At 62.5% G+C, this 56,443-nt stretch carries 61 protein-coding genes (1 of these 61 cut by a window edge); 47 read left to right on the top strand and 14 right to left on the bottom strand.

Annotated features, from left to right (window positions below; translation table 11 throughout):
• Both L630_RS0109200 and motA read right to left on the bottom strand, forming a co-directional pair.
• Window positions 1-318: the start of a FliM/FliN family flagellar motor switch protein gene (locus L630_RS0109200; protein ID WP_051473168.1), read on the bottom strand. Its footprint begins 666 nt before the window's first position; only the first 318 of its 984 coding nucleotides appear in the window; its start codon is at window positions 316-318; its stop codon lies beyond the left edge, outside the window.
• The gene (gene motA / locus L630_RS0109195; RefSeq protein ID WP_024847965.1) at window positions 318-1,190 is read right to left on the bottom strand and encodes a flagellar motor stator protein MotA; all 873 of its coding nucleotides are present in this window, start codon (window positions 1,188-1,190) and stop codon (window positions 318-320) included. The genes L630_RS0109200 and motA overlap by 1 nt, the downstream gene beginning before the upstream one ends.
• Window positions 1,191-1,347: 157 nt before the next feature.
• Here motA and L630_RS0109190 point away from each other — a divergent pair, with 157 nt between their 5' ends.
• From L630_RS0109190 to L630_RS0108990, 41 genes are all read left to right on the top strand, one after another.
• Window positions 1,348-2,469, top strand: coding sequence for a DUF1217 domain-containing protein (locus tag L630_RS0109190; RefSeq protein ID WP_024847964.1), 1,122 nt, complete (start codon window positions 1,348-1,350; stop codon window positions 2,467-2,469).
• A 9-nt stretch (window positions 2,470-2,478) separates the two neighbouring features.
• Window positions 2,479-3,201 (top strand): flagellar basal-body rod protein FlgF, encoded by a 723-nt coding sequence (gene flgF, locus L630_RS0109185; protein WP_024847963.1) that lies wholly within the window; start codon window positions 2,479-2,481, stop codon window positions 3,199-3,201.
• Window positions 3,202-3,206: 5 nt separating this feature from the next.
• The gene (gene fliI / locus L630_RS0109180) at window positions 3,207-4,598 is read left to right on the top strand and encodes a flagellar protein export ATPase FliI (RefSeq protein WP_024847962.1); all 1,392 of its coding nucleotides are present in this window, start codon (window positions 3,207-3,209) and stop codon (window positions 4,596-4,598) included.
• On the top strand, window positions 4,591-5,187 hold the full coding sequence (locus L630_RS0109175; RefSeq protein ID WP_024847961.1) for a hypothetical protein: 597 nt from the start codon (window positions 4,591-4,593) through the stop codon (window positions 5,185-5,187). Before fliI ends, L630_RS0109175 begins: the two co-directional genes overlap by 8 nt.
• 74 nt (window positions 5,188-5,261) lie before the next feature.
• The gene (gene flgB, locus L630_RS0109170; RefSeq protein WP_024847960.1) at window positions 5,262-5,642 is read left to right on the top strand and encodes a flagellar basal body rod protein FlgB; all 381 of its coding nucleotides are present in this window, start codon (window positions 5,262-5,264) and stop codon (window positions 5,640-5,642) included.
• Between the two features lie 8 nt (window positions 5,643-5,650).
• Complete coding sequence (gene flgC, locus L630_RS0109165) at window positions 5,651-6,067, top strand: flagellar basal body rod protein FlgC (RefSeq protein WP_024847959.1); 417 nt, start codon at window positions 5,651-5,653, stop codon at window positions 6,065-6,067.
• Window positions 6,067-6,390: a flagellar hook-basal body complex protein FliE gene (locus tag L630_RS0109160; protein ID WP_024847958.1), complete on the top strand. Its 324-nt coding sequence runs from the start codon at window positions 6,067-6,069 to the stop codon at window positions 6,388-6,390. Before flgC ends, L630_RS0109160 begins: the two co-directional genes overlap by 1 nt.
• A 12-nt stretch (window positions 6,391-6,402) precedes the next feature.
• On the top strand, window positions 6,403-7,209 hold the full coding sequence (gene flgG / locus L630_RS0109155) for a flagellar basal-body rod protein FlgG (protein ID WP_024847957.1): 807 nt from the start codon (window positions 6,403-6,405) through the stop codon (window positions 7,207-7,209).
• Between the two features lie 9 nt (window positions 7,210-7,218).
• Window positions 7,219-7,689 carry a flagellar basal body P-ring formation chaperone FlgA gene (gene flgA / locus L630_RS0109150; protein ID WP_024847956.1) on the top strand — a complete coding sequence of 157 codons (471 nt, stop codon included), beginning with the start codon at window positions 7,219-7,221 and terminating at the stop codon, window positions 7,687-7,689.
• Window positions 7,686-8,894: a flagellar basal body P-ring protein FlgI gene (locus L630_RS0109145; protein WP_024847955.1), complete on the top strand. Its 1,209-nt coding sequence runs from the start codon at window positions 7,686-7,688 to the stop codon at window positions 8,892-8,894. Before flgA ends, L630_RS0109145 begins: the two co-directional genes overlap by 4 nt.
• Before the next feature lie 10 nt (window positions 8,895-8,904).
• The gene (locus L630_RS0109140; RefSeq protein ID WP_245263697.1) at window positions 8,905-9,450 is read left to right on the top strand and encodes a MotE family protein; all 546 of its coding nucleotides are present in this window, start codon (window positions 8,905-8,907) and stop codon (window positions 9,448-9,450) included.
• Window positions 9,447-10,169, top strand: coding sequence for a flagellar basal body L-ring protein FlgH (flgH, locus tag L630_RS0109135; RefSeq protein WP_024847953.1), 723 nt, complete (start codon window positions 9,447-9,449; stop codon window positions 10,167-10,169). The genes L630_RS0109140 and flgH overlap by 4 nt, the downstream gene beginning before the upstream one ends.
• 12 nt (window positions 10,170-10,181) lie before the next feature.
• Window positions 10,182-10,670 carry a flagellar basal body-associated FliL family protein gene (locus L630_RS0109130; RefSeq protein ID WP_024847952.1) on the top strand — a complete coding sequence of 163 codons (489 nt, stop codon included), beginning with the start codon at window positions 10,182-10,184 and terminating at the stop codon, window positions 10,668-10,670.
• Window positions 10,667-11,407: a flagellar type III secretion system pore protein FliP gene (gene fliP / locus L630_RS0109125; protein ID WP_024847951.1), complete on the top strand. Its 741-nt coding sequence runs from the start codon at window positions 10,667-10,669 to the stop codon at window positions 11,405-11,407. Before L630_RS0109130 ends, fliP begins: the two co-directional genes overlap by 4 nt.
• A 204-nt stretch (window positions 11,408-11,611) precedes the next feature.
• Entirely contained in the window at window positions 11,612-12,550 is a 939-nt protein-coding gene (locus L630_RS0109120) for a flagellin (protein ID WP_024847950.1), read from the top strand.
• Window positions 12,551-12,832: 282 nt separating this feature from the next.
• Entirely contained in the window at window positions 12,833-13,762 is a 930-nt protein-coding gene (locus L630_RS0109115; RefSeq protein ID WP_024847949.1) for a flagellin, read from the top strand.
• A 243-nt stretch (window positions 13,763-14,005) separates the two neighbouring features.
• A complete protein-coding gene (locus L630_RS0109110) occupies window positions 14,006-14,929 on the top strand; it encodes a flagellin (protein WP_024847948.1) in 924 nt (307 codons plus the stop codon).
• 145 nt (window positions 14,930-15,074) lie between these two features.
• Window positions 15,075-16,073, top strand: coding sequence for a flagellin (locus L630_RS0109105; protein ID WP_024847947.1), 999 nt, complete (start codon window positions 15,075-15,077; stop codon window positions 16,071-16,073).
• Between the two features lie 111 nt (window positions 16,074-16,184).
• Window positions 16,185-17,849: a flagellar basal-body MS-ring/collar protein FliF gene (gene fliF, locus L630_RS0109100; RefSeq protein ID WP_024847946.1), complete on the top strand. Its 1,665-nt coding sequence runs from the start codon at window positions 16,185-16,187 to the stop codon at window positions 17,847-17,849.
• A complete protein-coding gene (locus tag L630_RS0109095; protein ID WP_024847945.1) occupies window positions 17,846-18,529 on the top strand; it encodes a hypothetical protein in 684 nt (227 codons plus the stop codon). Before fliF ends, L630_RS0109095 begins: the two co-directional genes overlap by 4 nt.
• A complete protein-coding gene (locus L630_RS0109090; RefSeq protein ID WP_024847944.1) occupies window positions 18,526-19,743 on the top strand; it encodes a MotB family protein in 1,218 nt (405 codons plus the stop codon). Before L630_RS0109095 ends, L630_RS0109090 begins: the two co-directional genes overlap by 4 nt.
• Entirely contained in the window at window positions 19,740-20,912 is a 1,173-nt protein-coding gene (locus L630_RS0109085; protein WP_051473166.1) for a hypothetical protein, read from the top strand. The genes L630_RS0109090 and L630_RS0109085 overlap by 4 nt, the downstream gene beginning before the upstream one ends.
• Window positions 20,909-22,321 (top strand): flagellar hook-length control protein FliK, encoded by a 1,413-nt coding sequence (locus L630_RS0109080; RefSeq protein WP_024847942.1) that lies wholly within the window; start codon window positions 20,909-20,911, stop codon window positions 22,319-22,321. Before L630_RS0109085 ends, L630_RS0109080 begins: the two co-directional genes overlap by 4 nt.
• Window positions 22,257-22,841, top strand: a complete 585-nt coding sequence (locus tag L630_RS0109075; RefSeq protein WP_051473164.1) for a transglycosylase SLT domain-containing protein — start codon at window positions 22,257-22,259, stop codon at window positions 22,839-22,841. Before L630_RS0109080 ends, L630_RS0109075 begins: the two co-directional genes overlap by 65 nt.
• 134 nt (window positions 22,842-22,975) lie before the next feature.
• Window positions 22,976-23,644, top strand: a complete 669-nt coding sequence (locus L630_RS0109070) for a response regulator transcription factor (RefSeq protein WP_024847940.1) — start codon at window positions 22,976-22,978, stop codon at window positions 23,642-23,644.
• 107 nt (window positions 23,645-23,751) lie between these two features.
• A complete protein-coding gene (locus L630_RS0109065) occupies window positions 23,752-25,104 on the top strand; it encodes a flagellar hook protein FlgE (RefSeq protein WP_024847939.1) in 1,353 nt (450 codons plus the stop codon).
• A gap of 32 nt (window positions 25,105-25,136) precedes the next feature.
• Window positions 25,137-26,579, top strand: coding sequence for a flagellar hook-associated protein FlgK (gene flgK, locus L630_RS0109060; protein ID WP_024847938.1), 1,443 nt, complete (start codon window positions 25,137-25,139; stop codon window positions 26,577-26,579).
• A 4-nt stretch (window positions 26,580-26,583) separates the two neighbouring features.
• Entirely contained in the window at window positions 26,584-27,606 is a 1,023-nt protein-coding gene (locus L630_RS0109055; RefSeq protein ID WP_024847937.1) for a flagellar hook-associated family protein, read from the top strand.
• A gap of 34 nt (window positions 27,607-27,640) precedes the next feature.
• Complete coding sequence (flaF, locus tag L630_RS0109050) at window positions 27,641-27,988, top strand: flagellar biosynthesis regulator FlaF (protein ID WP_024847936.1); 348 nt, start codon at window positions 27,641-27,643, stop codon at window positions 27,986-27,988.
• Window positions 27,985-28,416, top strand: a complete 432-nt coding sequence (gene flbT / locus L630_RS21240) for a flagellar biosynthesis repressor FlbT (protein WP_034329804.1) — start codon at window positions 27,985-27,987, stop codon at window positions 28,414-28,416. Before flaF ends, flbT begins: the two co-directional genes overlap by 4 nt.
• 5 nt (window positions 28,417-28,421) lie before the next feature.
• Window positions 28,422-28,883, top strand: a complete 462-nt coding sequence (flgD, locus tag L630_RS0109040; protein ID WP_024847935.1) for a flagellar hook assembly protein FlgD — start codon at window positions 28,422-28,424, stop codon at window positions 28,881-28,883.
• Complete coding sequence (fliQ, locus tag L630_RS0109035) at window positions 28,880-29,146, top strand: flagellar biosynthesis protein FliQ (protein ID WP_024847934.1); 267 nt, start codon at window positions 28,880-28,882, stop codon at window positions 29,144-29,146. The genes flgD and fliQ overlap by 4 nt, the downstream gene beginning before the upstream one ends.
• A 124-nt stretch (window positions 29,147-29,270) precedes the next feature.
• The gene (gene flhA, locus L630_RS0109030) at window positions 29,271-31,358 is read left to right on the top strand and encodes a flagellar biosynthesis protein FlhA (RefSeq protein WP_024847933.1); all 2,088 of its coding nucleotides are present in this window, start codon (window positions 29,271-29,273) and stop codon (window positions 31,356-31,358) included.
• 9 nt (window positions 31,359-31,367) lie between these two features.
• A complete protein-coding gene (fliR, locus tag L630_RS0109025; RefSeq protein ID WP_034329802.1) occupies window positions 31,368-32,126 on the top strand; it encodes a flagellar biosynthetic protein FliR in 759 nt (252 codons plus the stop codon).
• A gap of 4 nt (window positions 32,127-32,130) precedes the next feature.
• Complete coding sequence (locus tag L630_RS0109020) at window positions 32,131-32,517, top strand: hypothetical protein (RefSeq protein ID WP_024847931.1); 387 nt, start codon at window positions 32,131-32,133, stop codon at window positions 32,515-32,517.
• 58 nt (window positions 32,518-32,575) lie between these two features.
• Window positions 32,576-33,115, top strand: coding sequence for a rod-binding protein (locus L630_RS0109015; protein ID WP_024847930.1), 540 nt, complete (start codon window positions 32,576-32,578; stop codon window positions 33,113-33,115).
• Window positions 33,116-33,213: 98 nt separating this feature from the next.
• On the top strand, window positions 33,214-33,564 hold the full coding sequence (locus tag L630_RS0109010; protein ID WP_245263696.1) for a hypothetical protein: 351 nt from the start codon (window positions 33,214-33,216) through the stop codon (window positions 33,562-33,564).
• Entirely contained in the window at window positions 33,561-34,052 is a 492-nt protein-coding gene (locus L630_RS0109005; RefSeq protein WP_024847928.1) for a hypothetical protein, read from the top strand. Before L630_RS0109010 ends, L630_RS0109005 begins: the two co-directional genes overlap by 4 nt.
• A gap of 131 nt (window positions 34,053-34,183) precedes the next feature.
• Window positions 34,184-34,699 carry a MarR family transcriptional regulator gene (locus L630_RS0109000; protein ID WP_024847927.1) on the top strand — a complete coding sequence of 172 codons (516 nt, stop codon included), beginning with the start codon at window positions 34,184-34,186 and terminating at the stop codon, window positions 34,697-34,699.
• A gap of 74 nt (window positions 34,700-34,773) precedes the next feature.
• On the top strand, window positions 34,774-35,055 hold the full coding sequence (locus L630_RS0108995; RefSeq protein ID WP_024847926.1) for an SCP2 sterol-binding domain-containing protein: 282 nt from the start codon (window positions 34,774-34,776) through the stop codon (window positions 35,053-35,055).
• 117 nt (window positions 35,056-35,172) lie between these two features.
• Window positions 35,173-35,496: a hypothetical protein gene (locus tag L630_RS0108990; protein ID WP_024847925.1), complete on the top strand. Its 324-nt coding sequence runs from the start codon at window positions 35,173-35,175 to the stop codon at window positions 35,494-35,496.
• Window positions 35,497-35,516: 20 nt separating this feature from the next.
• On the opposite strand, the gene L630_RS0108985 is transcribed toward L630_RS0108990, so the two are convergent.
• Both L630_RS0108985 and odc2 read right to left on the bottom strand, forming a co-directional pair.
• Window positions 35,517-36,083, bottom strand: coding sequence for an N-acetyltransferase (locus L630_RS0108985; RefSeq protein ID WP_024847924.1), 567 nt, complete (start codon window positions 36,081-36,083; stop codon window positions 35,517-35,519).
• A gap of 97 nt (window positions 36,084-36,180) precedes the next feature.
• A complete protein-coding gene (odc2, locus tag L630_RS0108980; RefSeq protein WP_024847923.1) occupies window positions 36,181-37,314 on the bottom strand; it encodes an ornithine/lysine decarboxylase in 1,134 nt (377 codons plus the stop codon).
• Window positions 37,315-37,908: 594 nt separating this feature from the next.
• Here odc2 and L630_RS0108975 point away from each other — a divergent pair.
• The 3 genes from L630_RS0108975 to L630_RS0108965 all read left to right on the top strand — a co-directional run bounded on the left by L630_RS0108975 (window position 37,909) and on the right by L630_RS0108965 (window position 40,624).
• Window positions 37,909-38,805 carry a LysR family transcriptional regulator gene (locus tag L630_RS0108975; RefSeq protein ID WP_024847922.1) on the top strand — a complete coding sequence of 299 codons (897 nt, stop codon included), beginning with the start codon at window positions 37,909-37,911 and terminating at the stop codon, window positions 38,803-38,805.
• 69 nt (window positions 38,806-38,874) lie between these two features.
• Window positions 38,875-39,525 (top strand): DUF1007 family protein, encoded by a 651-nt coding sequence (locus L630_RS0108970; RefSeq protein ID WP_024847921.1) that lies wholly within the window; start codon window positions 38,875-38,877, stop codon window positions 39,523-39,525.
• Window positions 39,526-39,541: 16 nt separating this feature from the next.
• A complete protein-coding gene (locus L630_RS0108965) occupies window positions 39,542-40,624 on the top strand; it encodes a nickel/cobalt transporter (RefSeq protein ID WP_024847920.1) in 1,083 nt (360 codons plus the stop codon).
• Window positions 40,625-40,631: 7 nt separating this feature from the next.
• Here the strand turns inward: L630_RS0108965 and L630_RS0108960 are convergent, their stop codons facing one another.
• The gene (locus L630_RS0108960) at window positions 40,632-42,116 is read right to left on the bottom strand and encodes an outer membrane beta-barrel protein (protein ID WP_024847919.1); all 1,485 of its coding nucleotides are present in this window, start codon (window positions 42,114-42,116) and stop codon (window positions 40,632-40,634) included.
• A 172-nt stretch (window positions 42,117-42,288) separates the two neighbouring features.
• Here L630_RS0108960 and L630_RS0108955 point away from each other — a divergent pair, with 172 nt between their 5' ends.
• The gene (locus L630_RS0108955; protein ID WP_024847918.1) at window positions 42,289-43,287 is read left to right on the top strand and encodes a KpsF/GutQ family sugar-phosphate isomerase; all 999 of its coding nucleotides are present in this window, start codon (window positions 42,289-42,291) and stop codon (window positions 43,285-43,287) included.
• Here the strand turns inward: L630_RS0108955 and L630_RS0108950 are convergent.
• From L630_RS0108950 to L630_RS0108910, 9 genes are all read right to left on the bottom strand, one after another.
• Window positions 43,284-43,745 (bottom strand): NfeD family protein, encoded by a 462-nt coding sequence (locus tag L630_RS0108950; protein WP_024847917.1) that lies wholly within the window; start codon window positions 43,743-43,745, stop codon window positions 43,284-43,286. The two genes, L630_RS0108955 and L630_RS0108950, sit on opposite strands and share 4 nt — an antisense overlap.
• Window positions 43,746-43,773: 28 nt before the next feature.
• Window positions 43,774-44,739 carry an SPFH domain-containing protein gene (locus tag L630_RS0108945; protein WP_024847916.1) on the bottom strand — a complete coding sequence of 322 codons (966 nt, stop codon included), beginning with the start codon at window positions 44,737-44,739 and terminating at the stop codon, window positions 43,774-43,776.
• Between the two features lie 108 nt (window positions 44,740-44,847).
• On the bottom strand, window positions 44,848-45,912 hold the full coding sequence (gene hemH / locus L630_RS0108940) for a ferrochelatase (protein WP_024847915.1): 1,065 nt from the start codon (window positions 45,910-45,912) through the stop codon (window positions 44,848-44,850).
• A 180-nt stretch (window positions 45,913-46,092) separates the two neighbouring features.
• The gene (locus L630_RS0108935) at window positions 46,093-47,346 is read right to left on the bottom strand and encodes an AMP-binding protein (RefSeq protein WP_024847914.1); all 1,254 of its coding nucleotides are present in this window, start codon (window positions 47,344-47,346) and stop codon (window positions 46,093-46,095) included.
• Between the two features lie 82 nt (window positions 47,347-47,428).
• Window positions 47,429-47,833, bottom strand: coding sequence for a hypothetical protein (locus tag L630_RS0108930; RefSeq protein WP_051473160.1), 405 nt, complete (start codon window positions 47,831-47,833; stop codon window positions 47,429-47,431).
• A gap of 141 nt (window positions 47,834-47,974) precedes the next feature.
• Window positions 47,975-48,889 carry a DUF3445 domain-containing protein gene (locus L630_RS0108925; RefSeq protein WP_024847912.1) on the bottom strand — a complete coding sequence of 305 codons (915 nt, stop codon included), beginning with the start codon at window positions 48,887-48,889 and terminating at the stop codon, window positions 47,975-47,977.
• A gap of 7 nt (window positions 48,890-48,896) precedes the next feature.
• The gene (locus tag L630_RS21235) at window positions 48,897-49,559 is read right to left on the bottom strand and encodes an aminotransferase class IV family protein (protein WP_051473173.1); all 663 of its coding nucleotides are present in this window, start codon (window positions 49,557-49,559) and stop codon (window positions 48,897-48,899) included.
• A complete protein-coding gene (locus tag L630_RS0108915; protein WP_024847911.1) occupies window positions 49,508-50,665 on the bottom strand; it encodes an aminodeoxychorismate synthase component I in 1,158 nt (385 codons plus the stop codon). The genes L630_RS21235 and L630_RS0108915 overlap by 52 nt, the downstream gene beginning before the upstream one ends.
• A 15-nt stretch (window positions 50,666-50,680) precedes the next feature.
• Window positions 50,681-52,546 carry a M3 family oligoendopeptidase gene (locus L630_RS0108910; RefSeq protein ID WP_024847910.1) on the bottom strand — a complete coding sequence of 622 codons (1,866 nt, stop codon included), beginning with the start codon at window positions 52,544-52,546 and terminating at the stop codon, window positions 50,681-50,683.
• Between the two features lie 139 nt (window positions 52,547-52,685).
• Here L630_RS0108910 and L630_RS0108905 point away from each other — a divergent pair, with 139 nt between their 5' ends.
• Window positions 52,686-54,227 carry a sigma-54 dependent transcriptional regulator gene (locus tag L630_RS0108905; RefSeq protein ID WP_024847909.1) on the top strand — a complete coding sequence of 514 codons (1,542 nt, stop codon included), beginning with the start codon at window positions 52,686-52,688 and terminating at the stop codon, window positions 54,225-54,227.
• A 289-nt stretch (window positions 54,228-54,516) separates the two neighbouring features.
• Window positions 54,517-56,235, top strand: coding sequence for a DUF882 domain-containing protein (locus tag L630_RS0108900; RefSeq protein WP_024847908.1), 1,719 nt, complete (start codon window positions 54,517-54,519; stop codon window positions 56,233-56,235).
• Window positions 56,236-56,443 lie beyond the last annotated feature (208 nt).

Raw genomic sequence — 56,443 nt, 5'->3', positions numbered from 1 at the left:
GTCGGCAATGAGGATCAGCGCGTCCGGCGAGGTCGCGGACGAAGCGACCACCAGCGCATCATTCTCGATGCCCGGACGCTTTGCCTCCGCCATGCGCGAGATGGACACTTCGTCCATCTCGATCTCGATCGGGTAGGAAACCTGCTCGTTGAGGCTCTCGCGGATCGCCGGCAAGGCGCGCAGCCCGAGCGAGCGGGCAGCCTTGAGCAGATGATCCGGTTCACCGGTTGCGCCGATCAGGCGCTCGACAATCGGATTGCGGGGTGCCGCTGTTTCGTTGCCGGTAATCATGGTCTCGTCTTCCGCTTCGCTGTCCATCAGGCAGCGCTACGATGTTCGAGGGCTAGGAGGGTGCTCTGTTCCACCGCATCGATCGACGGACGGTCGTGGGCCGAGATTGTCTTGCGGCCGAATTCCAGGGCCACCTGCGGCAGCGAACCGTTCATGTAGGCCAGCAGCGTCTGCTTGACGATGATGTAGAGCCGGTTCTGCTTGTCGCGCACCATCTTCACCTTCTGCGCGATCGGCGCGACGATGCCGTAGCTGAGGAAGATGCCGAGGAAGGTACCGACCAGCGCCGCGCCCACCAGTCCGCCGAGGATTTCGGGCGACTGGTCGATTGCGCCCATCGCCTTGATCACGCCAAGCACTGCGGCGCAGATGCCGAGCGCCGGGAAACCGTCGGCCATGGTGACGAGCGCATTGTAGGACTTCAGCTTGTCGTGCTTGATGGTGTGGATTTCCTCGTCCATCAGCGCTTCGACCTCGAAGGGGCGCGCATTGCCGATGATGATGATGCGGCAGTAATCGCAGATGAAGTTGGTGAGGTCCTTGTTGGCAAGCACCAGCGGATAGGCTTGGAAGATCGAGGATTCCTCGGCGTTGTCGATGTGGGCTTCGACTTCGTTCTTCGACTTGGTGCGCAGTTCGCGCATCAGGCTGTGCAGGACGCCAAGGGTTTCCAGATAGTGCTGCTGGGAGGGTACAGCCTGCGCGAAGGCTTCCTTTATGGCCTTGCCCGTGTCCTTCACCACCCCCATCGGGTTGGCGACCAGGTACGCGCCGACACCGGCGCCGCCGATGATGACGAGCTCCCAGGGCTGCATGAGCACCTCGAGGTGGCCGCCCATCGCCATGAAGCCCCCGAGGACGCAGCCGATCATGACTACAAATCCAATAAGTATGCCCACTGTCGCACCCTCTGCTGCTCCGTGACCTTGTTCACTACCGGCCATGGCTTGCGCGAGGCTTGTTCCCGGGCGGTTCTAATGCAGCTGGCTGCGTTCAGCTTCACGCAAGCATTTGCATGTAGCGTTGCACCGTCCATTCCTATGCTTGGGGGCACGCGTGGTCAGTACCTATGCGAGTTACAAACTCATTACCCGCGACATCGACACGGCCATTTCGCGCGTCGAGAAGCAGCCGACCGTCAAGCGTGAGACGGAATACTTCCTCGCAAACATCGGCAACGTGAAATCGGTTGACGAGTTCGTCAGCAACACTCGCCTGTTCAAATACGCCATGAAGGCGTTCAACCTCGAGGACATGGCCTACGCCAAGGCATTCATGAAGAAGGCTCTGAACGAGGGCCTTTCCGATCCCGACAGCTTTGCGAACAAGCTGACCGACAAGCGCTACGCTGAATTTGTCAAAGCCTTCAACTTCGCCGCATACGGTGAAGACGCCACCACCTACGTTGCCGCGCGCGATGCGACCGTCAAGAACTACATGTCGCGCGCGACCGGCGACGGGCTGTTCCCGCCAACGGAATCCGCGAAGCAGGAGACCGCCTATTTCGAGACGAACATCGGCAAGGTTCAGTCCATCGACGACCTTCTTGATGACGCTCGCCTGCTTGACTATGCGCTGCGCGCCTTCAACCTCGAAAAGGAAACGTTCTCACGCGCCCAGCTGTTCGACATCCTTTCCGGCGGCACGACCGACCCGGACAGCCCTGCCAACAAGCACAGCAACGAGAACGTCAAAAAATTCGCGGCGGCATTCGATTTCGCGACGCTTGGCGAGAAGACTACTACCTACGTTGCGGCCAGGGATCTGACGGCTTCCAAATATGCGCGCCAGACCCTAGAAGAAAACGCAGGAAACGAAAATGAAGGCGTGCGCCTTGCGCTCTACTTCCAGCGCAAGGCGGCAGACATAAAGAACTACTACGCTATTCTCGGCGATAGCGCGTTGTCGAAAGTCGTGCGCACCGCGCTCGGCCTGCCAGATGCCATCGCGAATGCCGACGTCGATCAACAGGTTAAACTGCTCCAGAAGAAATTCGATATCGAGGACTTCCAGGATCCCAAGAAGGTAGAGAAGTTCCTCGCCCGCTTCACAACGATGTGGGAAATCGAAAATCCAACGACATCTGTTCAGTCACTGACCCTGAGCCTGTTCAACAACTCAAACTCGTTCGGCATCTCGCCAGACACGATGCTCGCCATCGCGACGCTCAAACGATAGGAATTCGCCTTGGAGAACGGTCTCTACGTCGCCCTGTCATCGCAGGTGGCGCTGGAAAAGCGCCTCAACACGATTGCAGACAACGTCGCCAACGTCAGCACGGTCGGCTTTCGCGCGACCGGCGTGAAGTTCGAGGACATCGTTAGCGGCCTCGGCGACAAGTCGGTCTCATTTGCCTCGACCGGCGACACTTACCTGTCAACACAGGCCGGCGCGCTCCGCAAGACCGGCAATCCGCTTGACTTCGCGATCCAGGGCGATGCCTGGTTCGCTTTCCAGGGTCCCGATGGTCCGATCATGACCCGCGACGGCCGCTTCACGATGCTGCCGACCGGCGAGCTGGTGACGATCGAAGGCTATCCCGTCCTCGACGCGGGCGGCGCCCCCATCCAGCTCAACGCGCAGGGCGGTGCGCCGGAAGCCAGCGCAGACGGCACGCTCTACCAGAACGGGGAGCCGGTCGCGACGCTCGGCCTGTTCGACTTCCAGCCAGGTCTCAACTTCACCCGGTTCGGCAATTCCGGTGTCGTGCCTTACGGCGCGCCTGAACCGATCGTCGACCGGGTCGACATCGGCGTCGCACAGGGCTTTGTCGAGGATTCCAACGTGAACCCCGTGATGGAAATCACGCGCCTCATCCAGGTCCAGCGTGCGTTCGAGCAGGTGTCTGCGCTGATGCGCGACAGCGAATCCGCGCTTGAGCAGGCCATCTCCACCCTCGGCCCAAGGTAACCTGAATGGCAGCCGCCGACGCTCATTTGCTGGAGCCCACGGAGCGCGACACGCCGTTGCACGCGCTCGAGCGCACGCTTTCGCGCTTCAGCAATGACCGCAAGCTCCTGCGCAACGGCGGCCGCATCGACGAGATCTCGCCGAGCCATTACCGCGTGCGTGGCATTTCGGCTGCGGCGCGGCTCGGCGACGTGGTCGAGCATCGCTCCAGCGCCGGCCCGCGGTCGGGCGAGATCGTCCGCATCGGCCCGGATGACGTGCTGGTGGCGCCTTACGAGACCAATCCGGATGCTGGCATCGGCGATCCGGTCTTCATTCGCACGTCGAGCGGCGCTGCCCCGCACCTGTCCTGGCGTGGGCGCGTCATCAACGCGCTTGGCAAACCGGTTGACGGCAAGGGTCCGCTGGTCACCGGCGAGGAAGTCAGCCCTGGCACTCCGCCCCCTGCCCTCGCCCGCCAGCGTGTGGAGACTGGCTTCCGCACCGGCGTGCGCGTGATCGACATCTTCACGCCGATCTGCTTCGGTCAGCGTCTCGGCATCTTCGCAGGTTCTGGCGTCGGCAAGTCGACGCTGCTGGCGATGCTCGCCGCCGCCGAAGCCTTCGACACTGTCGTCGTCGGCCTTGTCGGCGAGCGCGGCCGCGAAGTGCGCGAATTTCTTGAAGACACGATCGGCCCCAAGAGCCTTGCCAAAACCGTCGCCGTGGTCGCCACCAGCGACGAGAGCGCGATGATGCGCAAGCGCGCGCCGGAAATGTCCATGCGCGTCGCGGAATATTTTCGCGATCAGGGCCACCGCGTGCTTCTTGTCATCGACTCGATCACGCGTTTCGCGCATGCGCTGCGCGAGGTGGCCATCGGCATTGGTGAGCCGCCGGTCGCGCGCGGCTATCCGGCGTCCGTATTCACGGACCTGCCGAAGCTGCTTGAGCGCGCAGGTCCCGGCACGGATGGCCGCGGCTCCATCACGGCAATCCTTTCGGTGCTCGTTGACGGTGACGACCATAACGACCCGGTCGCGGACTCCATCCGCGGCATTCTCGACGGTCACATCGTGCTGAGTCGCAAGATCGGCGAGCAGGGCCGCTTTCCGGCGGTCGATCCGCTGGCGTCGATCTCGCGCCTTGCACCGAAAGCATGGACGAAGGAACAGCGCGCGCTGGTGATCAAGCTCCGCAGCCTCATAGCGCGTTTCGAGGATACGCGCGACATTCGGCTTCTTGGCGCCTACCAGCCTGGTGCAGATCCGGATCTCGACCTCGCGGTGAAGCAAGTGCCCCTTATCTACGAGGCCCTGACGCAGTCGCCGCAGGATGGCCCTTCGGCCGATCCGTTCGCCGATCTGGCGCGCTATCTGAAGAGCAGGGAGAGAGCCGGTGAAGAGCCTGATGAATAAGCTGAAGTTGCCGCGGCTCTCTCGGAAGGGTCGCGCCGCAGGCGCAGCGGGCTCCGCAACGGCCGCCACGGTCGGTCTCGCCCTGCTGTCCAAGTCGAAATACGACCGAGTTGATATCATGATCGGCGCGTTCGGCATCGGCCTTGGCATCACCTGCGCGACCTTCCCCTGGTACATCTTCTTCAACCAGGAAAAGTTCGGCGTCCGCGAATTTTCCTTCAGCAACAAGGGGACCGGCTCGAGCTTTGCTGCGCCGGAAACTGCGTTCGCGCCGATCGGTGCACCATTCACGGCGGCAGAACTGCCGAAGATGAATCTCGACTTCTTCCCCACAGCGACAGTGCGGCCCGAGCGGAAGAAGCCGGCACCGGTGCCCCTCGCGGACCAGCCCTACCCTGCCGAGAAGCCCAGCTACGAACTCGTTTTCGTCGCCAATGGTCGTGCGCTGATCCAGGACGAGGACGGCCTGTGGGTGGTTCAGCGTGGATCGCGCCTTCCTGACTCCAGCAAGGTCGTGAAGATTGAGAAGCGCGGCGGCAAGTGGGTCCTGGTCAACTCCAACGACGCCACCATCGAAATGACCCACTGACGGACCTGGCGTCTTGCGCAAGGTACGCGCAAGACTGCCCTTCTAATGTGGCGCTACTCGTCGAAGGAGTAGCGATGCAGCCCGTTAATCTGTTCGAACTGGCGTCCCAGAAGGCCAAGTGGCTCGCGGTTCGCCAGACCGCCGTCTCAAGCAATATCGCCAACGCAAATACGCCCGGCTACGCCGCGGTGGACGTGCAGCCGTTTGAGGCAGTGCTGGATCAGAAGACCGTCTCCCTGCGCGCAACGCATGAGCGCCATCTCGCGTCCGCTGATTCGAGCACCGGCTTCCCGGTTCGCCAGTCCAATGACTCGGTCCCGATCATGCCCTCCGGCAATACGGTCACGCTGGAAAACGAGCTCATGAAGCAGGGCGAGGTCCAGCGCGACATGGAACTCAACACCGCCATCGTGAAGGCATTTCACCGAATGCTGCTGATGACGACGAAAGGTTGATCGCAATGGTGGATCCGCTCATCTCCTCCCTCAAGGTCGCCGCGTCTGGCCTCAGCGCCCAGTCTGAACGCCTGCGCGTCGTCACGGAAAACATGGCGAACGCCCAGTCGACCGGCAACACGCCCGGCGCCGACCCGTACCGGCGCAAGACCATCACCTTCACCGCCGAGCTCGATCGCGTCACCGGCGCACGCGCCGTGGAAGTTTCCTCGATCTCGACCGACAAGTCGCCATTTCGCATCGAGTACATGCCCGGCCACGAGGCGGCTGACGAAAACGGCTACGTGAAGATGCCGAACGTCAACATGCTCATCGAAATGGCCGACATGCGCGAAGCCAATCGCAGCTACGAGGCCAACCTGCAGTCGATCAAGCAGGCCCGCGAGCTGATCTCCATGACCATCGACCTGATGAGGAACCAGTAATGATCCCGGCACTTGGTGCAGTCGAAAAGACTGGTGCAGCTTCCTCCCTCGACGGGCTGGCGAACATTGCTGGTCCCGCCGTCAGGACGCCGAACGTCGCGCCTGAAAACACCTTCGCAGCGGCACTCGTCAATGTAACCGAAAACGCGGTGTCCACCCTGCGCGGTGCAGAGACCCTGTCGCTGAAGGCGCTTCAGGGCGAGGCGGATACCCGCGAGGTTGTCGATGCCGTGATGAGCGCGGAGCAGACGCTCCAGGCTGCCATCGCGATCCGTGACAAGATCGTCAGCTCGTATCTCGACATCAGCCGCATGGCGATCTGAGGAACCTGATCCATGAAAGCACTCGCCATTGCCGCGACCGGCATGAATGCGCAGCAGACCAATCTTGAGGTCATTGCGAACAACATCGCCAACATCAACACGACCGGCTACAAGCGCACCCGGGTCGAGTTCTCTGACCTGCTCTACCAGGTTGAGCGCTCGCAGGGCGTGCCGAGCCGCGCGAACCAGAACATGGTGCCGGAAGGCGCCCATATCGGCCTCGGCGTCAAGCTGACCGCCGTGCGCAGCGTTCACACCCAGGGCACGCTGAACCAGACTGGCAGCGCCTACGACGTTGCCCTCACGGGCAGCGGCTGGTTCCGCATCCAGGGTGCTGATGGTGAAGAGCTCTACACCCGCTCCGGCGCATTCAACACCAACGCCGAGGGCGTGCTTGTCACGCCGAGTGGCTACACCGTCCTAAGCGACGCCGGCGAGATCGTCATCGACGAAAACGCGATCAAGGTCACCATCAACCAGTCCGGCCAAGTCTACCAGACGCTTGCCGGCGACGATGGCGCAGAACAGGAAATCCTGATCGGCCAGCTTGCGCTCGCGACCTTCGTCAACGACGCGGGCCTGGAGCCGCTCGGCGACAACCTGTTCCGTGCGACCACCGCATCAGGCGAAGCCAACCAGGGTTTTGCCGGTGATGCAGGCTTCGGCCTGATCGAGCAGGGCTATCTTGAGTCGTCCAACGTCGACCCGGTGAAGGAAATCACCGAGATGATCACCGCGCAGCGCGCCTATGAGATGAACTCCAAGGTCATCAAGGCCGCCGATGAGATGGCATCGGTGATCACGCAGAGCATTCGATAGGCATTGAAGATGCGCCGCGCCAAGTGGAAGCAAGTTGTCGCCACCGCACTGCTGGTCGTCGCAGCCGCTGGTTCCCTGGCGCATGCGCAGCAGCAGATGGTGGTGGTGCCGAGCCGGATCATCTATCCGGGCGACGTCATCACGCCGGAGTCTCTCGACGAGGTGCCGCTGCGCCGCAAGCTGCGCGATCCAAACGCCATTGTCTATCGGCCCAAGGAGCTTGCCGGCAAGATCGCACGGCGCACGCTGCTGCCTGGACGCCTGATCCCTGTCGGGTCCGTGCGCGAGGCCTGGCTGGTCGAGCGCGGCGCCACCGTGCAGGTTGAGTTCCGCCACGGCCCGCTCGAGATCACCGTTTCGGGGGTCACGCTCGAGTCCGGCTCCGCGGGTGACCTGATCCGCCTGCGTAACGTCGATACCGGAGTGGTCTTCACCGGCATCGTCATGGAAGACGGTTCCGTGAGGGTTTCCGCATCATGAAGCGTGCATTCGCAGCAATCGTTGCCCTTGCTCTGGCCCTCGCGGCTCCGGTCAGTGCCGACGAACAGGCGGTCAACGGCCAGGCGCCTGAAGGCGAGCTTTATGGCGGTGCCGCCTATGGCGGTGTGCGCAGCTTCGACAGCCTGTCCGGCCAAAACTTCGTCAAGACGCGCCTCAAGGACATCGCCTCCCTGCAGAGCTCGCGCGACAACCAGCTCGTCGGCTACGGCCTCGTGATCGGCCTGCAGGGCACGGGCGACGGCCTGCGCAATTCGCCGTTCACCGAGCAGTCAATGCGCGCGATGCTGGAAAACCTCGGCATTTCGACCGAGGGCGGCCAGTCGCGCTCCAAAAACGTCGCGGCGGTGATCGTCACCGCCAGCATGCCGCCTTTCGTTCGCCCCGGCGCCCGCATCGACGTGACCGTCTCCTCGATGGGCGATGCGACTTCGCTCAAGGGCGGCACGCTTGTCATGACCCCACTGCGCGCACCGGACGGCGAGATCTACGCCGTTGCGCAAGGCCCGCTGATCGTCACAGGCTTCAACGCCCAGGGCCAGGCCGAGTCCGTCACGCAGGGCGTCCCGACTTCCGGCCGCGTCCCGAACGGCGCGATCATCGAGCGCGAGGTCCCGGCGACCTTCAATAACGACACGACGCTGACGCTCCAGCTCTTCAACCCGGACTATTCGACCGCCGTGCGCGTCACCGACGCGATCAACAACTATTCTAGGAGCCGCTTCGGGAAGCGCGTGGCGCAGGAGCAGGATTCACGCACCGTGTTGATCCAGCGTCCGAAGGGCATCACCACGGCGCGCTTCTACGCCGAACTCGAGAACATCGTGGTCGAGGCCGACGCGCCGGCCCGCGTGGTCGTGGACGAGCGGACCGGCACCATCGTTATCGGTTCGCAGGTTCGCATCTCGCGCGTAGCGATCAGCCACGGCACGATGACGGTCCGCGTCACCGAGATGCCGCGCGTCGTGCAGCCCGATCCGTTCTCGAAGGGTGAGACGGCTGTAGAGCCCTTCACCGAAATCGACGTTGATCAGCCTGATGCTCGCGTTGCCATGCTCAACGGCCCGGACCTCGACACGCTGGTATCCGGTCTCAACAAGCTGGGCGTGAAGCCGGAAGGCATCATCGCGATCCTGCAGGGCATCAAGACCGCAGGCGCGCTGCAGGCCGAACTGGTCGTTCAGTAAGGAGATGGCGATGAAGATGCCCCTCATCCCCACGGGCCGCAACTCGATCAGGGGCGCGCTGGCCACGGCCGCCCTCGCCGGCGTTGTCACCTTCGCCACTATCCCTGCCGGCGCCGAAACCTCCGATCCACTGGTCGGCAACCCGGTCACCACAGAAATGGATGACGACGTTCGCCGGTTCTGCTCGAACATCGCCGATGCTGCGCGCGACCGCCGCTACGCGCTCCAGCGCGCAGAACTCGAGACGCTTCAGAAGGAAGTCGACGAGCGCATCAAGGTGCTTGAGGAGCGTCGCGCCGAATATGAAGAGTGGCTCAAGCGCCGCAACGACTTCCTCGAGAAAGCCGAGAACAACCTCGTCGAGATCTACTCGCGCATGCGCCCCGACGCCGCAGCCGAACGGCTCGCCGAGGTGCAGGTCGAACTCGCTGCCGCCATCCTGATGAAACTCGAGACGCGCAAGGCAGGCGTCATCCTCAATGAAATGGACAGCAAGGCGGCTGCGTCGCTGACCTCCATTATGGCCAGCGCCACCCGCAGGCAGGACCCGTCATGACAACCGGAACCCGTTCGCTTTTCAACCTCCTGGCCTTGTCGACGGTCCTGGCCATCGCCGGCTGCAACACGACGCCGCCGCAGGAGATCAACCGCGCGCCTCAGCTGTCGCCGGTCGGCTACGGCGTCGGCGACCCGAAGTCGGTCTACACCTATCCGGAACCTGCCAAGGCCCACAGCCGCCGCTATTCGCTGTGGGACGACCGCCAGTCGAAGTTCTTCACCGATGCACGCGCCCTGCGCGCCGGCGACATCCTGACCGTCGACATCAGCATCAACGACCGCGCCCGCGTCAGCAATGAATCGCAGCGCAAGCGCACGGCTGCACGCGGCCTCGGCTTTGGCGCCGATTTCACCTGGCTTGGTCTCGGCACCGCGGGCAGTGCGTCGGCGGACGTCGACTCGTCGACCGATTCGAAGGGCTCGGGCGCCATTGCCCGGTCGGAGAACATCCGCCTGCAGATTGCGGCGGTCGTCACCGACGTCCTGCCGAACGGCAACCTCGTCATCAGCGGCACGCAGGAAGTTCTTGTGAATGAGGAGATGCGTGTCCTTACGATCACCGGCATCGTGCGCCCGTCGGATATTGGCGCGGCGAACACAGTGTCCTATGAGCGGATCGCCGAAGCCCGAATCTCCTATGGCGGCCGCGGCCGTATCTCCGAGGTCCAGCAGCCGCCTTACGGCCAGCAATTCCTCGACAACGTCCTGCCCTTCTGACGGAAACGCGAAATGGCGATCGTCGACGATACCCAGCCAGAAAAGAAGGAGCCTTCGCGCATTGTGCAGATCGGCGTCCTCGCCGGCCTGACCGTTGTTGCTTTGGCGATCGGCTGGGGATCGGGGCTCTACCTGTCCAGCAAGGCGCCACAGGCGCCCGCCGCGATCGAGCCCGCGCCTGCGCCCGAGGGAATCAAGCTCGCGGAAGAAGCCGGCGCGCTCGGTCTCGTCCATCTCGAGCCCATCATGACGAACCTCTCCGGACCGTCCGGCATGTGGGTGCGCATGGAAGCGGCACTCGTCTTCGAGGGCAAGCCGGACGCGAAGATCGCGCAGATCGTGCAGCAGGACATCCTCGCCTACCTGCGCACCCTCAAGGCCCACCAGGTCGAGGGAGCGAGCGGCTTCCAGCACCTGAAAACTGACCTCGAAGAGCGTGCCTCCATCCGCAGCGGCGGCAGGGTGAAGCAGCTTCTCATCCGGACACTGCTTTTCGAATGATCCGTCACGCCCTCACGACGCTCGCGCTTCTCATTGCGGCTGCAACGCCGGCTGCTGCCCAGCAGCTCAATCTCGGCGGCATCACCGAGCAGCTCGAGGGGCAGACCATCGGCACGATCATTCAGATGTTCGGCCTGCTGACGGTGCTGTCGCTGGCGCCGGGCATCCTGATCATGGTGACGAGCTTCACGCGCTTCATCATCGTCTTTTCGATCCTGCGCTCGGGCATGGGTCTGCCTTCCACCCCAGCAAACCTTATCCTGATCAGCCTGTCGCTGTTCATGACGTTCTACGTCATGGCGCCGACCTTCGACCGCGCCTGGAACGAGGGCGTCCAGCCGCTGGTCAACAACCAGATCGGCGAGGCCGAAGCGCTCCAGCGCATCTCCGACCCGTTCCGCGACTTCATGGTCGCCAATGTCCGCGACAAGGATTTCGACCTGTTCGTCGACCTCGCCCGCGAGCGCGGCCAGACCGACATTTCGGTCGAGAACGCCGACCTGCGCGTTCTCATCCCGGCCTTCATGATCTCCGAAATCCGCCGCGGATTCGAGATCGGCTTCCTCATCGTCCTGCCCTTCCTTGTCATCGACCTGATCGTCGCGACGATCACCATGTCGATGGGCATGATGATGCTGTCACCGGTCGTGGTGTCCCTGCCCTTCAAGATCTTGTTCTTCGTGCTGATCGACGGCTGGAACCTGCTGGTGGGCAGCCTGGTCCGATCGTTTGCGTGACGCGAATCACCATCTATTAACCATATAATTTCGTTAAAGATTTACCATATCCCTTACCCTTTTAGCAGGGTTTGGCGCCTAGAACTCGTGGCTAAGGGGCAGATCGGAACTCACGGATATTCCTGACTGATCTGGCATGATGCCACGCCACTTCGCCGGCTGGGTCCGGCATGTTGTTCGAGTATCGAGTTTCAAGGCGTACACATGTCCAGCTTGAACACCAATGCGTCCGCAATGACGGCGCTGCAGACCCTCTCGCTCACTAATAAGAACCTCGCGACCACCCAGAGCCGCATTTCGACCGGCTTCCGTGTTGCCGAAGCAAAGGACAATGCCGCTTACTGGTCGATCGCGACCACGATGCGTTCCGACAACAAGGCGAACTCGGTCCTCCAGGACGGTCTGGGCCTTGGATCTGGTAAGGTCGATGTTGCCTATACGGCTGTAAATAAGGCTATCGAAGTCGTCGATCAGATCAAGGAAAAGGTCCTTCTGGCAAAGACTGCAGGGGCCGAAGATCGCGCAAAAATCCAGAGCGAAATCGACACCTACATTGCGCAGTTGAAGGACAACATCGCGGGCGCAAACTACGCTGGTTCGAATCTTATTCAGACCGACTCCGATAGTACGACTGATACGAAGCTCACGGTGTTGTCATCGTACGCTCGTACCGGCACAAATGGTGCGGTGAAGACCGGCACCATCGAAGTCGACTACTCTACTATCCGGCTTATCGACGTGCAGACCGGTGCGGACGCGGAGGGTATCCTCGACAAGCAGGGCGCAGAAGGTATCAGCATTCTTGATATTGACGTCACGGACCTCAGCGGCCTGACTAACTACGATGCAGACGATGAAGCGGCATCGTTCGACGCCATTTTGACTGACATCGAGACGGCTCTGTCGAAATTGGCGACCGGCGCCGCTGAACTCGGTGCCGCGAAAGCGCGCATCGACCTCCAGAAGGACTTCGTCTCGGCCCTCACCGACGCGATCGACCGCGGCGTTGGCCAGCTCGTCGATGCTGACATGGAGAAGGAGTCGGCTCGTCTCTCGGCTCTGCAGGTTCAGCAGCAGCTGGGCATTCAGGCTCTGTCGATCGCAAACTCCAACACGCAGAATATCTTGTCGCTCTTCCGTTAATGGAAGCGACATAACAAAGCACCAGCACGTGCGGCGTCGCGCTTTTCACGAGCGCGACGCCGTTTTTCGTCATGGTTTGTTTTTATATTACCAGTCCAGGCGAGTAATTAATCAGACGTTTACCATGCTTGTTAGCGGCGGTGTAAATATTTCTATTGCAGAGTGCGAATAAGGGGCAGATCGGAACAGACATAATTTCCTGACTGATCTGGCATGATGCCACGCCACTTCGCCGGGGTTGACCGGCATGCTGTTCGAGTATCGAGTTAAAGGCGTACACACATGTCCAGCTTGAATACCAATGCGTCCGCAATGACGGCACTGCAGACCCTCTCGCTTACCAACAAGAACCTGTCGACGACGCAGAGCCGCATTTCCACCGGCTTCCGGGTCTCCGAAGCCAAGGACAACGCTGCGTACTGGTCGATCGCAACTACCATGCGCTCAGACAACAAGGCGAACTCTGTCCTCCAGGACGGCCTCGGTCTCGGTGCTGGTAAGGTCGACGTTGCCTACACCGCGGTGAACAAGGCGATCGAAGTCGTCGACCAGATCAAGGAAAAGGTCCTGCTTGCCAAGACCGCAGGCGCGGAAGATCGAAAGAAAATCCAAAGCGAGATCAATACTTACATTAAGCAGCTGGAAGACAACATCGCCGGCGCAAACTACGCGGGCTCCAACCTTATCCAGACCAGCTCGACCGATACGGCAAACACGAAGCTGTCGGTACTAACGTCGTACGGACGCACCGGCACCAATGGGGCAGTACAGACGGGGACCATCGAGGTCTCATTTGCGGATGTTCGCCTAATCGATAGCGGTGCTGACACAGGCATCTTGGACGCTAACGGCACCGCTTCTGGGCGCTCGATCCTTAATATCGCAGTTGACGGCGCCGGTTTTACCGCTGCTACCGGTGCAACGGACGCCGTCAAGTTTGATAACCTTCTTACTGACATCGAAACTGCTCTCTCCAAACTCGCAACTGGCGCCGCAGAGCTTGGCGCTGCAAAGGCTCGGATCGACCTGCAGAAGGACTTCGTCTCGGCCCTAACCGACGCGATTGACCGCGGCGTTGGCCAGCTCGTAGATGCAGACATGGAGAAGGAGTCGGCTCGTCTCTCAGCTCTGCAGGTTCAGCAGCAGCTGGGCATCCAGGCGCTGTCGATTGCCAACTCCAACACGCAGAACATCCTGTCGCTGTTCCGCTAAGCGGTCGTTCTCACGACCGTAAAGCCTAAGAACAAAGAGCCGCACTCCCCGGGGTGCGGCTTTTCTCGTTTTGGAGCCCGTTATTCAATCGTTAACCATACTTCTTTGCCAGCCGCTAACCATTCCTGTTCATACTCTTCCTCACAGAACGATCGCAATTTCGTTCCGGAGGCATGACGCCTGTCCGATCTGCCGGCTAGCCGGCATGTAGTTTATGAGTACGAAGTACAGGGCGTACAATCCATGTCGAGCTTGAACACGAATGCCGCCGCAATGACGGCGCTGCAGACCCTTTCTGCTACCAACAAAAACCTCGCTACCGTTCAGAACCGTATTTCCACCGGGTTCCGCGTCTCGGAAGCAAAGGACAATGCCGCTTACTGGTCCATTGCGACGACTATGCGTTCCGACAACAAAGCCAACTCTGTCCTGCAGGACAATCTTGGCCTCGGCGCCGGTAAAGTCGACGTTGCTTACACGGCGATGAACAAGGCCATCGAGATCGTGGACCAGATCAAGGAAAAGGTCCTGATGGCAAAGACGGCCAGCGCCGAGGACCGGGCCAAGATCCAGAGCGAGATTTCGACTTACATCGCTCAGCTCGAGGATAATATCAGCGGCGCGAACTATGCCGGTTCGAATATCCTTAAGACGAATTCCGGCACCGCGAATGCAAAGTTGACAATCCTCTCATCCTACACTCGCGATGCCGGCGGCGCAGTTACGACGGGAAAAATCGAGATTGCGTTGAGCAATGTGCGCCTCCTCGACACGAACGCCACTCCCGCTGGCATACTGGACGGTACAAACACCACCTCCAATATCGCCTTGACCGCTCTGAACGTAACGAACCTTGCGGGCGTCAGCGGCGGCGACGAGGCAACCCAGTTCGACAACCTGTTGACCCATGTGGAAAAGGTTCTGGCAGACCTCTCCACGGGTGCATCGGAACTCGGTGCCGCAAAGAAGCGCATCGATATGCAGATGGAGTTTGTTTCTGCGCTCCAGGACGCCATCGACCGCGGCGTGGGCCAACTCGTCGACGCCGATATGGAGAAGGAATCCGCCAAGTTGTCCGCCCTTCAGGTGCAGCAGCAGCTCGGCATTCAGGCGCTGTCGATCGCCAACTCCAACAGCCAGAACATCCTCGCGCTGTTCAAGAACTAAACTCACCCGCAACAGCGATTTGAATGGCCGCGCCCTCGGGCGCGGCTTTTGGCGTTGGGGCACCGACCACTGATTAACGCCTGCTTAACCATGCCTGCATAGAAATGGTTAACCATACCGGTTTGCATTTCTGGAAGGGCACAACGTGTCGAGCATTATTACGAACCCGTCCGCAATGACGGCTCTTCAGTCACTCACCGCCGTCAACAAGCAGCTTGCGACGGTCCAGAATCGCATTTCCACCGGCTTTCGCGTCGCTGAGGCCAAGGACAATGCCGCCTACTGGTCCATTGCGACGACCATGCGGTCGGACAATAAGGTGCTATCCACGGTCCAGGACTCGCTGGGGCTGGGCGCTAGCCGTGTCGACACGGCCTACACAGCGATCAACAAGATCATCGATACGGTTGACGAGATTAAGCAAAAGGTTCTGTCCGCTGTTGGGGCAAGCGAAGGCGACAAGGCAAAGATCCAGTCGGAGATTGAGAGTTTTAAGTCTCTCCTGAAATCGATGGCCGAGAACGCAAGCTTTTCCGGCCAAAATTGGCTCGCGGTCAATTCTGCCGTAGCCGACGGGCATCCGGCAGCCGGCGTTCACCGCGACACCGAGATCGTGTCTTCCTACTCACGCGACAACAGTGGCGCGATCCTCCTCGGCAAGATCACCATCAAGGTCGACACCATCAAGCTATACGACGCTGCGGCCACGACCAACGAGACGAAGGGGATACTCGAAGGCCTGCGTCTCGGAACAACCGGCATTAGAGCCAACGCCGCGTCTATGCCGGCCGGCGGCGCTACGCTGGGTGCCAACGACGGATATGCGGTCTCGAGCTTGACGGTCGTCGGCTACACCGATGCGCAATTGCAGCAGATGCTGACGGTCATCGATGAAACGCTGGTCGACCTCACCAACGCCGCAACCCATGTCGGCGCCGCGAAGAAGCGCATCGACATGCAAAAGGAGTTCGCCTCAAGTCTGATGGACTCGATCGACCGTGGCGTCGGTCAGCTCGTTGATGCCGACATGGAGGAAGAGTCCACCCGCCTTCAGGCCCTGCAGGTTCAGCAGCAGCTGGGCATCCAGGCGCTGCAGATCGCCAATTCGCACGCCCAGAGCATCCTGTCGCTGTTCAAGGGCTGACCTGGGCTTTCAGCCGCCCCTTCCCCGGGCCGTCCTCGTGGCGGCCCGAAATCATTTTCGCACAAGCTTCATTGCTTAGGTTGCCGCTGGGTGTTTCCGGAGCATGAAGCTTTGCCTGAGCAGATCAAGTCCATCATCGACAACCTTCGCGGCCTCGGTCCCAAGCGCCTCGCCATGATGGGCGGGGCCGCCGCGATCATCATGGCCGTCGTGCTGACGGCTGCGATCTATCTCAACCGTCCCGCCTACGAGACGCTCTATGTCGGCCTCGACCGCAACGATGTCGGTCAGATCGGCGCCGTCCTGAGCGAGGCGGGGATCCGTTATGACGTGTCGAGCGACGGCACGTCCGTGATGGTAGCGGCCGGCAAGACCGGCCAGGCGCGCATGCTGCTGGCCGAGCGCGGCCTGCCGACCAGCTCGAACGCAGGCTACGAGCTCTTCGACAATGTCGGCTCGTTCGGCCTCACCTCCTTCATGCAGGAGGTGACCCGCGTGCGTGCGCTCGAGGGCGAGATCGCCCGCACCATCCAGTCGATCACGGGCATCAAATCCGCCCGCGTCCATATCGTAATGCCGGAGCGCGCCTCGTTTCGCCGCGAGGAGCAGGCGCCGACCGCTTCGGTCGTCATCCGCGCCGACCGCGCCGAAGGCATGAAGGCAGCGCTTGCCATCCGTCACCTCGTGGCGGCTGCAGTTCCGCGCCTGCAGGCCGACAAGGTCACCGTCCTCGACGCGACGGGCGAGTTGCTTGCCGCCGGCGACGATCCGAACAACTCCAGCGTCGCGCGCTCCCTTACGGTCGAGCGCACCGTCGAGACCCAGATCGAGGAAAATATCCGTCGCGCGCTGGCGCCGTACCTTGGCCCGGAAAACTTCCGCGCCAGCGTCAAGGCCGACGTCAACACCGACATGCGCCAGATCGAGGAAACGATCTTCGATCCTGAATCGCGCGTCGAGCGTTCGGTCCAGATCGTCCGCGCCAACGACCAGTCGAACCAGCGCCAGTCCGCACCGCCGACCACCGTGCAGCAGAACCTGCCGGAAGAGGATCTGGCGGCGACCGAGGGTCCGGCTTCGTCAGAACAGCGCGAGCGCCGCGAAGAGACCACCAACTACGAGCTCAACTCCAAGCGCGTCGCCACCGTCAGCAATGGCTACACCGTCGAGCGCCTGTCGATCGCCGTCGTGGTCAACCGCGAACGCCTGCTTGCAGTCCTCGGCGAGAATGCAACGCCCGAACAGGTCGCCGACCGCATTGCCGAGATCGAGAAGGTCGTGGCGTCCGCCACCGGCTTCGATGCGAACCGCGGCGACGTGATCAACGTCTCTTCCGTCGAGTTCATGGAAGGCCTTGCCGGCGTCGAGGCGACCGAGCCGGGCATCATGGAGACGCTCAGCCGCCACCTCGGCACCATCATCAACGCGACCGCCTTCATCGTCGTCGTGTTCCTCCTCTCCTGGTTCGGCCTGCGTCCGCTGGTCGCCGCCGTGACCAAGAAGGAAGGTGCAGATGCCATGAACTTCGACGATCTCCAGCTGTCGCTGCCGAACCCGCTGGACAACCTGCAGCTGCCGGATCCGCTCGCAGACGCGGATGGCCTGGGTATGGGCATCGGCTATGGCGGCAGCCCGTTCCCGGATAACATGGCGGATGACATCCGCTTCAAGCTGAAGCCGGCGCCGCAGGATCGCCTGGCGCAGATGGTCGACCTCAACGAGGAACGCTCTGCAATGATCCTGCGCAAGTGGGCTAGCGAGGAGCTTGCAGCGTGACGGCCTCGCCAGCTCTCGCAGCAGCCCTGAAGGACTTCGGCGCGCCGCGACGAGCGGCGGCCGAGCCGTTCTCGATGCCGGCTGCGTTTCCCGAGCCCATCGACTTCGCCGCGCCCGCATTCGAGGCACCCGAAGTTCCGGACTTCCCCGAGTTGCCGCCGGTCCCGGAGGTCGACACCGAGGCCCTGATCGCCGAGGCCGTCGCCAAGGCGGAGGCGGAGCTTACCGAACGCCTGATCAGGGAACATCAGGACGCGCTCCAGCTCGAGCGCGACCGGCATGCCGAGGAACTCGAGGTGCTGGAGCGCCGGCTCGCCGAGGAGACGGCAGCTCAAATCCAGACCGCCATCGCGGACATGGAAAAGCGGGTCGTCGACCTGACGGCGGCCGTTACGGCGCGCATCCTCGGCACAGTGCTTACCGAGGACGTGCGCGAGCGCTCGCTGGAGCGGCTGGCCTCCCTCATCACCGAAGCGCTGCATGACGAGGAGTCCGTCCGCATCAAGGTGTCGGGCAGTGCACCCCTATTCGAGGCGCTCAAGGAAAAGCTGCCCAATTACGCGTCGCAGTTCGACTTTACCGAAAGCATCGGCATGGATCTCTCCGTCACCATTGACGACAGCATGTTCGAGACGCGGCTCGCCGAGTGGTCCGCCGCCCTCGCGGAGGCGATCGAATGAGCGGGGCGGACCAGGACCAGCGGCACGGCGAGATCGTCATCGTTCGTCGTGGCGGACACGATGATCATGGTCATCACGGCGGCGCGTGGAAGATCGCGTTCGCTGACTTCATGACGGCACTGATGTGCCTGTTCCTCGTCATGTGGCTGATCAACGCCACCAATGAGGAAACCAAGGCGTCGATTGCCAGCTATTTCAACCCAATGGCGCTGACCGACACCGCGCCGAGCAGCAAGGGCCTGGAAGAGCCGGACGAAACCACACCTGCGCGCGAAGAGGTCAGCACCGATCTGGAGAAGGCCGCGACGGATCCGCTCGATACCTTCGACCAGAAGGCCGGCCCGGCCAAATTCGCGAATTCGAAGGACATGGCGGAAACGCGCCAGACGTCCGACGAACACCTGTTCTCCGATCCCTACGCCGTCCTTGCCGAGATCGCGACACAGACGGCAATGCTGCAGAACGTGTCGGCCAAGGGCGACGGCGGCGCGCAGACTTCCGGCCCGGCAACCGGCGCGCAGGGCGGCGAGTCCTACCGCGACCCGTTTGCACCTGATTTCTGGTCCAAGGAGATCGGCGAACCCCTCGACGAAGAAGAGATCGAGGCCTTCCGTGAGCGCGACGAGGATAAACAGCCTCAGGAAGAAACTGCTACAGCCGAGTCATCCGACGAGCTACCGGTGAACGAGCCGGTCGGCGAAGCTGCTGCCGCGCAGGCCGAACAGGCCGCCGAAGCCATGCCGAGCCAGGAAGTGGTGAAGCAGGCGGAGCAGATCAGCCGCGAGCTGCGTGAGGCTTTCGGCAAGGATTCCGAACTGAACAAGGCTCTGAACGTGGTCGCGACCGACAAGGGCGTCGCGATCTCCGTCACCGACGAGCTCAACTACGGCATGTTCGAGATCGGCTCGGCCGTGCCGAAGGGCGAACTCGTGCGCGCGATGGAGCGCATCGCCAAGACGCTCAACGAGCATCCCGGCAAGATCCGCATCAATGGCCACACCGACGCGCGCCCGTTCCGCAGCCAGTCCTATGACAACTGGCGCCTGTCGACCGCGCGTGCGCATACGGCCTACTACATGCTGGTGCGCGGCGGCCTCGACGAGGCTCGTGTGAAGGAAGTCGCGGGCTTTGCCGACCGCCAGCTCAAGGATCCGGAAAACCCGTTCTCCGACCGCAATCGCCGCATCGAGATCCTGCTGGAGACCGATGGATGATGAGGCGCTCCTGCCAGATCCTGCGGGCTCTTGCCCTCGGCATCTGCTGGGTGGGGCATGGGACGGCGGACACCCAAAATACGGGACTCCAGCCATACCAGATGGTGCGCTCGCTCCAGCTGGTGCAGGACCGCATCGCCAGCGGCGATCACGCCTCGCTGCCGATGCAGAAGAAGCTGCTGGAGCTGATCGACCTGCGTCTGCGCACGGCAGGCGAGGAAGATTTCAAGGATAGCCGCAACGTTCAGGCGCTGATGATCTACGCGATGAGCGGCGGCAACCCGTCGACCGTTGCGACCAGCCTCGCCCGGCCGGAGCTGCCTGATGCCGATCGCGACGCCGGCGCTGGGATCCTCGCCTATCTGGTCGGCGACGTAAACCAGGCGCGCGCTGCGCTGGATTCGATCGATCCGGTCAAATATCCGGACGAGATCTCCGCCTTCCTGTCGCTGATTAAGGGCTCTGTCCTTGCGTCGGAGGAGTATGACGCGGCGATTTCGCATCTCGACCGTGCTCGGCTACTCGGCCCCGGCACGCTGATCGAGGAGGCCGCTCTGCGCCGCACGGTGTCCCTGGCCGTCGCAAAGCGCGATGCAACGCGATTTCTCGCCGTGTCGGAGCAGTACGCCCGGCGGTTCCTGCGCTCGCCCTATGCGGCGCAGTTTGCCGAGGCTTTCATCGCCGGCGTCGTCGAACTCCGCAGCGAACTCGACCTCAACGGCCTCGACCAGACGATCGCCTGGATGACCGGCGAGCAGGCACGCACGATCTATCTGCGACTCGCGCGCCGGGCCGCAATCGACGGCGACAAGCAGCTTCTGGCCTATGCTTCGAAACGCGCGAGCGAGTACCCGCCTTCGGAGGCAGAAAGCGACCCGCGTGCCGAACTGTACTCCAGCATCTCCACGGTGACGTCCGACGCCGTCACAGAGACGCTCAACCGTCTTGAAGGCCTTGATGGCAGCGGCCTGACCCAGAAGGATCGCGCGCTGCTCAAGGCTGCCAAGACGGTCGCAAATGAAGTCGTGGCGCCCGTGAAGCCAACAGCATTGCCCGCCTTCGAACAGCCGGAGGCGGAAGATGCACCTGAGGATACGAGCGGCATCGTCGAGACGACGCGTGCCCGGCTTCAGGCGATCGACAAGCTCCTTGAGGAGACAGCACAATGAACATGACCGTTGCCCTCCCCGGTCTAGCCGTTGCCACCGCCGGTCAGCCAGCTGCCCGCGGCTCGCAGGGAGATGAGGACGCGAAGAGCTTCGATAATCTCCTCGCGCCGGCAGCCGCAGAAGACCGCCCGTCGCAGGGCAACCGCAGGAAAGCCGAGGCCGCCGAGGCAAAGCCGACCTGGTCGAACTCGTCGACGGCTGCCGCGCAGGAGTCTGAGGGGGATGCCCCCGTACTGGACGGTGCCCCTGCGCTCGACGAGGAAACAGAATCAGATGCCGAAGCTGCACTCGCGTTGCTGCTGACCGACGCACCAGATCCCGCCAACAAGCCTCAGCCGTCGCTCGACGGGGATGTGCCGCCCGTTCAGGCCGACGCTGGCGATGACGGGCTGTCCGGCAAGCCGGACCCCGCGCGCAAGCTGCTTGATGCGCTGGCGAGGGTGAGCGAACGCGCCGAGCAGGCCGCGAAGGAGAGTGTCGCTGCCCCGGACGTCGAGCAACAAGCCGTTGATGCGGGAGAACCTGTTTCCGAGCCGAGGGCGAGCACTGGCGAAAAGCCTGCCATGACGCAGACCGCATCCTCGGTCGTGCAAATTGCGAACAACGCGTCGCAGGACCAGCAGCGAAGCGGGGAGCGCGGCGCTGGCAATCGCGGTCAGCAGAAGACGGTCGCGACCGCCGAACGGCCCGGGCAAGCACAACCGGCGGCCGCAGACGAGCCGGTCAAGCAGGGCAACGCATCTCCGACGCAGGTCGCCAACAATTCATCGGACGACGCATCGTCAACGCGTCCCAAGACGACGCTGCCTCTGCAGGGGCAGTCGGCACAACTCGCCGGAAAGGTTGATGTCGTCGGCTTCAGCGCGGCCATGGCTCCGTCTCCGGGCCAGACCCTCAGCGTAACCTCCGCAGGTGTCGTGGCGGCCATCGATGCCGAGCCGACATGGCGTCAGGCACTCGTTGGTACAGCTTCCCTTGGAGCCACTCCGGGCACCGCCGCCCAGTCCGGAACGAGCACCCTCAAGATCCAGCTGAACCCCCTGGAACTTGGGATGGTGACGGCCCGCTTGACGGCCACCGGAGAACAACTTGCGATTGAAATCCAGGTCCAGTCGAGCGAGGCCCACAGACGCCTCTCAAGCGATCATGACGCCATCGTGAAGGCGCTGCGCGCTGTTGGCTACGACGTCGACCGGGTGACCATCCAGCAGTCTCCGTCGAGCGCGAATGCGAGCAACCAGCAGGCCAATACCGACAGCCGCGGCAGCGATGCTTTCGACCAGGCGGCAAAGCAGGGTGACCATGCAGGCAACGGCCAGGAAAGAGGCAGGACGGCAGGTGGAAATGCGGAAGGCATTGCCCAGAGCGACCAGGTGGCTGATCGTTCTTCTGGCGGCATTTACATCTAGCGTTTTCACCACAGCCGCAGTTGCAAGCACGGCGCGCTGCGAGGCGGAAATCCTGCGTGCCGCCGTGCGGCACAAGGTGCCGGTCGGCGTTCTCTACGCCGTGGGGCTGACGGAGACCGGCCGAAAGGGCAGCCTCTACGCCTGGGCGCTCAACATCGAGGGACGCGCCGTCTATCCGCGCTCACCGCAGGACGCCGTCCGCACGTTTGAAAGCGCGCGGAGAGAAGGCAAGAAGCTGATCGATCTCGGCTGCATGCAGATCAACTATCACTATCATTCCCAACAGTTTTCCGGCGTCAGGCAAATGCTGGATCCTGCGCGGAACGTCGACTACGCGGCCCGCTTCCTGGCCGACCTGAAGAAGCGTCACGACTCATGGGCGATGGCTGTTGCCCGCTATCATGCGGGCCCCAACAACGACCCTGCACAGCAGCGCTACATCTGTCGGGTGATCACGAATCTGGTCACCACGGGCTTCGGAAATTGGACGCCCGAAGCACGAAAGTTCTGCAACTCATAGTTGCTTTTCGCTGTCGTTCCGAGACCCCTCAGACTCCCAAAAACCACCCCACAAAATCTGACCATTGTGGGGGATTCACCCGTGCGAGTAACCCTTTGTGAACAATTTTGGGCAACTGATTCGGAGGCGGGCCGATGATAGTGATTGTCGACGAGCGCGAGCTCGTTAAGGACGGTTATCAATCACTTTTTGATCGCGAGGGTGTCGCGAGCGCGGGGTTTGGCCCCGACGAGTTTGGAGAGTGGGTCTCCAGCGTTTCGGATGACGACCTCAAGGCAGTGCACGCATTCCTGATCGGGGAGGCGTCGAGCAGCATCGTCTCGCCGCGCCAGATCCGCGACCGCACCACGGCTCCGGTGATCGCGCTTCTCGAGCAGCAGTCGCTCGAGCAGACGCTGAAGCTGTTCGAGGCCGGCGTCGACGACGTGGTCCGTAAGCCGGTTCACATTCGCGAAATCCTGGCGCGCATCACGGCAATCCGCCGCCGCGTTCAGGAGGAGAAGCCTTACTCAGAGTTCGGACCGCTGCGCATCTTCATGGACGGCCGCGATCCGGAAATCGAGGGCCAGCCGCTGCCGCTGCCGCGCCGCGAACGCTGCATCCTCGAGTATCTGGCGATGAACGCGGGCCGTCGCGTAACCAAGAGCCAGGTCTTCGGCGCGATCTACGGCATCTTCGACGAGGACGTCGAAGAGAACGTCGTCGAAAGCCACATCAGCAAGCTGCGCAAGAAGCTGCGTGAGCGCCTCGGATACGACCCGATCGATTCGAAGCGTTTCCTCGGCTACCGGCTCGTAGCGTGATCATCCCTGGCGCCTGCGATCACGAGGACGCAGGCGCTGGCCAGCTTCACGCAAGACAGAACAGCTAGTCTCACTCCAAGCTGTCTGAATCTTCAGGAGAAGAACCCATGAGCTTGTATGGCATGATGCGCACCGGCGTGTCTGGCATGAACGCACAGGCCACCCGCCTTGCAACCGTTGCGGATAACATCGCCAACTCCGGCACCCACGGCTACAAGAAGGCAAGCGTGGCGTTCTCCTCGCTGGTCGTGCCGAATACCGGCACGAGCTACGTCTCGGGCGGCATCTCCACGCAGGTCCGCTACGACATGAGCGCTGGTAACCTGCAGTATACGACCTCCGTCACCGACCTTGCCATCGATGGAAACGGCTTCTTCGTCGTCCAGGACGCAGCAGGAAAGCCCTTCCTCTCGCGTGCCGCCTCTTTCATCCCTGACGGCAACGGCAACCTGGTGAATGCCGCCGGCTACTACCTCATGGGCCGCAGCTATGCGCTCGGCGAGCCCGGAACGACCACCACATACGGCGACTATGAACGGGTTACCATTCCAACGACGGGTTTGGAACGAGTAGCTTCCACAATGGGCAAATTGGCATCAAATCTTCCGTTTGATGCGCCGGTGTACGCGCCCATGCTACCTGCGCCCGGCGACGTTACCAAGTTGCCCTCGGCCAACCCTGCCAATGATGCCGACATTCGCGCGGGCATGGAGGCCGGCTCGATCTTCAAGTCTGGCTTGACTGCAATCGGATACGCCGGCGAAGCAATTCGACTGGACATTTACTTCACGAAGATTGCAGACAATCAGTGGGAAGTCGCTGTCTTTTACCAACCCGACGCATCCACGGCCACGGCGTTTCCATACATTGACCCTGTCACAGGCGCCCCTGCGACGGCCCCTCTCGAAAAGATGGACCTGACTTTTGATCCGACTACCGGAAATCTAGTCGCAGGATCCAGCACCGAACTCGTCCTTGATCTGCGGCCGGCTCCTGCTGGTAAGGATCTCAACGGCGAAAGAATTTCGGTCGACCTGAGCGACATGCGCCAGCTGGCGACAGACTATACGCCGCTGGCAGCCGAAATGAACGGGTCTCGTCCGTCGGCGATCGATCGCATCGTTATCGACGAAGACGGCATCTTGTCGGTTCAGTACGCAAACGGCGCGATGGAGAAACTCTATCGCCTCGACCTTGCCTATGTGCAGAGCCCGGATCAGCTGTCAGTGCTGCCCGGCAACGTGTTCCAGGAAGGTCTCCAGTCGGGACAGGTGAAGTTCGGCAAGCCGAATGAGATTTCTCTTGGCGCCGTCAAGTCCGGTGCCGTCGAGAACTCCAACGTCGATATCGCTGAGGAACTCACCAACATGATCGAGTCCCAACGCAACTACACCGCAAACTCGAAGGTCTTCCAGACCGGCGGCGATCTCATGGATGTTCTGGTCAACCTGAAGCGATAGGTGATCAGCTGGGGTAAGGGAACTGGGGAATAATGTCACTTTCAACTGCACTGAATATCGCGCAGAACTCGCTCCTTAACTCCCAGCGACAGACCACGGTCGTCTCCAAGAACATCGCGAACGCGTATAACGAGAACTACTCGAGGCGAACCTCTATCGTCTCGAGTCTCGCGCCTGGGAACCGGATTGCCGAAGTGCGGCGGGCGACCGACGAAGCACTCTTCAGGCAGAACCTGAACGCGCTTTCGGGATGGACGGCTCAGAGCACGATCGTCAACGGTCTCGACAGGCTGAATCTTGCAGTTAACGGCGTCGACAATGCCACGTCGCCGGCGACGCTTCTTGGCAAGATGCAGGAAGCGATCCAGCTTTATTCGTCAACGCCCTCCAACCGTACGCTTGGTGAGAATGCGATCGAGGCAGCGCGCAGCCTCGTGCGCTCCCTCAATGACGGCACGAGCCAGATCCAGAAATTCCGTGCCGAAATGGATAGCCAGATCGCGCTCGGAGTAGCTGAACTCAACACGCTGCTTGCCCAGTTTCAGAAGGTTAATGACGAGATCAAGCTCGCGACCACTTCTGGACGTGAGGCCCTCGACGCATACGACCAGCGCGACGAGCTGCTCAGCCGCATTGCCGAGCTTGTGCCGATCTCGACGATTACCAGGGCCAACAACGACATGATGATCGTGACGGCCGACGGCATGACGTTGTTCGAGTCAACTCCGCGGTCAATTCAGTTCACCGCGACGCCGATCTTTGCCAGCGACACGGTCGGCAGTCAGATCCTGGTGGATGGTGTACCTCTGTCGCCTGGTAACGGTGCAAATACGAATGCCGGCGGCACGCTGGCTGCGATGCTTCAGCTGCGCGATGACTACGCTGGCGGTCTCCAGGCTCAACTTGATGAGGTTGCGCGTGGTCTCATCCTGGCCTTCTCCGAAGAAGACCCGAACACCCCCGGCAGCTTCAGCGCAGGTCTGTTCGTCTCGGTCGACCCCTCGGTCGACCTCACAACGGCCGACAGGAAGACGGGGCTCGCCGGGAAGATCGCGATCAACCCGGATGTCGATCCAATCAAGCTGCGCGACGGCATCAACTACGACATCAATCCGGGCCTTCCGGCGGAGCGTCACGCCAACTTCACTGGCCTTCTGAACAAGTTCAGCACCGCCATGGACGCGCACCAGACGTTCGTCGGCGCCGACGGTTCATCCTACGAGATGAGCCTGATGAACTACTCGACCGGCGCGATCAGTTGGCTCGAAGATGCGCGCAAGAACGCCGACTACGGCGCCGAAACCAAGAGCGCCCTACTGGTGCGCACCGCGGAGGCGCTGTCGAATGTAACTAACGTCAACGTCGACGAAGAAATGGCGTTGATGCTTGAGCTGGAACAGTCCTACGCAGCCTCCGCAAAGCTGTTGCAGATGATCGACGAAATGCTCGAGACCCTACTTAGTGTGGTGAGATAGGCCCATGAAGGTATCCTTCGTCTCCTCGCAGGCCATTTCCAAGGCCCTACAGTACCAGACGCAGAAAATGACGTCTGATCTGACCAAGGCACAGAAGGAAGTGCAGACCCTTCGCGTCGCGGACGTAGGACTCGCGCTCGGCGCGCGTGCCGGCATCTCCGCATCGCTGCACCGGGAAGTCAGCCGACTCAGCGGCCTCATCGACACCAATCAGCTCGCCGGGTCGCGCTTGGATTCGACGCAGGTAGCTCTGAAGGACCTGACCGAACTCTCCAACGAACTAATGGCGGCACTGACCACCGCGGCGTCCGATGTCGGCGACAGCCGGATCATCCAGAACCAGGCAGAGTCCGTCCTGTCCGCCATGACGGCTATCCTGAACACAAACCTCAACGGTGAGTACATCTTCGCCGGCATCAACACGGATGTGAAGCCGTTCAACGACTTCCTCGACCCAAACTCGCCCAATCGGCAGGCGTTCGAAACCGCCTTGGCCAACTTCTCCGCCTCGAACCCGATGACCGGAGCCGAAATGGAGACCTTCCTCGACTCCATCGAGCCGATGTTCACGGGCACCAATTGGGACGCGTGGTCCAAAGCGACCGATGAGGAAATCACCTCGCGGATCACCCTGACCGAAACCGCGAAGACTTCCGTTTCCGCAAACATCACCGCGATCAAGGAACTGGCGAAGGCAGCGGCTACGGTCGCCGCGCTCTCGCAGGCGTCGCTCACTGGCGAAGCTCGCCAGGTGCTTCTTGAGCGGGCCCTTGCCTCGACCGGCGTCGCTGTCAGCGAGTTCGCGAAGCAGCAGGGCTATGTCGGCGTCACCCAGAAGCGTATCGAGGAGGCAAACGAGCGCATGAACATGCAAATCGACCTCTTCGAACTGAGCATCAATGACCTCGAGGGCATCGATCCATACGAAGCCTCCACAAAGGTCACGGGTCTGATGACCCAACTTGAGATTTCATACTCGCTAACGGCCAGGATGCAGCAAATGAGCCTGCTGAAGTACCTGTCCTGATCAATTTGAACGTTGCCACAAGCACGGATACCGCATGTACCAGTTTGCTTATGCTGAAATTCAGTCCGACTCCGTGGCGGACGCCAAGGACCGCGAGAAGCAAATTCTCTCGCGCTCCATCGACATGCTGATCGCTGCCAAGGACAAGGGCCCGCTCTCGATCGAGGCGGTGCATGCCATCCACTTCCTGAACCGTGTCTGGACCACGTTCATTGAGGACCTTGGAAGCGAGGACAACGGCCTGCCGCAGGAGCTGCGTGCCAACCTCATTTCCATCGGCCTGTGGCTGCTTCGCGAAGCCGAGGCGATCCGGCAGGGCAAATCCGACAATTTCGATGGGCTGATCGAGGTCTCTCAGATCATCCGTGATGGCATCCAATGAAGAACACCCTCAAGATCACCCTGAAGGCGAACGAGAAGATCTACGTCAACGGCGCGGTGATCCGCACCGACCGTAAGGTTTCGCTCGAATTCCTCAACGACGTCCATTTCCTGCTTGAGGGACATGTTCTGCAGCCGGACCAGGCAACAACGCCGCTACGCCAACTCTACTTCATCGTCCAGATGATCCTGATGAATCCGGACGGCGCTCCGGAGGCACGCGAAATGCTGCGCAAGTCGATGCCGCTGCTTCTCGCCTGCTTCTCCGACGAGCACATCCTGTCGACGCTCAAGCATATTGATCGCCTCGTCAACGAGGGTCACGTCTACGAAGCCCTGAAGGCAATTCGTGGTCTGTATGTGCTCGAAGCGGAGATCCTCAACCAGGCCGGCGCAAAGCAGCCAACCCTCCTCACAGCCGCGGAGTAGCGACGATGACAGTGTCTGCAGTCAGTTCCACGACGAGCGCAACCGCAACGTCGTCGGCCAGCGCCCTTAGCGCCCAGACGGTCGACTACCAGTCGTTCCTCAAGCTGCTCGTCGCCCAGATGAAGAACCAGGATCCGACGGCTCCGATGGAATCGACGGACTATGTCGCCCAGCTTGCGACGTTTTCGCAGGTCGAGCAGTCGATCCAGATGAACAACAAGCTGCAGTCGATGCTGCTGGGCAATACCCTGACGCAAGCCTCTGATCTGATCGGCCGCCACGTCGAAACCATGGACGGCAAGGCGAGCGGCATTGTAAAGCAGGTCGAAGTCTACTCCGACGGAACCGTTCTTGTCCTCGACAACGGCACCAAGGTTCCGATGGGCGCAAGCTTCACCGTCCGCGAGGCGACGGCTGCCGCTCCTGACGCTCCTGCAGATTCCGATACGGACCAGTCCGAAGCATGAATGAGGCCGACGCTCTCGACATCGCGCAATTCGCCATCTGGACGGTTTTGACCGGATCCGGGCCGGCGGTTGCTGTGGCCATGTTCGTTGGCGTCGGTATCGCTTTCGTCCAGGCGCTGACGCAGATCCAGGAAATCACGCTCACCTTCGTCCCGAAGATCGTCGCGATCCTCCTGGCCGTCGCCTTCTCCGCACCCTTCATCGGCGCGCAGATTGCCTCCTTCACCAACGTGATGTTCCAGCGCATCGAAACCGGTTTCTGACCGGTTATCTGGCTGCTTCCCAGCACCGGCTTCCGGCATCACATCCTTCGCGCAAGCTTGACCTTCTAGTGTCCTGCAACGTGTGCGCTCCGTGCGCGCGAAAGATGGATGACGGCGGAAGTTCATGGCGCTTATCGATTCGGCTCCCCTGCCCCTGGCTCGCACTCACGGTCGTGACATTGCGCTCGCCATGGGCGTCATCACGATCCTTTCGATCCTCTTTCTTCCTATCCCGGCCTTCCTGATCGACTTCGGCCTTGCCCTGTCGCTGGCGGTATCGGTGCTGATCCTGATGGTCGCGCTGTGGATGCAGAAGCCGCTCGACTTCACCTCGTTCCCGACCGTCCTGCTGATCGTCACCATGCTGCGCCTGGCGCTGTCGATCGCGACCACCCGCGCGATCCTGTCCCACGGCAATGACGGTGTGAACGCCGCGGGTTACGTCATCGGCGGTTTCTCCAATCTCGTGATGGCCGGCGACTTCGTCATCGGCCTGATCGTGTTCATGATCCTGATCGTGGTGAACTTCATCGTGATCACCAAGGGCGCCACCCGTATCGCGGAAGTCGGCGCCCGTTTCACCCTCGACGCGATCCCCGGCAAGCAGATGTCCATCGATGCCGACCTTTCGGCCGGCATCATCGACGACAAGGAAGCGCAGAAGCGCCGTCGCGAACTGGAAGAGGAATCCTCCTTCTTCGGCGCGATGGACGGCGCGTCGAAGTTCGTGCGCGGCGATGCGATCGCCGGCCTCATCATTACCGCCATCAACATCATCGGCGGCATCGCGATCGGCTACACGCGCCACGGCATGGCGATGTCCGAATCCGCCGATGTCTTCGTCAAGCTGTCGGTCGGTGACGGTCTGGCGACTCAGATCCCGGCGCTGATCGTCTCGCTCTCCGCCGGCCTCGTCGTTTCCAAGGGCGGTACACGTGGTGCGACCGACGAGGCCGTGTTCGGTCAGCTCGGTGCCTACCCCCGCGCACTCTCGGTCGCCGCTGTGCTGATCGGCGCGCTTGGCCTGATGCCGGGCCTGCCGGCGATCCCGTTCTTCGCCCTGGCGCTGGCCATGGGCGCGGTTGCCTACTTCATTCCGCTTCAGCGGAAGAAGCAGGCTGAAGCTGCCGCTGCCGCCGAACGTCAGACGGCACAGGCAAAGGTCGAAGAGGAGAAGCAGTCGATCAAGGCGTCGCTGAAGACCCCGGAGATTGAGCTCCTCGTCGGCAAGCAGCTGTCCACGCGCCTTCTGACCTCCCAGCAGGAACTGGCGTTCCGCATGGGCAAGATGCGCAAGAAGTTCGCGACGCAGTACGGCTTCGTCGTGCCGGAGGTAAAGCTCACCGACGACTTCACGATCCCGCCGAAGGCCTACCAGATCAAGATCCACGGCACCGTGGTTGCCGAATACCACATGCGCGTCGGCGAGGTCATGGTCCTGCTCGGCAACGGTCCGCTGCCGCAGATCCCCGGCGAGGAAGTCCGGGAGCCGGCCTTCGGCATGCGCGCCTACTCGGTGTCGGAAGCCTTCGCTGAAGATCTGAAGCGCGAGCGCTACACCTTCGCCGACAACTTGTCGGTGCTGCTCACGCATCTGTCGGAAGTAATCCGCAACAACCTGCCGCAGCTCCTGTCCTACAAGGACATGAAGGCGCTGATCGAGCGGCAGGACCAGGAATACCGCAAGCTGATCGACGAGATCTGCACCTCGCACATTTCCTATCCGGGCCTGCAGGCCGTATTGAAGCTGCTGCTTGCCGAGCGCATCTCGATCCGCAACCTGCACCTCATCATCGAGGCGATCGCCGAGATTGCGCCGCATGTTCGCCGCACCGAGCAGATCGTCGAACATGTGCGCATCCGCATGGCGCAGCAGATTTGCGGCGACCTCACCGAAGGCGGCGTGCTAAAGGTCCTGCGTCTCGGCAATCGCTGGGACCTGGCATTCCATCAAGCCCTGAAGCGCGACCAGAAGGGCGAGATTCGCGAGTTCGACATCGACCCGCGCCTTCTCGAGGAGTTCGGCAACGAAATGACCAAGGCGGTGCGCCAGCATCTCGACGCCGGCGAGCGCTTTGTCCTCGTCACGGCACCGGATGCGCGGCCTTACGTCCGCATGATCGTCGAGCGCCTGTTCCCGACTCTGCCCGTCCTGTCTCACGTCGAGATCGCACGCGGCGTGGAGGTTCGCGTGCTCGGCTCGATCTCGTAAGGCGGGAGAATGCTGCCAAGCCTGCCGCTCGACGCTATCGCGTTCTCGGCCTTCCTCGCATTCTGCCGGATCGGGGCCTGCTTCATGCTGATGCCGGGCCTCTCCAGCGCGAGAGTTGCACCACACATACGGCTGTTCGCGGCTCTCGCGATTACTTGGGCCATGCTGGCGCATCTGTGGGACGCGATCCTGCCGCATACCGGCGGTCAGGCCTCGTCCAAGGTTCTGCTGGTGGGCTCCGAGCTGCTGATCGGCGCCACAATGGGCCTCGTAACCCGCTTCTATGTTCTCGCCCTGCAGTTTGCCGGGTCGGTCATCGCGAACGCGATAGGCCTCGGCGGCATTCCGGGCACGATTGTGGAAGAAGCCGAGCCGCAGCCGGCACTCGCGGCCATTATCACGCTCTGCGCCCTGATCGTGCTCTTCGCCTTCGACTTTCACCACGAGGTCGTGAAGGCGCTGATCATCTCCTACCAGGTCGCACCGGTTGGAAATCTGTTCGACGCCCAGGGCGCGCTGATCGATCTCACCGATACGCTTGCGCAATCCTTCTACCTGACGCTGCGCCTTGCGAGCCCCTTCATCGCCTACGCGATCCTTGCGAACCTGACGATCGGCCTCATCAACAAGCTGGCGCCGCACATCCCCGTATACTTCGTGTCCCTGCCCTTCACCGTCGCGGGCGGCCTCATCATGCTTTACTTCGGTATCGGCATCATGCTGTCGCTGTTTGCCGACGGCTTCCTGCCAACAACCTTGGGAGGTTGATGCCATGGAATCGCGTGCCGGCCGCTTGAAACGGCTCATCCGGCTGCAAAAGCAGATCAAGGGTCTCCACGAGACCCGCCACGCCCAGCATCTGACGGAAGCGCAGAAGGCAAGGCAGGACGCAGCGGAACTTCTGGATTCGCTGAACCGAGCGTCGCCGATGCCCGGCCTTTTCCCGGACATCTACAACCGCCGCATTGGTGCGGCGGTTGCCCGCGAAGAGCATGAAAAAGTGCTGGCACAGGAGGAAGCGAAGCTCGTTGCCGCTGCGACCGCCCGCACCAAGCGCGTCGAGGAAGCGTGGCGGGAGGCCGCCCAGTTGGAGGAACGTGAAGAAGAAGAGAAGGCGCGTCTCGAAATTATTGAGCGCAGCTTGGGTACCCCAAAGTAAGCCTGCCACAAGCTTGTCGCGCCATATTAGCGACATCAGATCAAGCGGGAGATAACCCTTGGCCGTTCCCTTGCAGAGCGATCTAGTGCTCGATGTCGTGCGTGCTGCCGATCCGGCTGCAGCCGACGCGGCGCGCGAGAAGCTCGCTGCACATGCGGCAGCACGGAATGCCGGAGCAGAGTTCAGCATCGCCGGGGCCGGCGACATCCAGTCCTCTGCGCCCGCCAGGAATCCCCGTTCTGATGCCTTCATGAAGTTCGAGGCCCTGGTGCTGCAGACATTCCTGCAGTCCATGCTGCCGAAGGATACGGAGTCGGTCTACGGCGAGGGACTGGCGGGCGAGATGTGGCACTCCATGATGGCCGAACAGCTCGCTAATCAACTCGCCGAGACCGGCGGCATCGGCATCGCCGAGCGCATCCTGAACAACTACTACAACAAGGATGACCAGCAGGGCGCATCCGCCGCTGAGACCACCAGCGAGACCGACACCGACATTCAGGCGCTGAAGTCGGCAGCCCTCCTCGATGAGATTCAGCGGACGATTGCGCAAGCGGTCAGCCAGGACCGTTCTGCAACTGCAACCGCCGAAATTTGAGCCCCCAACAATTTGAGTCAGATGAGAAAAGCTATATGCAGGACGCACCAGATTTCATGCGAACAGGAGCTCCCAGCGCTGAGGCTGGAGCTGCGCTCATGAACCTGTCTGCAATTTTGAGTCGCATCGAGGAAACGGTCGAAGCCGAAACCGCTGCCATCCGCACCGACATCCGCTTCGACATCAAGGGCTCGAATGCTCGCAAGAGCCGCTATCTCTACGAACTGAACAAGGCAATCTCGTCTCTTGGTGCCGCCACGTTGCAGGCGCAGCACTACGACGATATCAAGCGGCTGCGCGAAAAGCTCGCCCTCAACGAGCGCGCCATCCTCGCCCACCTCAATGCGGTGAACGAGGTTGCCGAACTGATGCAGGATGCCATTCAGCGCGCCGAGGCTGACGGCACCTACTCCGCAAGCGAATTCGGCCACATGGCATCGACTCAATGATCAAACTGATGGCGGCCGCACTGTGGATCAGCATCGCCACGACGGGCGCGCTGATCTTCTCCTTCCAGTCGGCTACGAAGGATGACACGGAAGAAGAGGCCCAGGCGACCGCGTTCGCCGGCCTGGACTACGTGCGGACCGGCATCATCTCGGTACCCATCTTCGAGAACGGCAAGGTTCACGGTTACTTCCTTGCCCGCCTCGTCTACACCGCCGAGGGGAAGAGGCTGGCACAGCTGAAGCTGCCGGCCGAGGCGCTGCTTAGCGACCTCGTCTACACGCACCTCTACGGCCATCCGGAAATCGACTTCACCTCGCGCAAGAACTTCGACGTCGACAGCTTCCGCGAGACGCTGCGCGCAGGTCTCAATGAGAGGATCGGCGAAGATCTGATCCGAGAGATTCTGGTCGAACAGATCGACTATCTGCCCAAGGACCAGGTCGGCACCAGTCAAACCAAGACGGCGGCGTCAGAAGCACCTCGTTAGTGCGGCACACTTGACGATTACTGTTGATCGGCCACCAGTTGTGATAGCGGTGAAACACAGCATGTGGGAGCCGCGATTCGGGCGGGCGTAGCTTCCGATCTGCAGACGCATAGTCGAGGTGCCGGAGACACATGACGAGCGCAGAAAGCAGTCCACCTTCCGACAGCCAATCCGACGAGGCGGAGGCATTACGCAAGCTGTCGGTTCCCGATATTGAGGACATCATCGGCTACAAGCTGCGCCTCGCGCAGCTGCTCGTATTCCAGGACTTCCTGGAGACATTTTCCGAGCTGCGGCTCCGCCCCGCTGAATTTTCCGTTCTCGTGCTGATCGCCCGCTCACCGGGCCTCAAGCAGACTGAAGTCGCCGAGCGGCTCGGCATCAAGCGCGCCAATTTCGTTGCGCTGATGGACGGACTGGAACGCCGCGGCCTCGCGGAGCGGCGCAAGTCGGCCAACGACAAGCGCTCTCATTCGCTGCATCTGACGCCGGAAGGCCATCGGTTCGCGGAGAGGATGCTCGCCATCTGGAAGACACACGAGCAGCGTTTCGTTGACCGCCTCGGCGGCAGGGAAGCCCGCGACAAGCTCATAGAGCTTCTTGATCGTCTGCTCGATACCGAACACAAGTCCACATCTTCACGTTGACGTAAACGTCAATTACTTGTTATGTGTTCCCATCGTTCAATTGGGAGGCCGGAAGGCCCGGATGGGAGTACACGATGAGCCTTGATGCTATTGCAGAGAAGATCCGCGAAAAGGTTTCCGGCTCCGGCTTCAGCAAGTCGGTGAAGTTCGATCTCGGCAGCGACGGCGTGATCGTCATCGACGGTCAGAACGTCACCACCACTGATGCTGATGCCGACTGCACGATCACCATCTCGAAGGACAATTTTGAGGACCTGATCGCGGGCGAACTGAACCCGACGATGGCTTTCATGACCGGTAAGATCAAGGTCGCTGGCGACATGTCGATCGCCATGCAGCTGAGCCAGGTGATCTGATCCAGGAATTTTTCGGGAAAGGCGGCCAACCGGCCGCTTTTTTACTTGAGCTCCCCTTTCACGGCACACGCGAAGGTCGTAAGTGACCCAGCGTAAATTTCTTTTGGGGAGCATCTAATGCGTTTTCTGAGGTACCTGCCGGCTCTTGCGGCGCTGGCAATTCTGCCGACTTCGGCGATGGCTGAGGACATGGTGTTCAAGCTGATCAACAAGAGCAGCTTTGTCATCACCGAGCTCTATGCGTCGCCGTCGAACGTCAAGAGCTGGGAGGAGGACATCCTCGGCACGGACGTCCTCGGATCGGGCGAGACCGTCAACGTGACCATCGCCGACGGCCGCCGCGCCTGCGAGTACGACCTGCGCATCGTGTTCGACGATGGCGACGCTATCGAGGACACCACCGACCTTTGCGAGACGGCATCCTACACCGTCACCGACTGATCGTCGGACAGTTTTGGAAGTCAGGCAGCCCGCGCCTCGTGCGCGGGCTTTGCTTTTCTGCCAGAGGCGCGCAGCACGCCGCGCGCACCGTCAAGCGCACCAGCACGCAGCTCGAGCGCGAGGAAACGGTGACGCTCATAAGGTCCAGGCATCGACAGTTTGCCGGTGCGATCCGCGCTGAAGCCGAAGCGCGCGTAATAAGGCGCATCGCCGACCAGCAGGATCGCGCCGTGGCCAAGCCGCGCAGCCTCCGCAATCGCGTGCTGCATCAGAGCCGAGCCGATGCCCGCGCCCTTCAGCGACGGATCGACCGCAAGCGGTCCGAGCAGCAGCGCCGCCGGTCCGCCCTCGCCTGCCTGAACGTTCCAGAGGCGCACGGTGCCGACCAGCATGCCATTCTCGTCCTTCGCAGAGAAGGCGAGGCCCTCAGCCGGCAGCCGGCCGCGGCGCAACTTTTCCGACGACTTGCGCTTGCGCATGCGCCCCATCGCGCGGTCGAGCAGCGCCTCGCGCGCGGCAACATCCTGCGCGCTTTCGGCAGCGATCGCGATAGAGGGAACGGAGATGACGGCAGCCTGCGTGGACATCTTTCAGCGTCCTTGAAGAATAGGCCTGATTTCAGGGTGAGCTTCGCCAGGCGGATGGCCCGCCTGGCGCTTGTTCGGATCGCCTGAAAGCCCTGCGTCAGATGACGTAGGCGCGCAGCGGCTCGAACCCGTTGAACGCGACCGCCGAGTAGGTCGTCGTGTAGGCGCCGGTGCCGGCGATCAGCACCTCGTCACCGATGCTCAGCGACAGCGGCAGCGGATACGGGGTCTTCTCGTACAGAACGTCCGCCGAGTCGCAGGTCGGGCCGGCGAGGATGCAGGGCGCGGTCGCATCGCCGTCGTGCGGCGTTGCAATCGGGTAGCGGATCGCCTCGTCCATCGTCTCGGCGAGACCGCCGAACTTGCCGATGTCGAGGTAGACCCAGCGCACGTTGTCGTTGTCAGCCTTTTTGGAGATCAGCACGACTTCCGACTTGATGACGCCGGCATTGCCCACCATGCCGCGGCCCGGCTCGATGATCGTCTCCGGCAGACGATTGCCGAAGTGACGCGACAGCGCCTCGAAGATCGCCTCGCCGTAGGCCGAAGCCGCCGGCACATCGCGCAGGTAGCGGGTCGGGAAGCCGCCGCCCATGTTGACCATGCGCAGGACGATGCCCTCGTTCGCGAGCGTGTCGAACACCATCTTGGCGTCGCCGAGCGCGCGGTCCCAGGCGTCCAGGTTGGTCTGCTGCGAGCCAACGTGGAACGACACGCCGTAGGCGTCGAGGCCGAGGGAGCGCGCATGACGCAGCACGTCGACGGCCATCGCCGGGACGCAGCCGAACTTGCGCGACAGCGGCCACTCGGCACCTTCGCCATCGGTGAGGACGCGGCAGAAGACGCGGCTGCCCGGAGCAGCGCGCGCGATCTTCTCGACCTCCTCGACGGAGTCGACGGCGAACAGGCGAATGCCGAGTTCGTAGGCGCGCGCGACGTCGCGCTCCTTCTTGATGGTGTTGCCGTAGCTGATGCGGTCAGCGGTCGCGCCGGCGTCGAGCGCCATCTCGATCTCGTTGACCGATGCGGTGTCGAAGCAGGAGCCGAGCGAAGCCAGCAGGCGCAGGATCTCCGGCGCCGGGTTGGCCTTCACGGCGTAGTAGATCTTAGAATAGGGCAGCGCGCGCTCGAAGGCGCGGTAGTTCTCCTGGACCACGTCGAGGTCGACAACAAGGCACGGACCAGCCGGTCGTCGGGTGGCAAGGAAGTCGAGGATACGCTGGGTTGCCATCGTGGTTCTCCGCATCGAGCAAGCTGCAGGATGTTCCGGCCCTCAGACCATGGTCCTGCACGGACAAAGGAACGCGTTGGGTGAATCGAGGTTCGGCCGGTGGAGGACACCGAACCTGAGACGCTTCACGCGCGGCTATGAACCTGCGCCTTGCGGCGAAGATTCGTTCTTTTGTCTGCCTTGGCTTGGAGAACCCTCCGCACTGCCGGCAATGAAGGTGTGCCTCTTCAGTAACCCCGGTCTATGGACAACCGGCAAGCACCAGAAAGGCCCGCACCGTCGTTGCTTCAAGGTGTCCTCGGATCAGCGGTTGGCCGTCTGACCGACTGGAGTGGTTGGCTCCAGGTACCTTACCGATTTCCCTCACCAAACGAGGTTACGGCGGACACCCACAGGCACGTGCGACTTTGGGCAAGCGGGCATATAGGGAAATCGCTTTTCACAATCAATGGCTAATTCACGTCTCTCACAGCTTCGCGCAAGGGTGAGTCCCGCCTGCAACAGTTACCATTTCCTAAGGCCGCCCTTGATCTGCCGCGCCAAATGAACAAAGCTTCGCGCCTCGTTCCAGTTTGGACGATTTGCGGGAGTTATATGGACACGCTGACACGCATGCGTGCCTTCGTCGATGTGGTGGAGGCAGAGGGATTTTCGGCGGCCGCGCGCAAGATCGGGCGTTCGAAGGCATTGCTGTCAAAGTATGTCCGTGAGCTGGAGGACGAGCTTGGCGCCCTGCTGCTCAACCGCACCACACGCCAGTTCTCGCTCACCGAAGCCGGCCACATCTACTACAAGCGCGCGTCCGAGCTGATCCAGGAGATCGACAGCCTGGCCGAGAGCGTGCGCAACTCGGCGGGCGACGTGCGCGGCCGCATCAAGCTGACTGCACCTCGGACCTTCTCCGACGCACCTATCGGCCAGTCGCTGATCGACTTTGCGAAGGAACATCCGGACATTGTCCTCGACATCCAGCTCGACGACCGCTTCGTCGACCTCGTTGAGGAAGGTTTCGACGTCGCCATCCGCATCACGCGGCTCGAAGATTCGTCGATGATCGCGCGCCGGCTGGCGCCGTTTTCGCTGAAGATTTGCGGTTCGCCCGATCTCATCAAACGCGTTGGCAGGCCCGAAAAGCCGCAGGACCTCGTCAAGCTGCCCTGCCTTGTCGACACCAACGGCCGCTGGCTGGCGAATTGGCCATTCATGCGCGAGAATGGTGAGCTCTTCTCGGTTCCGGTATCAGGTCCTATCGAGGTCAACAGCCCATTGACCACACGAGCTGCCGCAATCTCCGGGCTGGGCTTTGCGCCCCTGCCCGACTTCATCGCCAAACCGGCGCTTGCGAGCGGTGAACTTGTCTCGGTGCTCGATGAATGGACACCGCGTGGCGGCGGCATCTTTGCCGTCTATCCGCATCGGCGCTACCTGCCGGCCAAGATCCGGGTGTTCGTCGATTACCTCGCGCAATGGTTCAAGCAGCATGAGGGTTGAGCTCGCAGGTCCCAATTTCGCCGGGTTTCTGACGATGCTGGCGCAAGATCCAAAAGGAACGGAACGGACGTGAAGACGACACGGTCAATCATTTCGGCCGCGGCCGCCCTGCTCCTGGCGACCACGCCTAATGCCCTGTCCCATCCTCACGTATTTGCCGAAGCGAATCTCGAAGTGGCGCTCACTGGCGATGGCGCGGTCGAGGCACTGCGCCATGTCTGGCGCTTCGATGACCTGTTCTCCTCGACCGTCCTGTTGGAATTCGACAAGAATTCCGATCTGACCCTCGACGACGACGAACTCGAAGAGGTCGGCAAGGTCATCCACGAATCGCTTGCCGAGTTCGACTATTTCCAGTTCGTCGAAAACGCGGGAAAAGCGGTGAAGATGACACCGCCGGAGGCGATCCTCGCCAACTACCAGGACAACCAGCTGATCGTCTTCTTTGAATCGAAGCCCGTCGAGAAGCTGGCCCTGCAAGGCACGCTCTCCTTCGGTGTCTATGACCCGACCTTCTACACGGCGATCGATTTTTCAGAAGACGACAACATGTCCGTTGCCCCTCTGCCGGCGAGCTGCAAGAAGACGGTGGTCCGCCCTGATCCCGACGAGGCGATCGCGATGAACCAGGACAAGCTCACGGAAGCGTTCTTCGAGGACCCGTCCAGCAACGACATGTCGAAGCTGTTCGCCACCCGCCTTGAACTGACCTGCTCATAAGGGAATTGCGAGCCTCATGCAGAAGCCCGCGACGCGCGCCGCCTTCCTCCTGATCGCCGCCACCGGCCTGCTTGCCACGCTCGTCTCGGCCGGCCATTCGCAAAGCTCGCTCGGCATCGGCTCGAACGAGGCGACGCTACCCGCGACCGGCATGTTCGCGGGGCTGCTCAACTGGATCAACGTCCACCAACAGAACTTTTATCGCTCGCTGACCGGCGCGCTGCGCTCGATGCGTGATGGCGGCGGCGGGGCATGGCTGCTTGTCGGCCTCTCCTTTGCCTACGGCGTCTTCCATGCCGCGGGGCCCGGCCACGGCAAGGCGGTGATCTCCTCCTACATGCTGGCGAACGAGGTGGCGTTGCGGCGCGGCATCCTGCTGTCGTTCCTGTCGGCGCTGCTGCAGTCACTGACGGCGATCATCATCATGGCGGCCGTGTTCCTGATCCTGCGCGGCACGTCGGTATCGATGACCGACGCGACGCGCTTCCTGGAAGTTGCTTCCTACGTGCTGGTGACGGCGTTCGGCGCCTGGTTGCTGTGGCAGAAGGCATGGCCGCGCCTGCGCGCCCTGTTCGTGGGCCAGCCTGCGCACAGCCTCTCGGCGGCAAGCCACCACGAGCATCACCACCATCACGATCATCACGCCTGCAGCCATGGTCATCATCACCATGACCATGCGCACGATCATCACCAACATCATGGCCATCACCATCATGACGATGTCTGCCCAAGCTGCGGCCACTCGCACGCGCCGGATCCGAAACTCATCGGCGGCGAACGCTTCGACTGGAAGACGGCATGGACGGCGATCATTGCGGTGGGCCTGCGCCCCTGCACCGGCGCACTGATCGTCCTGTCCTTTGCCTTCCTCAACGGGCTTTATGTGGCGGGCGTGCTGTCAGTGCTCGCGATGGGCCTTGGCACGGCGATCACCGTGTCGGTCCTCGCGATCCTTGCGGTGACCGCCAAGAACTGGGCGGTCGCAGTTGCAGGCGATGGCCGCACCGGCAATCGCGTCCATGCGGCGATCGAGATCGCCGGCGCTGCCTTCGTCTTCCTGCTGGGTGTAATGCTGCTGTCCGCAAGTCTGACGGCCTGACCGCCGCTCAGCGCTGGAAAGTCGTGCCGAGATAGACGCTTGTCTCGTCGTAGTCTCGGCCAGGCAAATTGCTGCGCTGGACCTCATGCCGCGCGCGGCCGGTGATTCCGGCATAGCGGTTCAGCCACCAGGTCAGACCCGCCTCGCCCCACAGTACCGTGTCACGCGCATCCGAAGCCGCGTAGTCGCGGTATTCGAGCCCGACGGCCGCGCGGCCGGTCAGGTTCGAACGCAGCTGATGATTCACCTCTACGCTGCCCGTATAGAGCAGCGAACCGGTCTCGCCCGCACTGGTCGTGCCTTCGACTTCGGTTGCGGCGTTAAGGTCGACCCTCGTGCCGCGGACCGGCGACCACGACAGCCGGCCAGCAGTGACAAAGCCTGAAATGGAGGCGAGCCGGTCGTCATCTGGCCGCTCTGTCAGCCAGCCACCTGAAATCTCGCCGGTCAGCTTTTCACGCAGGTCCAGTTCGACACCTGTACGCAGAGCGTAACGGTCGGCCGAGCGCTCGTAGCCCGCGCTGTCGCGCGTCTCGTCATAGAAGCGCCGGCCGGCCTCGGCCTCAATGAACGGCCGGATCGCCGGAAAAATCTCATAGCCCAGCCGCAGCTTGGCCGTCGCCAGTGTCGAATCACGCTCCGCCTGTGAGACGACCGACCCGTCGTCGAGCTTCGCGTCGCCATAGAAATTGCGGGAAACGTCGCCCGTCAGCCCGAAGCGGAAGCGCGCGATGTCGCGCGTCACGCCCACGATCCCCGTCAGCGTGTGGCGCAGCGGCCGGTCAGCAACGCCGGCGACCAGCGACGGCGACGACGCAGAGTCCTCGCGCACGCGATAGCCGGCACCGGCTACCGCGTTGATGTCGCCGCCGAGATCCAGCCGCAGCTCACCATTGATGCCGCCTTCCGGCTCATCGATCTTCTTGCCCGAGATGGACTTGCGCCAGTTGAGGCCGGCATCGACGGTCGCGCTGTGCCGCGACCAGTCGGAGATGGCATTGAGGCGCAGCGCCGTCTCGGAGTAGGTCGAGCTCTTGCCGTCCTCTGACGAATTGGCGTTCGACGTCCAGCCGATACCCTGATCGAGCCGCGGCCGCACGGTAAAGGTTCCCAGGCGAAGGCCAACCGGGTCGAACGGGTTCTCTTCCGGCCCAGCGCCTCTGCCCTCGATCGCGCCAGTGCGGATCGCATCGGCTGCCGCGCGCTGGTTGCGTTCCGGATCCTCGGAGGTAGCGGTGGGCGTACGCGTGGCGGCGGATACCTCCTCCGCCTCGGCAGCCTGCGCTGCGGCGGCCCGCCGCTGCTGGCGACTTTGTCGCGGCCGGGCCTCTTCCTCGTCACCGAATGGCGATTGAGAGGCTGCACCGCCCAATAGCTCATTGTTGATGTCTTCCTCGGCGACGGCTCCGCGCAGTGTCGGCAGGTCCTGCGCGGCAGCGGGCACGCAGGCGAACGCGACACCGGCCGCTATCGTCAGTGCAGCCGCCCGCAAGCCTGTCCTGTCACAAGGAGTTGGTGCCATCGTCGCCCGGTCATGTGGCGCACCCCGCGCCGAAGCTTTACCGGACCGTAAACAGCGATGGTTAATGGAGAATTGATGCGTGCGGCGACGCACGCTCAACGCAGCGTTGGACATCCTTTTGCGGAGGCGTTAAGCGCATTTCATGCGCAGAAACACTCTTTCGACCCCGATCGATCGCAAGGCCGCCGCCCAGTCCGCCATCCGCACCGTGAACACGGAAGCAGAAGGCTTGGCTGCGCTGGCAAGTGCCCTTAACAACGGCCTTGCCGAGCCCTTCGCGGAAGCGGTCGAACTCATCAGCAAGATCACCGGCCGCCTGATCGTCACCGGCGTTGGAAAGAGCGGACACATCGGCTCGAAGATCGCGGCGACCATGGCCTCGACCGGCACGCCAGCCTTCTTCGTCCACCCGGCCGAAGCCAACCACGGCGACCTCGGTATGATCGACCTCGATGATGCGATCCTCGCCATCTCCTGGTCGGGCGAGACGGCGGAGCTGAAGGGCATTGTCACCTATGCGCGCCGCTTCAACATTCCGATCATCGCCATCACTTCGGGCGTCGACTCCACACTCGGCCGCGAGTCGACCGTTCTGCTGGCACTGCCGAAGACGGCGGAAGCCTGCCCGCACGGCCTGGCACCGACGACCTCGACCGCGATGCAACTGGTGCTGGGCGATGCGCTGGCGATCGCGCTGCTCGAAGCGCGCGGCTTCACTCCTGACCAGTTCCGCACCTTCCATCCCGGCGGCAAGCTCGGCGCGAGCCTCGTCAAGGTCAGCGAGATCATGCATGTCGGCGACAGCCTGCCGCTGGTAAAGTCCGGCACGCTGATGATTGAAGCTGTCTCGGAAATTTCGGGCAAGGGCTTCGGCTGCGTCGGCATCGTCTCTGAAGACGGCCGCCTGACCGGCATCATCACCGACGGTGACCTTCGCCGTCACCTCGGCCCGAACCTGCTAACGCAGACGGTCGACGAGGTGATGACCCGCAATCCTAAGCGCGTCGACCGGGACACGCTGGCCGGCAAGGCGCTGCAGCTGGTGAATTCGTCGTCGATCACGACCGTTTTCGTCGTCGAAGACGACAAGCCGATCGGCCTTGTCCATCTGCACGACCTGTTGCGAATTGGCGCGGCCTAGGCCGCCTCGACCCTGAGCTCTCCGTTTTCCGCGGCAACGACGCGCACGCGCGTTCCCTCTGCCATGTCCTCACCAGTGACACGCCAGAGCGTATCGCCGATGCGCACCCGGCCGTGGCCGTTGACGATCGGCTCCGTCAGCGTCGCAAGCCGGCCGACGAGCTGGCGGTCGCGCTGGTTGAGAAGCGGCTGGTCGGTATCATCGGCGCCGGTGGCCGGAAACAGCCGACGCCCGATCAGCACTGAAGCGAGCGACAGGATCAGGAAGGCCAGCACCTGCATCTGCCAGCCCCAGAAAGCAAAGTCCCAGAGCTGGAACGAGAGCAGCCCGGTGAGGATCGCGGCGACGCCGAACCAGAGCAGGTAGACGCCGGGCGACATCACCTCAAGCGCGAGCAGCGCGACGCCAATCACCATCCAGCTCCACGGCCCTATGTCGCTGAACCACTGCGCGATCATGTGAACCTCCCCCGCGCGGCTTGCCGCCTTATTGACCCTGCTCGGGATTGACCACTGGCGGCCGGGCAGCCGGTCGCGTCACCTGCGGTCGCTGCGCGGCCGGCGCGTCATTGCTGAACAGTTCCTTGGCGATCTGGCCGATGCCGCCGAGAGAGCCGATCAGCGACGAGGCCTCCAGCGGCATCAGCACGATCTTGCTGTTTGGTGCCGTGCCGATCTGCGCCATCGCCTCGGTGTATTTCTGCGCGATGAAGTAGTTCAGCGCCTGCATGTCGCCCTTGGCGATCGCTTCCGAAACCATCTGAGTTGCGCGGGCTTCCGCCTCGGCGGCGCGCTCACGCGCCTCGGCGTCGCGGAACGCAGCTTCGCGCCGGCCTTCGGCCTCGAGAATCTGCGCCTGCTTGCGGCCCTCGGCAACGAGGATTTCGGCGCGACGGTCGCGTTCGGCCATCATCTGGCGGGCCATAGAGTCGACCAGGTTCTTCGGCGGGTTGATGTCCTTGATCTCGACGCGAGTGATCTTGATGCCCCAGGCCTGCGCCGCATCATCGACGATGTGCAGCAGCCGGTCGTTGATCGCATCGCGGTTGGAAAGCAGCTCGTCGAGGTCCATCGAGCCCATGACCGAGCGAATGTTGGTCATGGTGAGGTTCAGGATCGCGTTCTGCAGCCCCGCCACCTGATACGCAGCCTGCGCCGCGTTCAGCACCTGATAGAAGGCCACGCCATCCACCGACACCGTCGCATTGTCCTTCGTGATGACTTCCTGGGTCGGAACGTCGAGCACCTGCTCCATCATGTTCATCCGCGCACCGATGCGGTCGATGAACGGGACGATGATGTTGAGGCCTGGCGTCAGCGTCTTCGTGTACCGGCCGAAGCGCTCGACGGTGTAGTTGTAACCCTGCGGGACGGTCTTGATGCCCGCAAAAATGACGAGCAGGACGAGAACGACCAGCACCGGAACAAGAACGTCGAAACCCGAAAACGGCATCAATACCTCCAATCGCCAGACCAGCATCAGGCGGTCATGACCCGTCACGGGCCCCGCGATCAGATGTAAGGCCGTTTTCGCCGCGTTACAATCAGAAGGCGAGAGCCGTCAGATCCAGCCCTGCAGCTCGCGCCGCACCAGCGTCTCGATCACTTCCATGCCTTCCGGCGTATCGTTCAGGCACGGAATGTGCGTGAACTTTTCACCGCCGGCATGCATGAAGACCTCGCGCACCTCACCGTCGATCTCTTCCAGCGTCTCGATGCAGTCCGCCGAGAAGCCCGGATTGACAATGGCAATGCGCTTCACGCCTTCGCTCGCCAGCTTCTCCACCGTCTTGTCGGTGTAGGGCTTGATCCACTCGGCCTTGCCGAACAGCGACTGGAAGGTCGTGATCATCTGCTTGTCCGAAAGCTTCAGGCGCTCGCGCAGCAGGCGCGTCGTCTTCAGGCAGTGGCAGTGATAGGGATCGCCCTTCTCGAAGTAGCTCTTCGGAATGCCGTGGTAGGAGGTGATGATGACCTCCGGCTCGAAATCGATCTTGGCGAGGTGGTTCTCGATCGAGCGGGCTAGCGCCTCGATATAGACCGGCTCGTCAAAGTAGGGCGGCACCGAGCGCGCGGTCGGCATGTGCCGGATCTTCATCAGCGCGCGGTAGAGCTGGTCGTTGGCCGTCGCGGTCGTCGTTGCCGAGAACTGCGGATAGAGAGGGAACATGACGATCCGGTCGCAGCCCTGCTTCATCAGGTTGTCGACGGCGCTGCGGATCGAGGGAGTGCCATAGCGCATGCCCCAGTCCACGACGATGCGATCGTCGTCCTTGAACGCCTCGGCGAGCTTTTCGGCCTGCGCGCGGCTGATCGTGCGCAGCGGCGACTCGTTGCGTTCCTTGTTCCAGATCGACTCGTAGTTCTTCCCGGCCTTCTGCGGGCGCGTGGTCAGCACGATGCCGTGAAGGATCGGCAGCCATACCGCGCGCGGCGCCTCGATGATGCGCGGATCCGACAGAAATTCGCGCAGGTAACGGCGCACCGACCAGTAGTCGGTTCCGTCCGGCGTTCCGAGATTACTGAGAAGGACGCCGATCCTGCCCTGGCGAACGGGCGGATGGCCTTCCGGCAGCGGTCCTGTCGTGCGTGTCCTGTCGTCGGCCGGTGCCGCGAGAGAGTTCATCTGCGTTCTCCTAGCAAGTCGCCGGAAACTAGGCCGATCCTTGCTCAATGCAAGGGTGCAGCTTGCCACACCTTAGAGACATTCCAAAGAATCTGCACCCGCGGCTGCCGCCCGCCCTGCGCCAGATCAACGACTTACTGGAGCCCTGCGATTCCGGAATGGCAGAAGTGCGCCGAGCTCTTACGCGGCGTAGTCCCGCTCGTCGGATATCACCTTGCCATCGTTCGGCAGGGAGCCCGGATCGACGGGTCTCACCTTGCCGCCCAGCTTGGTCACGTCACGCAGCGTAGCCTCCACCGCCGACGCATCGACATTCGCACCCTCGCCGGGTTCGACCAGAAAAGTCATGACATCGCGCGCCCCCTCGCGCCCGACGACCAGCCTGCCACGCTTGAGCTCGGGATGACGTGCCAGCACCTCGGCGATCTGCTTCGGGTCGACGAACATGCCCTTGACCTTGGTGCGCTGGTCGGCGCGGCCCATCCAGCCCTTGATCCTCATGCCGGTGCGCCCGCACGGCGAGCGACCCGGCAGCACAGCCGAAAGGTCGCCGGTCGAAAGCCGCACCAGCGGATAGGCCGGGTTGAGGCTGGTCACGACCAGCTCGCCCACCTCGCCCTCCGGCACCGGATCGCCGGTGCCGGGGCGGACGATCTCGACGATCAGGTTCTCGTTGACGATCATGCCGGGGTTCGGCGAGCCGTCTTCGGCCGCGCTTTCATAAGCGATGACGCCGAACTCGGCAGTTGCATAACACTGATAAACCCGCACGCCGCGCTCGAAATATTCGGAGCGCAGAGACGGGAACAGCGCTCCACCGCTGACGAGGCCGATCTTGAACGAAGACAGGTCCTTGCCGGTCTCGGCGGCGCGGTCGAGCAAAACCTTCAGGAAGTCCGGTGTGCCGCAGTAGACGGTCGGCTTCAGCGCCGCAGCTGCCTCGACCTGCATGTCGGTGTTGCCGGTGCCTGCCGGAAAGACCGCGCAACCCAGCGCCCGCGCGCCGTGATCCATCATGAAGGCGCCAGGCGTCATGTGGTAGGAGAAGGAATTGTGGACGATGTCCCCTGCCCGCACACCAACCGCATAGAAAGCGCGCGCTGCCTGCGCCGGATCGTCGGCAAGCCCCTGCGGCTCCCAGATTGGGCCGGGCGACATGAAGATGCGCCCGCCGCGCAGTTGCTCGGGATTGGCGAACCCGGCAAAGGGCGGCGCCTTTGCCTGGAATTCCATCAGGTCCGATTTGTGCAGGATGGGCAGACGCTGCAGCGCCTCGCGCGACGTCAGGCTGGCAGGATCAACACCCTTGAGCCACTCTGCCAGCCCCGGCGCATATTTGATCGCCGAGGCAACAAACTGCGGAAGACGTGCAAAGAGATCGGCCTCGCGCGCCTCTTGCGGGCGTCGCTCTGCCTCGTCGTAACTGGCCGCCATTGTTCCTCCCTGGCCTCCGGCACCTGTCAGGGCACTATCGCAGCGGCCCTGCAGCGGAGGCAAGGGGGAGCCAGGCCGGTTCTCAGGAAATTCCGCTAGACTGGCGGATCAACTGAAACTGCGAGCCGCTCGTAGCCGTGCAGTTCAGCATCGTCTGCGTTGCCAATCTGCAGTTCACGAGGGTCGTCCCACCTCGAACCAGCGAATTCACGGTGATGGAGACGGTATCCGCGTCCGTCTGCGTGTAATTACCGTCAGCGAGTTTATTTCCGGTATCGGTCGCAATGGTTTCAAAACGACCTCCCGAGAAGCGCGAAATCGCCACACCATCCGTGCTGATCCATTCGCCTTCAAAGCCGCTGCCCGGCATCGTCGACGGACCAGCCGGCCCGCCACGCATGGGGGGAGGCCCGGCGCTCTGGCAAGCCGCCAGCGCCACCGCCATTGCCGCTGCGGCGGTAACGCGAATCATTCCCGCATTCATCATCCCGATTGTCCTCTCCTCGGTACGATTAACTCGTCCTTCGCCGTTTTTGCAGGCGAACGCAAGGCAGCGTAGAAAGCGCCCCGGTTGATAACGTTCAGGATGCAAGATCGTTGCAGTCTTGCAACGCAGGAATAAGTTGGCTCAGGCTTCCGCCATCTTCCTGAGTTCCGCAACCAGCCTGTCCCTGTCGGCGGTGAAGCCCTTGTAGTCGAGCTGCGCTTCGCCGAGCGCCATCAGCTGCTCGGCAAAGCCCGCGGCGATTCGCGCCCGCTCGGGATGCGCCTGCAGCCGGGTCATCGGGTCGAGGTAGATGCGGATCGTGAACAGGATGTCGCCGGTCTTGGGCAGCTTGCGCAGCGTCTGCCGCTCGACGCGGATGAAGAGCGATGCGGCGAGATCCTCGTCGGTGAACCGCGACGGCCGGTTGGCCGCGCGCTCATCACGCTCCATGTCCGACAGCGGATGGTAGAGCTCAGAGTTGAGCTGCAGCGACCAGTTCATCCGCTCGACAGGCAGCTCGACCGCGAGCTTGTCGAAGATGCGCTCGATCACCGTCGCGTTGCGCGTACCAGTGCCGAAGCCGGGAACAGGCGTGTGGATCTTGTCGATCGGCTTGCGGAACTTTTCGTCGAGCCGCCAGGATGATGGAAAGCACAGCGCCGCTGCCGCCAACCGCCAGCCATCATCGCCACGGCGCATGATGACCAGGTCCTCCTGCACGAGGAACGAAGCAGCCTTCAGCGGGTTGACGCCTTCAAGTTCCACCCGTCTGCCGAGTTCGGGCAGCACGATCGCGCTGCCGTCGCGCTGGTACGTCTGCGGAAATTTCGCCAGCAGGTGCTCGACAAGCAGATCGAGAACTTCTGCCTGCGCCTCTTCGGTTCCTTCCTCGGCGGCGAAGATCTTGTCCGGGATGGTGTCGTAGAGCCTGTTCTTTTCGGAAAGATACGGCCCGAGGAGGTCGTCGATTTCGATCCAGGTATCGAGTTCCAGCGGCTTCAGTCCGATCCTGAAAAGAGGGCCCGAACCGTCATAGGGCGTGTACGCGAGCGTCATTTCCTGCTTATCCAACCAGTCGAGCCTCTATCAGACCACGCAGCGAGTTGCCGACAAAGAGCTTGCGATGCCGCAGGTCGTCCGGGCGAAGGACCTGCTCGACGGTCCGGCCTTCCAGCAACAGCGCCTCACGCATCACGCCCTGCAGCAGCCCGCATGCGAGCGGCGGTGTTGCCAGCCTGCCGTCATCCAGCTCAACGAACACGCTGGTTATCGTGCCTTCGCACACCTCGCCCTTCTCGTTCAGGAGCAGGACGTCGTCGGCCTCATCGGCGGCAAATTCCGCCCGCGCCGCCTCGTAGGCAGAGCGCAGCGACGTCTTGTGCCGCAGTAGTTCATCGGAGGAGGCAAGCCTTGTCGAAGCAATGCGCAGCTTCCAGACAGTGCCTTCCGCCAACGGCGCGAACGGCTTTGCCTCAATCGTGAAGCTTCCGTCGGCTTCGAGGCCGACCCGCACCCGCTTAGGGGCATCGGCATCGCGCAGTTCCGCCGCAAGCGCCGCCTCAATCTCATCCGGGGAGAAGGCAAAGCCAAGCGCCCGCGCCGACCGCGCGAGGCGCGCGAGATGGAGATCCTTGCGGACGAGGCCCTCTTTAGGCTCGAAGCGCAGCGTCTCGATCAGATGGAAGCGGGCTTTTCCCCCGTCGCGAACCGGCCCTTCAGCAGGCATTCTTCATATTCTCCTTCGGCGGTGGAATCGAACACCACGCCGCCGCCGACATTGTAGACGGCTCGTCCCTCGGGGTAGAGCGAGATGGTCCGGATGGCGACGTTGAACTGCATCCGCCCGTCTGGTGCCAGCCAGCCGATCGCCCCGCAATAGACGTCGCGCGGCCCGTCCTCAAGCGCGCGCAGGATCTTCATGGCGCTGATCTTCGGCGCGCCGGTGATCGACCCGCACGGGAACAGCGCCGCGAGGATGTCGCGGAACTCCAGCCCCTCGATGAGCCGCGCCTTCACGAGGCTGACCATTGTGTGCACCGTCGCGTAGCTCTCGACCCGGAACAGCTCCGGCACGTCGAGCGTCCCGACCTCGCTGATGCGCGAGATGTCGTTGCGCAGGAGGTCAACGATCATCCGGTTTTCGGCCTGGTTCTTCGGATCGTTGCGCAGAAATTCGCGCAGCGCCTCGTCTTCCTCCGGCGTCTTGCCGCGCGGAGCGGTGCCCTTCATCGGCAGCGTCTCGATCCAGCGGTCGCGCGAGACCTGGAAGAACAGCTCCGGCGAGCGCGACAGCACCACCGGCCCGTCGAGGTCGATGAAGGCCGAATGGCGCACCGGCTGCTTCTGGCGCAGCGCGCCGAAGATGGCGAGCGGATCGCCCTCCCAAGAGGCTTCCACCGGGAAGGTCAGGTTGCCCTGGTAGCAGTCGCCCTGCGCGAGATGCTGGTGCAGACGCTTAAATCGCTCGGTGTACTTGGCCCGGGACCAGGTCGCGCGCGGATTGGCGATCGACGCGTTGGTCGGCTCGTCGAGGTTGAGGTCTGCGACGTCCGTGGGCTCGGCAGGCCCGTCGAACACGCCGAAGCACAACAGCGGCGCGTTGCGCTTTTCCGGCATCGACGACAGCAGCGCTGGGTCGAGCAGGTAGCCCGCCTCGTAGGACAGATACCCCGCTGCCCACTTTCCAGAATTGCGGGCTTCTTCGACGCGCGCCAGCGCCGGCAGGAACTCCTCGGGCTCCCAGGCGACGATCACCTCTTGCGGCTTGGCAAACAGCAGCTCGCTGCCATCCAGATCATTCCGGAAGCAGGCAATCGATCGTCTGGGATACATGAGCGCAGTCCGAATTCAGGCCGGCTGCTGGTCCATCGCCTCAAGTTCGTCGATCAGCCCTTCGATCATGGAAAGGCCCCTGCCCCAGAACGCGGGGTCCGACGCATCAAGACCGAAAGGAGCCAGAAGCTCGGAATGGTGCTTGGTGCCGCCAGCCTTCAGCATGTCGAAATACTTGTCCTGAAAGCCTTTGTCTGCCTGCATGTATACAGCAAAGAGCGAGTTCACAAGACAGTCGCCGAACGCGTACGCGTAGACGTAGAACGGCGAGTGGATGAAGTGCGGAATGTAGGCCCAGAAGGTCTCGTAGCCGTCGCGCAACGCGATTGCCGGCCCGAGGCTCTCTGCCTGGACGTCGAGCCAGTGCTGGCCGATCCGCTCGCTCGTCAGCTCGCCGCTACGGCGCTCGGTGTGGATGCGACGCTCGAACTCGTAGAAGGCGATCTGGCGCACGACCGTATTGATCATGTCCTCCACCTTCTGCGCGAGCATCGCCTTGCGCTCGCGCTTATCGGTCGTGCGGTCGAGCATAGAGCGGAAGGTCAGCATCTCGCCGAACACCGAAGCAGTCTCGGCAAGCGTTAGCGGCGTCGAGGCCATTAGTGCGCCCTGCTCGGCGGCCAGGACCTGGTGGACACCATGGCCGAGCTCGTGCGCGAGCGTCATCACGTCGCGCGGCTTGCCTTGATAGTTGAGCAGCACATAGGGATGCGCCGACGGTACGGTCGGATGCGCGAAGGCACCCGGAGCCTTGCCCGGGCGCACCGGCGCGTCGATCCAGTTCTTGTCAAAAAAGCGCTGGGCAATCTCCGCCATGCGCGGGTCGAATTTGCCGTAGGCCGACAGCACCGTCTCGCGCGCGTCGTTCCAGCTGATCGTCGCCTTGGGCGTCTCCGGCAGCGGCGCATTGCGGTCCCAGTGGTTCATCTGCTCCATGCCGAGCCACTTCGCCTTCATCGCGTAGTAGCGGTGCGACAGCTTCGGATAGGCGCTCTTCACCGCCTCCGCCAGCGCGTCGACCACTTCGCGCTCGACGCGATTGGCGAGGTGCCGCGAGTCCGCGATGTCCTGGAAACCGCGCCAGCGGTCGGAGATTTCCTTGTCCTTGGCGAGCGTATTGGTGATCAGCGTGAACAGGCGGATGTTCTCGCGGAAGGTCGTGGCGAGTGCTTCCGCCGCCTCCCGGCGCACCGCCTCGTCCGGGTCCTGCATCCGGTTGAGCGTAGGCTCCAGCGCGAGCTTTTCTCCGCCGATGTCGAAGCGCAGACTGCTCATCGTCTCGTCGAACAGGCGATTGAAGGCGCCACGCCCGGTAATCGACTTTTCGTGGAACAGCTGCTCGATGCGGTCCTCGAGCTGGTACGGCTTGTCCTTGCGCAGATCGACGACCCACGGCTTGTAGTGCGCGAAGGTCGCATCGGCCTCAAACGCGGCATCCACCAGCGCGTCGTCGATCTGGTTAAGCTCGAGCGTGAAGAACAGCAGCTTGGCGCTCGCGTCGGTGAGCTTCTCCTGCACGTCGCCGTAGAACTTGGCGCGGACGGGATCCGAGGTGTCGGCCGTGTAAAGAAGGCCGGCATAGGAGCCAATGCGGCCGAGCAGATCGTCCAGCGCCTCATACTCCTTCAGCGCCTGGCCGAGACCGCCGGAGGCCGCATTCTCGGCCGCTTCCTTCAGCTTGCCCTTCCACCGTGCCTCGAAGGCAGCCGACTCGTCGGCCGCGCGGCGCAGGTCTTCCTCCAACTCCGGCGCGTCGATGCCGGAGTAGAGGTCGGCGAGGTTCCATTCCGGCAGCCCCTCGGTCGCTTCGCTTGTCGCAGCAGCCGAGGTGGAGGGTGCGGCAGCGCCGCGGGCCAGTGAGTAGTCGTTGAGATGCAGCATTCAATCCGCTCGCATGATTCGAATTTTAGTCAGGCCGGCAACCAGCCGTTCACCGGGTTTCTTGAGCCGGTGTTCAGACCTCTGTGCCATGTTGAGCCAACTCGTTCGTTTCAGCCTAGCGATATTCTACGAAAGTTCCATGGCCCGATCCGTATTGATAGTCGATGACGATCCCGTGCAGCGACGGCTCCTCGAAGCTGCCGTTACGAAAGCTGGCTATCAGGCAGTGACAGCGGACAGCGGCGAGGCAGCGCTTGCGGCGTTTGAACGCGGCGCCGACATCGGCGTCGTCATCCTCGACCTCGTCATGCCCGGCATGGATGGTCTCGAGGTCATCAAGCGGATGCGCGAGCGCGACATCGAGCTTCCGGTCATCGTCCAGACCGCCAAGGGCAGCATCGACACAGCGGTGTCGGCAATGCGCGCCGGCGCGTTCGACTTCGTGGTCAAGCCCGCCTCGCCAGAGCGGCTTCAGGTTGCCGTCAGCAACGCATTGAAGGTCGACAGCCTCGGCGGCGAGGCGAAGCGCGCGCGCAAAAGTGCCGCCGGGACGCTGACCTTCAACGACATCGTCACCGGCAGCCCCGCGATGCAGCGAGTGATTTCACTCGCCCGCAAGGCAGCCGGCTCCAACATCCCGATCCTGATCGAAGGCGAATCCGGCTCGGGCAAGGAAGTGATCGCCCGCGCGATCCAGGCCGAAAGCGACCGCCGCTCGAAGGCCTTTGTTACCGTCAACTGCGGCGCGATCCCGGACAACCTGGTCGAGAGCATCCTGTTTGGCCACGAGAAGGGCTCGTTCACCGGCGCGACCGAGAAGCACGTCGGCAAGTTCGTCGAGGCGAACGGCGGCACGCTGTTCTTGGACGAAATCGGCGACCTGCCGCTCGACGTGCAGGTCAAGCTTCTGCGCGCGGTGCAGGAAGGCGAGGTCGATCCCGTTGGCGCGCGCCAAACCGTCAAGGTCGATATCCGCCTCATCTCGGCAACGCACCGCAATCTCATGCAGCGCGTCGAGGAAGGTAAGTTCCGCGAGGACCTGTTCTACCGCCTCAACGTCTTCCCGATCTACGTGCCCCCGCTGCGCGAACGGCGCGAGGACATCCCGGCGCTGGTGCAGCATTTCATTTCGCGCGTTGGCCCCGCTGAGGCGCGTGGGCGCATCACCGGCATCACTCCGGGAGCGCTCTCCATGCTCAAGGCCTATGACTGGCCGGGCAACATCCGCCAGCTGGAGAATGCGATCTTCCGCGCGGTCGTGCTGGCCGAGGGCGAACTGCTGACGGAAAACGAATTTCCGCAGATCAGGGCGCAGGTCGACGGTATCGACGTCTCGGCTTACGAAACGGCCCCTGCCCCCGCGCCGGAAGTCCGTTCTCATGCCCCTGAGGTACGTTCTCCAACCCAGCCACACGCACAACCGGAAGTGGCACCGCAGCCTTCGTCAGATGACGCAGCAGCTGACGCACCCTTCGGCTTCATGCGCATCCTCGACGCCCGCGGCCACCTCAGAACCCTTGAGGAAGTGGAGCATGAGATGGTCCGCCGCGCCATCGACCACTACAACGGTCAGATGAGCGAAGTGGCCCGCCGGCTCGGCATCGGCCGTTCGACGCTCTATCGCAAGTTGAAGGAAATGGGCATTGCACCCGAGGAGGAACGCAGCGAGCGCGTCGCCTGAAAGGGCCGAACTGACGCAGCGCCTGACTGGCTTTTCACCCGTTTAGGGTCTGTTTACCATAACATCGCTTGTGGACGCTCGCCACGATATCGCCACTGTCTGTCCGCAATCATGCTACACTAAGCAGTGATTAACCATTAAGGATGATAGTCGGGCTTAACCATACCGAGCCCGCGATTTTTCCGGGGACCAGTCAACAGCCGATAGGCGACGCGTTTTGAGCATTCTTGACCGACCTGAGGATCTGCGTTCGAACAAGGGGAAATCCCGGCTTAACAAGCTGGGAGGATTGGCGGTCGCCATCCTGATCTCCTTCGGTGCCGTTTCGAACGCCGCTGCAGAGACCCGAACCCTCAAGCTCTTCTTCATTCACACGAAGGAACGAGCGGAGATCACCTTCAAGCGCAACGGGCGCTACGACAAGAAGGGTCTCGAACAGATCAACCGCTTCCTGCGCGACTGGCGTCGAAATGAGCCGGCTCAGATGGATCCCAAGCTCCTGGACCTCGTCTGGGAAGTCTATCAGGCCGTCGGCGCGCGTGATTACATCCACGTCGTATCCGCCTATCGCTCCCCTACCACCAACGCCTCCCTTCGCAGCCGCTCGTCCGGCGTGGCTGAAAACAGCCAGCACATGAAGGGCAAGGCGATGGACTTCTACATTCCGGGCGTGAAGCTCTCGACGCTGCGTGCGGCGGGCTTCAAGGCCCAGGTCGGCGGCGTCGGCTACTATCCGAAGTCCGGTGCACCGTTCGTCCATCTTGATACCGGCAACGTCCGCTCTTGGCCGCGCATGAGCCGCCAGGAACTGATGGCCCTGTTCCCGGACGGCAGGACGCTGCATCTGCCGGCGGACGGCAAGCCGCTGCCCGGCTACCAGCAGGCGCTCGCCGAGTACAAGTCGCGCAAGAAGGCGCCCGCCAATATCCAGCTGGCCAGCACCGACACCGGTTCGTCGCGCGCTTCTGCCGGCTCGGGCAATGGCCTGCTGAGTGCGCTGTTCGGCGGCGGCAACCGCAACAACAACGAGGAGCGCGCTGCTGCTCCGGCCCGCAAGCCGGCTCCGGCCGCTCCGGTCCGCGAGGCCGCCCCGGCCCCGGTCGCAACGCCTGCACCGCAGCAGGAGACGATCATCGCCGCTCTGCCTGAGCGCAACGCCCCGGTTCCGGGTGCTGCTCCGCGTCCGATGCTGGACGTCGGCGCGAAGCCCGCACAGCCGATCGTTCCGGGCATCGCGGTTGGCGCCACGGCCGCTGCGCCTGAGCCGCAGGCCGAAGTCGGCCCGGTTCTCGCCAATGTCCCGGTTCCGACCCGCCGTCCGGAGTACGCACCTGAGGTTCAGGTCGCCGCTGCGTCCGACCTGCCGATTTCGGCAATCGCCGCAGAACGCGCCCCGACGGGTGGCTCGGAGGCAATCGCCGAGATGCTCGCCATGTCCGCAGCCGATGCTCGCGCTGGCGTCGTGATCAGCAACGTCCCGATCCCGACCAGGCGTCCGGCGCTCGACACGGATCAGGTTGCCTCGGTGACGCAGGTAGCCGCGGCTTCGACCGATGGCGACGTGTTCGCGCTGGCTGCCCTGCCCGAGACCCGTTCGGCAGCTCTTGGCCAGCCGGCAGTTGAGATTCCGCCGGCACCGCAGCCGGACGAGCGCATGGCAGCTCTCTCCGAGAAGCCGCGCGTTGCCCCGATTGGCCGCGAGCTTGACTCCGGAGTTCGCACCACTGCCAAGGCGCCGCGTCCGCAGCCGGGCAGCACGAAGCAGAACTCGCAGGCAAAGGTCGTTCCGCTCGACCAGACTCTGGTCCGCTGGGCCTTCCGCCGCGACGTCGACGTCAACTCGGCCGGCGGCACCACCAACGGCGAAGCCTACAATGTCGTCTGGAGCGCTCCGGAGACCGTCTACACCGTTGGCTTCCAGCAGAACCCGGACGTCAATCCCAACCGGTTCACCGGCAAGGCTGTCACCTTCATGTCGGTGGCGCGCTTCCCGACCGAGAAGAACTGACGGAACACCACGCCCCGGAAAACAAAAAGGCAGCGAATTCGCTGCCTTCAGACTGCTGACAAACCTCTGGCTTCGGCCGGAGGTTTTTGATTCAGTGNGGCATGTTGAAGAAACCTGCTCCAGTTCAGACGGCGATCGAGATGGTGACGCTCGAGAGCCTTGTTCCAGCAGATCACCTGCTGCGCAAGATCGACGCGGTGATCGACTT

It is taken from the genome of Aminobacter sp. J41 (genome assembly GCF_000526635.1).
In the GTDB taxonomy this organism is placed as follows: domain Bacteria; phylum Pseudomonadota; class Alphaproteobacteria; order Rhizobiales; family Rhizobiaceae; genus Aerobium.
The sequence above is the reverse complement of the archived record's forward strand: the minus strand, read 5'-3'. Positions and strand labels throughout refer to the sequence as shown.

Coding starts and splice junctions, on each gene's coding strand:
- fliI (WP_024847962.1), top strand. CDS start 3,207: ATGGCAGCCGCCGACGCTCATTTGCTGGAGCCCACGGAGCGCGACACG.
- L630_RS0109175 (WP_024847961.1), top strand. CDS start 4,591: ATGAATAAGCTGAAGTTGCCGCGGCTCTCTCGGAAGGGTCGCGCCGCA.
- flgB (WP_024847960.1), top strand. CDS start 5,262: ATGCAGCCCGTTAATCTGTTCGAACTGGCGTCCCAGAAGGCCAAGTGG.
- L630_RS0109160 (WP_024847958.1), top strand. CDS start 6,067: ATGATCCCGGCACTTGGTGCAGTCGAAAAGACTGGTGCAGCTTCCTCC.
- flgG (WP_024847957.1), top strand. CDS start 6,403: ATGAAAGCACTCGCCATTGCCGCGACCGGCATGAATGCGCAGCAGACC.
- flgA (WP_024847956.1), top strand. CDS start 7,219: ATGCGCCGCGCCAAGTGGAAGCAAGTTGTCGCCACCGCACTGCTGGTC.
- L630_RS0109145 (WP_024847955.1), top strand. CDS start 7,686: ATGAAGCGTGCATTCGCAGCAATCGTTGCCCTTGCTCTGGCCCTCGCG.
- L630_RS0109140 (WP_245263697.1), top strand. CDS start 8,905: ATGAAGATGCCCCTCATCCCCACGGGCCGCAACTCGATCAGGGGCGCG.
- flgH (WP_024847953.1), top strand. CDS start 9,447: ATGACAACCGGAACCCGTTCGCTTTTCAACCTCCTGGCCTTGTCGACG.
- L630_RS0109130 (WP_024847952.1), top strand. CDS start 10,182: ATGGCGATCGTCGACGATACCCAGCCAGAAAAGAAGGAGCCTTCGCGC.
- fliP (WP_024847951.1), top strand. CDS start 10,667: ATGATCCGTCACGCCCTCACGACGCTCGCGCTTCTCATTGCGGCTGCA.
- L630_RS0109120 (WP_024847950.1), top strand. CDS start 11,612: ATGTCCAGCTTGAACACCAATGCGTCCGCAATGACGGCGCTGCAGACC.
- L630_RS0109115 (WP_024847949.1), top strand. CDS start 12,833: ATGTCCAGCTTGAATACCAATGCGTCCGCAATGACGGCACTGCAGACC.
- L630_RS0109110 (WP_024847948.1), top strand. CDS start 14,006: ATGTCGAGCTTGAACACGAATGCCGCCGCAATGACGGCGCTGCAGACC.
- L630_RS0109090 (WP_024847944.1), top strand. CDS start 18,526: ATGAGCGGGGCGGACCAGGACCAGCGGCACGGCGAGATCGTCATCGTT.
- L630_RS0109085 (WP_051473166.1), top strand. CDS start 19,740: ATGATGAGGCGCTCCTGCCAGATCCTGCGGGCTCTTGCCCTCGGCATC.
- L630_RS0109080 (WP_024847942.1), top strand. CDS start 20,909: ATGAACATGACCGTTGCCCTCCCCGGTCTAGCCGTTGCCACCGCCGGT.
- L630_RS0109075 (WP_051473164.1), top strand. CDS start 22,257: ATGCGGAAGGCATTGCCCAGAGCGACCAGGTGGCTGATCGTTCTTCTG.
- L630_RS0109070 (WP_024847940.1), top strand. CDS start 22,976: ATGATAGTGATTGTCGACGAGCGCGAGCTCGTTAAGGACGGTTATCAA.
- L630_RS0109065 (WP_024847939.1), top strand. CDS start 23,752: ATGAGCTTGTATGGCATGATGCGCACCGGCGTGTCTGGCATGAACGCA.
- flgK (WP_024847938.1), top strand. CDS start 25,137: ATGTCACTTTCAACTGCACTGAATATCGCGCAGAACTCGCTCCTTAAC.
- L630_RS0109055 (WP_024847937.1), top strand. CDS start 26,584: ATGAAGGTATCCTTCGTCTCCTCGCAGGCCATTTCCAAGGCCCTACAG.
- flaF (WP_024847936.1), top strand. CDS start 27,641: ATGTACCAGTTTGCTTATGCTGAAATTCAGTCCGACTCCGTGGCGGAC.
- flbT (WP_034329804.1), top strand. CDS start 27,985: ATGAAGAACACCCTCAAGATCACCCTGAAGGCGAACGAGAAGATCTAC.
- flgD (WP_024847935.1), top strand. CDS start 28,422: ATGACAGTGTCTGCAGTCAGTTCCACGACGAGCGCAACCGCAACGTCG.
- fliQ (WP_024847934.1), top strand. CDS start 28,880: ATGAATGAGGCCGACGCTCTCGACATCGCGCAATTCGCCATCTGGACG.
- flhA (WP_024847933.1), top strand. CDS start 29,271: ATGGCGCTTATCGATTCGGCTCCCCTGCCCCTGGCTCGCACTCACGGT.
- fliR (WP_034329802.1), top strand. CDS start 31,368: ATGCTGCCAAGCCTGCCGCTCGACGCTATCGCGTTCTCGGCCTTCCTC.
- L630_RS0109020 (WP_024847931.1), top strand. CDS start 32,131: ATGGAATCGCGTGCCGGCCGCTTGAAACGGCTCATCCGGCTGCAAAAG.
- L630_RS0109010 (WP_245263696.1), top strand. CDS start 33,214: ATGAACCTGTCTGCAATTTTGAGTCGCATCGAGGAAACGGTCGAAGCC.
- L630_RS0109005 (WP_024847928.1), top strand. CDS start 33,561: ATGATCAAACTGATGGCGGCCGCACTGTGGATCAGCATCGCCACGACG.
- L630_RS0109000 (WP_024847927.1), top strand. CDS start 34,184: ATGACGAGCGCAGAAAGCAGTCCACCTTCCGACAGCCAATCCGACGAG.
- L630_RS0108995 (WP_024847926.1), top strand. CDS start 34,774: ATGAGCCTTGATGCTATTGCAGAGAAGATCCGCGAAAAGGTTTCCGGC.
- L630_RS0108990 (WP_024847925.1), top strand. CDS start 35,173: ATGCGTTTTCTGAGGTACCTGCCGGCTCTTGCGGCGCTGGCAATTCTG.
- L630_RS0108985 (WP_024847924.1), bottom strand. CDS start 36,083: ATGTCCACGCAGGCTGCCGTCATCTCCGTTCCCTCTATCGCGATCGCT.
- odc2 (WP_024847923.1), bottom strand. CDS start 37,314: ATGGCAACCCAGCGTATCCTCGACTTCCTTGCCACCCGACGACCGGCT.
- L630_RS0108975 (WP_024847922.1), top strand. CDS start 37,909: ATGGACACGCTGACACGCATGCGTGCCTTCGTCGATGTGGTGGAGGCA.
- L630_RS0108965 (WP_024847920.1), top strand. CDS start 39,542: ATGCAGAAGCCCGCGACGCGCGCCGCCTTCCTCCTGATCGCCGCCACC.
- L630_RS0108955 (WP_024847918.1), top strand. CDS start 42,289: ATGCGCAGAAACACTCTTTCGACCCCGATCGATCGCAAGGCCGCCGCC.
- L630_RS0108950 (WP_024847917.1), bottom strand. CDS start 43,745: ATGATCGCGCAGTGGTTCAGCGACATAGGGCCGTGGAGCTGGATGGTG.
- L630_RS0108945 (WP_024847916.1), bottom strand. CDS start 44,739: ATGCCGTTTTCGGGTTTCGACGTTCTTGTTCCGGTGCTGGTCGTTCTC.
- hemH (WP_024847915.1), bottom strand. CDS start 45,912: ATGAACTCTCTCGCGGCACCGGCCGACGACAGGACACGCACGACAGGA.
- L630_RS0108935 (WP_024847914.1), bottom strand. CDS start 47,346: ATGGCGGCCAGTTACGACGAGGCAGAGCGACGCCCGCAAGAGGCGCGC.
- L630_RS0108930 (WP_051473160.1), bottom strand. CDS start 47,833: ATGATGAATGCGGGAATGATTCGCGTTACCGCCGCAGCGGCAATGGCG.
- L630_RS0108925 (WP_024847912.1), bottom strand. CDS start 48,889: ATGACGCTCGCGTACACGCCCTATGACGGTTCGGGCCCTCTTTTCAGG.
- L630_RS21235 (WP_051473173.1), bottom strand. CDS start 49,559: ATGCCTGCTGAAGGGCCGGTTCGCGACGGGGGAAAAGCCCGCTTCCAT.
- L630_RS0108915 (WP_024847911.1), bottom strand. CDS start 50,665: ATGTATCCCAGACGATCGATTGCCTGCTTCCGGAATGATCTGGATGGC.
- L630_RS0108910 (WP_024847910.1), bottom strand. CDS start 52,546: ATGCTGCATCTCAACGACTACTCACTGGCCCGCGGCGCTGCCGCACCC.
- L630_RS0108905 (WP_024847909.1), top strand. CDS start 52,686: ATGGCCCGATCCGTATTGATAGTCGATGACGATCCCGTGCAGCGACGG.